General features: G+C 41.7%; 68 protein-coding genes, 2 tRNA genes and 1 pseudogene (2 of these 71 running past the window's edge). 36 read left to right on the top strand and 35 right to left on the bottom strand.

Annotated elements, in window-relative coordinates; translation table 11 throughout:
- Positions 1-225: the 5' end (the start) of a B12-binding domain-containing radical SAM protein gene (locus PH_RS09225; protein WP_048053520.1), read on the bottom strand. It extends 1,380 nt beyond the left edge of the window; 225 of the gene's 1,605 nt are visible here — the first part of the coding sequence; it begins with the start codon at positions 223-225; its stop codon lies off the left edge, out of view.
- An 89-nt stretch (positions 226-314) separates the two neighbouring features.
- On the opposite strand from PH_RS09225, the gene PH_RS09220 reads away from it, so the two are divergent.
- Positions 315-938: an METTL5 family protein gene (locus PH_RS09220; protein WP_010886014.1), complete on the top strand. Its 624-nt coding sequence runs from the start codon at positions 315-317 to the stop codon at positions 936-938.
- A gap of 12 nt (positions 939-950) precedes the next feature.
- Here the strand turns inward: PH_RS09220 and PH_RS09215 are convergent, their stop codons facing one another.
- Entirely contained in the window at positions 951-4,658 is a 3,708-nt protein-coding gene (locus PH_RS09215; RefSeq protein ID WP_010886013.1) for a DNA polymerase domain-containing protein, read from the bottom strand.
- Positions 4,659-4,755: 97 nt separating this feature from the next.
- Between PH_RS09215 and PH_RS09210 the strand changes: the two genes are divergently transcribed.
- A complete protein-coding gene (locus PH_RS09210; protein WP_048053617.1) occupies positions 4,756-5,568 on the top strand; it encodes an MBL fold metallo-hydrolase in 813 nt (270 codons plus the stop codon).
- Here PH_RS09210 and PH_RS09205 read toward each other — a convergent pair.
- From PH_RS09205 to PH_RS09195, 3 genes are read right to left on the bottom strand one after another with little or no spacing between them, the layout of a single operon-like run.
- Positions 5,565-6,296, bottom strand: coding sequence for a hypothetical protein (locus tag PH_RS09205; protein WP_010886010.1), 732 nt, complete (start codon positions 6,294-6,296; stop codon positions 5,565-5,567). The genes PH_RS09210 and PH_RS09205 overlap by 4 nt on opposite strands.
- Before the next feature lie 33 nt (positions 6,297-6,329).
- Complete coding sequence (gene eno / locus PH_RS09200; protein ID WP_010886009.1) at positions 6,330-7,616, bottom strand: phosphopyruvate hydratase; 1,287 nt, start codon at positions 7,614-7,616, stop codon at positions 6,330-6,332.
- Between the two features lie 41 nt (positions 7,617-7,657).
- A complete protein-coding gene (locus PH_RS09195; protein ID WP_048053519.1) occupies positions 7,658-8,215 on the bottom strand; it encodes a Maf-like protein in 558 nt (185 codons plus the stop codon).
- 122 nt (positions 8,216-8,337) lie between these two features.
- Between PH_RS09195 and PH_RS09190 the strand changes: the two genes are divergently transcribed.
- Both PH_RS09190 and PH_RS09185 read left to right on the top strand, forming a co-directional pair.
- Complete coding sequence (locus tag PH_RS09190; RefSeq protein WP_010886007.1) at positions 8,338-8,622, top strand: 50S ribosomal protein L44e; 285 nt, start codon at positions 8,338-8,340, stop codon at positions 8,620-8,622.
- A gap of 3 nt (positions 8,623-8,625) precedes the next feature.
- Positions 8,626-8,823: a 30S ribosomal protein S27e gene (locus tag PH_RS09185; RefSeq protein WP_010886006.1), complete on the top strand. Its 198-nt coding sequence runs from the start codon at positions 8,626-8,628 to the stop codon at positions 8,821-8,823.
- Here the strand turns inward: PH_RS09185 and PH_RS09180 are convergent.
- Positions 8,798-9,271, bottom strand: a complete 474-nt coding sequence (locus PH_RS09180) for a 6-pyruvoyl trahydropterin synthase family protein (RefSeq protein ID WP_010886005.1) — start codon at positions 9,269-9,271, stop codon at positions 8,798-8,800. The two genes, PH_RS09185 and PH_RS09180, sit on opposite strands and share 26 nt — an antisense overlap.
- A gap of 65 nt (positions 9,272-9,336) precedes the next feature.
- Between PH_RS09180 and hxlAB the strand changes: the two genes are divergently transcribed.
- Genes hxlAB through PH_RS09155 form a run of 5 tightly spaced genes read left to right on the top strand, consistent with a single transcriptional unit; the run spans position 9,337 to position 12,925 of the window.
- Positions 9,337-10,557, top strand: coding sequence for a bifunctional 3-hexulose-6-phosphate synthase/6-phospho-3-hexuloisomerase (gene hxlAB, locus PH_RS09175; protein WP_010886004.1), 1,221 nt, complete (start codon positions 9,337-9,339; stop codon positions 10,555-10,557).
- 33 nt (positions 10,558-10,590) lie between these two features.
- Positions 10,591-11,328, top strand: coding sequence for a hypothetical protein (locus PH_RS09170; protein ID WP_010886003.1), 738 nt, complete (start codon positions 10,591-10,593; stop codon positions 11,326-11,328).
- Complete coding sequence (locus tag PH_RS09165) at positions 11,322-11,975, top strand: TIGR02253 family HAD-type hydrolase (protein WP_010886002.1); 654 nt, start codon at positions 11,322-11,324, stop codon at positions 11,973-11,975. The genes PH_RS09170 and PH_RS09165 overlap by 7 nt, the downstream gene beginning before the upstream one ends.
- A complete protein-coding gene (locus PH_RS09160) occupies positions 11,959-12,165 on the top strand; it encodes a hypothetical protein (protein WP_010886001.1) in 207 nt (68 codons plus the stop codon). The genes PH_RS09165 and PH_RS09160 overlap by 17 nt, the downstream gene beginning before the upstream one ends.
- On the top strand, positions 12,140-12,925 hold the full coding sequence (locus PH_RS09155) for a glutamate cyclase domain-containing protein (RefSeq protein ID WP_010886000.1): 786 nt from the start codon (positions 12,140-12,142) through the stop codon (positions 12,923-12,925). The genes PH_RS09160 and PH_RS09155 overlap by 26 nt, the downstream gene beginning before the upstream one ends.
- On the opposite strand, the gene PH_RS09150 is transcribed toward PH_RS09155, so the two are convergent.
- Positions 12,906-13,526, bottom strand: a complete 621-nt coding sequence (locus PH_RS09150) for an HD domain-containing protein (protein WP_010885999.1) — start codon at positions 13,524-13,526, stop codon at positions 12,906-12,908. The two genes, PH_RS09155 and PH_RS09150, sit on opposite strands and share 20 nt — an antisense overlap.
- 29 nt (positions 13,527-13,555) lie before the next feature.
- On the opposite strand from PH_RS09150, the gene PH_RS09145 reads away from it, so the two are divergent.
- From PH_RS09145 to PH_RS09120, 6 genes are all read left to right on the top strand, one after another.
- Positions 13,556-14,035 (top strand): GNAT family N-acetyltransferase, encoded by a 480-nt coding sequence (locus tag PH_RS09145; protein ID WP_010885998.1) that lies wholly within the window; start codon positions 13,556-13,558, stop codon positions 14,033-14,035.
- A gap of 26 nt (positions 14,036-14,061) precedes the next feature.
- Positions 14,062-14,138 (top strand) — tRNA-Arg (locus tag PH_RS09140).
- Positions 14,139-14,223: 85 nt separating this feature from the next.
- The gene (locus PH_RS09135; protein WP_010885997.1) at positions 14,224-14,802 is read left to right on the top strand and encodes an ArsR/SmtB family transcription factor; all 579 of its coding nucleotides are present in this window, start codon (positions 14,224-14,226) and stop codon (positions 14,800-14,802) included.
- A 6-nt stretch (positions 14,803-14,808) separates the two neighbouring features.
- A complete protein-coding gene (locus tag PH_RS09130; protein ID WP_048053518.1) occupies positions 14,809-15,111 on the top strand; it encodes a DUF211 domain-containing protein in 303 nt (100 codons plus the stop codon).
- A gap of 4 nt (positions 15,112-15,115) precedes the next feature.
- Positions 15,116-15,673 (top strand): ArsR/SmtB family transcription factor, encoded by a 558-nt coding sequence (locus PH_RS09125; protein WP_010885995.1) that lies wholly within the window; start codon positions 15,116-15,118, stop codon positions 15,671-15,673.
- A gap of 51 nt (positions 15,674-15,724) precedes the next feature.
- Positions 15,725-17,125 carry an acetate--CoA ligase family protein gene (locus tag PH_RS09120; protein WP_010885994.1) on the top strand — a complete coding sequence of 467 codons (1,401 nt, stop codon included), beginning with the start codon at positions 15,725-15,727 and terminating at the stop codon, positions 17,123-17,125.
- Here PH_RS09120 and PH_RS09115 read toward each other — a convergent pair.
- From PH_RS09115 to PH_RS09090, 6 genes are all read right to left on the bottom strand, one after another.
- Positions 17,122-18,189, bottom strand: a complete 1,068-nt coding sequence (locus PH_RS09115; protein WP_010885993.1) for a DUF835 domain-containing protein — start codon at positions 18,187-18,189, stop codon at positions 17,122-17,124. The two genes, PH_RS09120 and PH_RS09115, sit on opposite strands and share 4 nt — an antisense overlap.
- A complete protein-coding gene (gene glmU / locus PH_RS09110; RefSeq protein WP_010885992.1) occupies positions 18,186-19,445 on the bottom strand; it encodes a bifunctional sugar-1-phosphate nucleotidylyltransferase/acetyltransferase in 1,260 nt (419 codons plus the stop codon). The genes PH_RS09115 and glmU overlap by 4 nt, the downstream gene beginning before the upstream one ends.
- The gene (locus PH_RS09105; protein ID WP_048053517.1) at positions 19,442-20,296 is read right to left on the bottom strand and encodes a ribose-phosphate diphosphokinase; all 855 of its coding nucleotides are present in this window, start codon (positions 20,294-20,296) and stop codon (positions 19,442-19,444) included. Before PH_RS09105 ends, glmU begins: the two co-directional genes overlap by 4 nt.
- 5 nt (positions 20,297-20,301) lie before the next feature.
- Entirely contained in the window at positions 20,302-20,658 is a 357-nt protein-coding gene (locus PH_RS09100) for an ASCH domain-containing protein (protein WP_010885989.1), read from the bottom strand.
- 46 nt (positions 20,659-20,704) lie between these two features.
- Entirely contained in the window at positions 20,705-20,965 is a 261-nt protein-coding gene (locus tag PH_RS09095) for a UPF0147 family protein (protein WP_013748354.1), read from the bottom strand.
- Between the two features lie 79 nt (positions 20,966-21,044).
- Entirely contained in the window at positions 21,045-22,205 is a 1,161-nt protein-coding gene (locus PH_RS09090) for a tryptophan--tRNA ligase (RefSeq protein WP_010885986.1), read from the bottom strand.
- 171 nt (positions 22,206-22,376) lie between these two features.
- On the opposite strand from PH_RS09090, the gene PH_RS09085 reads away from it, so the two are divergent.
- Positions 22,377-22,685, top strand: a complete 309-nt coding sequence (locus tag PH_RS09085; protein ID WP_010885985.1) for a DUF5748 family protein — start codon at positions 22,377-22,379, stop codon at positions 22,683-22,685.
- Here the strand turns inward: PH_RS09085 and PH_RS09080 are convergent.
- Positions 22,682-23,605: an Lrp/AsnC family transcriptional regulator gene (locus tag PH_RS09080; RefSeq protein WP_010885984.1), complete on the bottom strand. Its 924-nt coding sequence runs from the start codon at positions 23,603-23,605 to the stop codon at positions 22,682-22,684. The two genes, PH_RS09085 and PH_RS09080, sit on opposite strands and share 4 nt — an antisense overlap.
- 57 nt (positions 23,606-23,662) lie before the next feature.
- Between PH_RS09080 and PH_RS09075 the strand changes: the two genes are divergently transcribed.
- From PH_RS09075 to PH_RS09060, 4 genes are all read left to right on the top strand, one after another.
- Complete coding sequence (locus PH_RS09075; protein ID WP_010885983.1) at positions 23,663-24,151, top strand: adenosine-specific kinase; 489 nt, start codon at positions 23,663-23,665, stop codon at positions 24,149-24,151.
- A 10-nt stretch (positions 24,152-24,161) separates the two neighbouring features.
- On the top strand, positions 24,162-24,722 hold the full coding sequence (locus tag PH_RS09070) for an XTP/dITP diphosphatase (RefSeq protein WP_010885982.1): 561 nt from the start codon (positions 24,162-24,164) through the stop codon (positions 24,720-24,722).
- A 32-nt stretch (positions 24,723-24,754) separates the two neighbouring features.
- Entirely contained in the window at positions 24,755-25,207 is a 453-nt protein-coding gene (locus PH_RS09065; protein WP_010885981.1) for an Lrp/AsnC family transcriptional regulator, read from the top strand.
- A 69-nt stretch (positions 25,208-25,276) separates the two neighbouring features.
- Positions 25,277-26,467 carry a class I SAM-dependent rRNA methyltransferase gene (locus PH_RS09060; protein WP_010885980.1) on the top strand — a complete coding sequence of 397 codons (1,191 nt, stop codon included), beginning with the start codon at positions 25,277-25,279 and terminating at the stop codon, positions 26,465-26,467.
- Here PH_RS09060 and PH_RS09055 read toward each other — a convergent pair.
- The 10 genes from PH_RS09055 to PH_RS09010 all read right to left on the bottom strand — a co-directional run bounded on the left by PH_RS09055 (position 26,464) and on the right by PH_RS09010 (position 31,976).
- Entirely contained in the window at positions 26,464-26,913 is a 450-nt protein-coding gene (locus tag PH_RS09055) for a universal stress protein (protein ID WP_010885979.1), read from the bottom strand. The genes PH_RS09060 and PH_RS09055 overlap by 4 nt on opposite strands.
- Positions 26,910-28,184 carry an ArsB/NhaD family transporter gene (locus PH_RS09050; RefSeq protein ID WP_010885978.1) on the bottom strand — a complete coding sequence of 425 codons (1,275 nt, stop codon included), beginning with the start codon at positions 28,182-28,184 and terminating at the stop codon, positions 26,910-26,912. Before PH_RS09050 ends, PH_RS09055 begins: the two co-directional genes overlap by 4 nt.
- An 11-nt stretch (positions 28,185-28,195) precedes the next feature.
- A complete protein-coding gene (locus PH_RS09045; RefSeq protein WP_048053516.1) occupies positions 28,196-28,744 on the bottom strand; it encodes a hypothetical protein in 549 nt (182 codons plus the stop codon).
- 10 nt (positions 28,745-28,754) lie between these two features.
- On the bottom strand, positions 28,755-28,910 hold the full coding sequence (locus PH_RS09040) for a 30S ribosomal protein S27ae (protein ID WP_048053515.1): 156 nt from the start codon (positions 28,908-28,910) through the stop codon (positions 28,755-28,757).
- A 1-nt stretch (position 28,911) separates the two neighbouring features.
- Positions 28,912-29,211 carry a 30S ribosomal protein S24e gene (locus PH_RS09035; RefSeq protein ID WP_010885975.1) on the bottom strand — a complete coding sequence of 100 codons (300 nt, stop codon included), beginning with the start codon at positions 29,209-29,211 and terminating at the stop codon, positions 28,912-28,914.
- A complete protein-coding gene (locus tag PH_RS09030; protein ID WP_010885974.1) occupies positions 29,201-29,740 on the bottom strand; it encodes a GTP-dependent dephospho-CoA kinase in 540 nt (179 codons plus the stop codon). The genes PH_RS09035 and PH_RS09030 overlap by 11 nt, the downstream gene beginning before the upstream one ends.
- Complete coding sequence (gene spt4, locus PH_RS09025; RefSeq protein WP_010885973.1) at positions 29,740-29,925, bottom strand: transcription elongation factor subunit Spt4; 186 nt, start codon at positions 29,923-29,925, stop codon at positions 29,740-29,742. Before spt4 ends, PH_RS09030 begins: the two co-directional genes overlap by 1 nt.
- Positions 29,922-30,488, bottom strand: coding sequence for a DNA-directed RNA polymerase (locus tag PH_RS09020; RefSeq protein ID WP_010885972.1), 567 nt, complete (start codon positions 30,486-30,488; stop codon positions 29,922-29,924). Before PH_RS09020 ends, spt4 begins: the two co-directional genes overlap by 4 nt.
- Before the next feature lie 40 nt (positions 30,489-30,528).
- A complete protein-coding gene (locus PH_RS09015) occupies positions 30,529-31,065 on the bottom strand; it encodes an inorganic diphosphatase (RefSeq protein ID WP_010885971.1) in 537 nt (178 codons plus the stop codon).
- A gap of 65 nt (positions 31,066-31,130) precedes the next feature.
- A complete protein-coding gene (locus PH_RS09010) occupies positions 31,131-31,976 on the bottom strand; it encodes a deoxyribonuclease IV (RefSeq protein ID WP_010885970.1) in 846 nt (281 codons plus the stop codon).
- Positions 31,977-32,075: 99 nt separating this feature from the next.
- Between PH_RS09010 and PH_RS09005 the strand changes: the two genes are divergently transcribed.
- Together PH_RS09005 and PH_RS09000 are read left to right on the top strand one after the other, a co-directional pair.
- Positions 32,076-32,387 carry an MTH1187 family thiamine-binding protein gene (locus PH_RS09005; protein WP_048053514.1) on the top strand — a complete coding sequence of 104 codons (312 nt, stop codon included), beginning with the start codon at positions 32,076-32,078 and terminating at the stop codon, positions 32,385-32,387.
- Entirely contained in the window at positions 32,384-33,490 is a 1,107-nt protein-coding gene (locus PH_RS09000) for a DUF373 family protein (protein ID WP_010885968.1), read from the top strand. The genes PH_RS09005 and PH_RS09000 overlap by 4 nt, the downstream gene beginning before the upstream one ends.
- On the opposite strand, the gene PH_RS08995 is transcribed toward PH_RS09000, so the two are convergent.
- Both PH_RS08995 and PH_RS08990 read right to left on the bottom strand, forming a co-directional pair.
- Complete coding sequence (locus PH_RS08995; protein ID WP_048053513.1) at positions 33,487-34,563, bottom strand: M24 family metallopeptidase; 1,077 nt, start codon at positions 34,561-34,563, stop codon at positions 33,487-33,489. The genes PH_RS09000 and PH_RS08995 overlap by 4 nt on opposite strands.
- A gap of 70 nt (positions 34,564-34,633) precedes the next feature.
- The gene (locus tag PH_RS08990) at positions 34,634-35,425 is read right to left on the bottom strand and encodes an SDR family oxidoreductase (protein WP_010885966.1); all 792 of its coding nucleotides are present in this window, start codon (positions 35,423-35,425) and stop codon (positions 34,634-34,636) included.
- A gap of 184 nt (positions 35,426-35,609) precedes the next feature.
- On the opposite strand from PH_RS08990, the gene PH_RS08985 reads away from it, so the two are divergent.
- The 9 genes and pseudogenes from PH_RS08985 (at position 35,610) to PH_RS08945 (ending at position 43,445) form a co-directional block, all read left to right on the top strand.
- A complete protein-coding gene (locus PH_RS08985; protein ID WP_048053512.1) occupies positions 35,610-35,861 on the top strand; it encodes a 50S ribosomal protein L37ae in 252 nt (83 codons plus the stop codon).
- Between the two features lie 7 nt (positions 35,862-35,868).
- Positions 35,869-36,018, top strand: a complete 150-nt coding sequence (locus PH_RS08980) for a DNA-directed RNA polymerase subunit P (RefSeq protein ID WP_010885964.1) — start codon at positions 35,869-35,871, stop codon at positions 36,016-36,018.
- A 42-nt stretch (positions 36,019-36,060) separates the two neighbouring features.
- Complete coding sequence (locus tag PH_RS08975) at positions 36,061-36,735, top strand: ribosomal biogenesis protein (protein ID WP_010885963.1); 675 nt, start codon at positions 36,061-36,063, stop codon at positions 36,733-36,735.
- A complete protein-coding gene (gene pcc1 / locus PH_RS08970; RefSeq protein WP_048053511.1) occupies positions 36,698-36,946 on the top strand; it encodes a KEOPS complex subunit Pcc1 in 249 nt (82 codons plus the stop codon). The genes PH_RS08975 and pcc1 overlap by 38 nt, the downstream gene beginning before the upstream one ends.
- An 82-nt stretch (positions 36,947-37,028) precedes the next feature.
- A complete protein-coding gene (locus tag PH_RS08965) occupies positions 37,029-39,227 on the top strand; it encodes an elongation factor EF-2 (RefSeq protein ID WP_048053510.1) in 2,199 nt (732 codons plus the stop codon).
- Between the two features lie 57 nt (positions 39,228-39,284).
- Positions 39,285-40,088: a DUF63 family protein gene (locus PH_RS08960; protein ID WP_010885960.1), complete on the top strand. Its 804-nt coding sequence runs from the start codon at positions 39,285-39,287 to the stop codon at positions 40,086-40,088.
- Positions 40,089-40,090: 2 nt separating this feature from the next.
- The gene (locus tag PH_RS08955; RefSeq protein WP_010885959.1) at positions 40,091-40,855 is read left to right on the top strand and encodes a bifunctional fructose-bisphosphatase/inositol-phosphate phosphatase; all 765 of its coding nucleotides are present in this window, start codon (positions 40,091-40,093) and stop codon (positions 40,853-40,855) included.
- Between the two features lie 5 nt (positions 40,856-40,860).
- Positions 40,861-43,098 (top strand): annotated as a pseudogene (locus PH_RS08950) (DEAD/DEAH box helicase).
- Positions 43,099-43,274: 176 nt separating this feature from the next.
- Positions 43,275-43,445, top strand: a complete 171-nt coding sequence (locus tag PH_RS08945; protein ID WP_010885956.1) for a preprotein translocase subunit Sec61beta — start codon at positions 43,275-43,277, stop codon at positions 43,443-43,445.
- Here PH_RS08945 and PH_RS08940 read toward each other — a convergent pair.
- From PH_RS08940 to PH_RS08915, 6 genes are read right to left on the bottom strand one after another with little or no spacing between them, the layout of a single operon-like run.
- Positions 43,442-44,095, bottom strand: coding sequence for a hypothetical protein (locus PH_RS08940; protein WP_010885955.1), 654 nt, complete (start codon positions 44,093-44,095; stop codon positions 43,442-43,444). The two genes, PH_RS08945 and PH_RS08940, sit on opposite strands and share 4 nt — an antisense overlap.
- Positions 44,096-44,141: 46 nt before the next feature.
- A complete protein-coding gene (locus tag PH_RS08935) occupies positions 44,142-44,948 on the bottom strand; it encodes an OB-fold nucleic acid binding domain-containing protein (protein ID WP_048053509.1) in 807 nt (268 codons plus the stop codon).
- A gap of 2 nt (positions 44,949-44,950) precedes the next feature.
- A complete protein-coding gene (locus PH_RS08930; RefSeq protein WP_010885953.1) occupies positions 44,951-45,307 on the bottom strand; it encodes a hypothetical protein in 357 nt (118 codons plus the stop codon).
- A 1-nt stretch (position 45,308) separates the two neighbouring features.
- Positions 45,309-46,385 carry an OB-fold nucleic acid binding domain-containing protein gene (locus PH_RS08925; protein WP_048053508.1) on the bottom strand — a complete coding sequence of 359 codons (1,077 nt, stop codon included), beginning with the start codon at positions 46,383-46,385 and terminating at the stop codon, positions 45,309-45,311.
- Between the two features lie 60 nt (positions 46,386-46,445).
- Complete coding sequence (scpB, locus tag PH_RS08920; protein ID WP_048053507.1) at positions 46,446-47,024, bottom strand: SMC-Scp complex subunit ScpB; 579 nt, start codon at positions 47,022-47,024, stop codon at positions 46,446-46,448.
- 42 nt (positions 47,025-47,066) lie between these two features.
- The gene (locus PH_RS08915; protein WP_010885949.1) at positions 47,067-48,668 is read right to left on the bottom strand and encodes a Na+/H+ antiporter NhaC family protein; all 1,602 of its coding nucleotides are present in this window, start codon (positions 48,666-48,668) and stop codon (positions 47,067-47,069) included.
- 233 nt (positions 48,669-48,901) lie between these two features.
- Here PH_RS08915 and PH_RS08910 point away from each other — a divergent pair, with 233 nt between their 5' ends.
- The gene (locus tag PH_RS08910) at positions 48,902-49,891 is read left to right on the top strand and encodes an archaeosine biosynthesis radical SAM protein RaSEA (RefSeq protein ID WP_010885948.1); all 990 of its coding nucleotides are present in this window, start codon (positions 48,902-48,904) and stop codon (positions 49,889-49,891) included.
- Here PH_RS08910 and PH_RS08905 read toward each other — a convergent pair.
- On the bottom strand, positions 49,857-50,477 hold the full coding sequence (locus PH_RS08905) for a tRNA(Phe) 7-((3-amino-3-carboxypropyl)-4-demethylwyosine(37)-N(4))-methyltransferase Taw3 (RefSeq protein ID WP_010885947.1): 621 nt from the start codon (positions 50,475-50,477) through the stop codon (positions 49,857-49,859). The genes PH_RS08910 and PH_RS08905 overlap by 35 nt on opposite strands.
- Before the next feature lie 73 nt (positions 50,478-50,550).
- On the opposite strand from PH_RS08905, the gene PH_RS08900 reads away from it, so the two are divergent.
- From PH_RS08900 to tpiA, 4 genes are all read left to right on the top strand, one after another.
- Positions 50,551-50,627, top strand: a tRNA-His gene (locus tag PH_RS08900).
- A gap of 215 nt (positions 50,628-50,842) precedes the next feature.
- Positions 50,843-51,502 carry a protein-L-isoaspartate(D-aspartate) O-methyltransferase gene (locus PH_RS08895; RefSeq protein WP_048053506.1) on the top strand — a complete coding sequence of 220 codons (660 nt, stop codon included), beginning with the start codon at positions 50,843-50,845 and terminating at the stop codon, positions 51,500-51,502.
- The gene (locus tag PH_RS08890; protein WP_048053505.1) at positions 51,499-52,122 is read left to right on the top strand and encodes an HAD-IB family phosphatase; all 624 of its coding nucleotides are present in this window, start codon (positions 51,499-51,501) and stop codon (positions 52,120-52,122) included. The genes PH_RS08895 and PH_RS08890 overlap by 4 nt, the downstream gene beginning before the upstream one ends.
- A 36-nt stretch (positions 52,123-52,158) precedes the next feature.
- Positions 52,159-52,845 (top strand): triose-phosphate isomerase, encoded by a 687-nt coding sequence (gene tpiA / locus PH_RS08885; RefSeq protein WP_048053504.1) that lies wholly within the window; start codon positions 52,159-52,161, stop codon positions 52,843-52,845.
- Here tpiA and PH_RS08880 read toward each other — a convergent pair.
- Complete coding sequence (locus PH_RS08880; RefSeq protein WP_010885943.1) at positions 52,842-53,849, bottom strand: Gfo/Idh/MocA family protein; 1,008 nt, start codon at positions 53,847-53,849, stop codon at positions 52,842-52,844. The genes tpiA and PH_RS08880 overlap by 4 nt on opposite strands.
- 1 nt (position 53,850) lies before the next feature.
- Positions 53,851-54,756, bottom strand: partial view of a Gfo/Idh/MocA family protein gene (locus PH_RS08875; RefSeq protein ID WP_048053503.1) — the 3' portion only. The gene runs 120 nt beyond the window's last position; the window shows 906 of its 1,026 coding nt (coding positions 121-1,026); its start codon lies beyond the right edge, outside the window — the gene reads right to left on this strand; the stop codon is at positions 53,851-53,853.

Here is a 54,756-nt window from a genome sequence, read left to right as displayed (position 1 = left end):
GACATCCTCTCTAGGATAACATCTTAGTAACGCTGCTTCTATCTTTCTAAGCCCATAAGGAGCTTGGGTTAGTACTCCGTTTTTATCTGGTATTTGAGAATCTAGGAACCTAAACACCCATTTTGGGATTTTATCATAGGGTGCACATCCAAAGAAGTCGAGCAGGGGGACGTTGTGGTAAGTACTTGTTAGGGTTTCATCGGTGGTTAAAACTATCTTTGCCATTTTAACCACCTACATCTGAAAGATTAGTTTCATACTTAAGAAAGTTACGCTTGCACTTAAAAACTTAAACTCTTAATATCCTTTTTAAAATGATGACGAGAAAGAAGGAATTAGCTATAGCTCTATCAAAGCTTAAGGGGTTTAAAAATCCAAAGGTGTGGTTGGAGCAATACAGAACTCCGGGAAACGCGGCTTCCGAATTGCTTTGGTTGGCCTATTCACTTGGAGATATAGAGGGGAAAGTGGTGGCCGACCTAGGGGCCGGAACAGGGGTTTTGAGCTATGGGGCCCTTCTTCTTGGGGCTAAGGAAGTGATCTGCGTTGAAGTTGATAAAGAAGCTGTTGATGTTCTAATTGAAAATTTAGGTGAATTTAAGGGTAAGTTTAAGGTATTCATAGGGGATGTCTCTGAATTCAACTCTAGGGTTGATATTGTGATAATGAATCCTCCCTTTGGAAGTCAAAGGAAGCATGCTGATAGGCCCTTCCTTTTAAAAGCTTTCGAGATAAGTGATGTTGTTTACTCCATCCACTTAGCAAAACCTGAGGTGAGGAGGTTTATAGAAAAGTTTTCCTGGGAACATGGGTTTGTAGTAACTCATAGGCTCACAACGAAGATAGAGATACCACTCCAGTTCTTTTTCCATAGGAAGAAGTTAGAGCGGATTACCGTAGATATTTACAGGTTCAGTAAGGTTATAAATTCGAGATAAAGGTAAGGCATATTAAGACTTCTTGACCTTGATCCATGCTCCTAATCCCACTTGTTTTGTTTTCTGCCACCTAAGGTCTTCCCTTTTGTACCCAAAAGCTTTGAGTATTCTTTCAACGGCAGGTAAGACTTGGTTCTCTATGTAGTATTCGGCGTCGTATTTATGCTTCCTGGGATCGAATTCTTCTATTGAGATAGCCCTCTTACTTATCGGGCCATCACCCCTGAGGACTATGTACCCTATCACCATCCCAGGTTTCACCTTGATTCCCCTGGCCATAAGCCTCTTTGCCACGGCTACGTGGGGCCCTATTGCCTTGTATTCATTTATTGGCCTCGTTATCTGCTCGTATATGACCAGCTTTTCTGGGGGAACTTCATAATTTGTCAGCTTTTCGGTTACATCCTTAACTATCTTGACGGCCTCTTCAACATTACCGTGCTTGAGTATGGCCTCTAAAACTCTTGCTTGGGTCTCCTTTGCTATCTCACTCCAGTCCCTCCTAACTATCTCTAGACCTCTTGTCACTATCTTTCCTTCCTCATCTATCAGGGCATACTTCTTCTTTGTGACGAAGAACCCCCTTGCGTAAAAGCCCTCATATTCGAGTTCGAGAACTCCTGGGAGCTTGGAGTTTATATAGTCTACGAACTCTAAGGCCCTCCTTTTAACCTCTTCCCAGTCCTTAACCCCAGGAATAGTCGCGTAGAGTCCATCCGTGTCTATATACAGGACTTTAAATCCTCTAGCTTCAAGTTCTCTCCTAACTAAATCTATGTATTGCCTCCCCCATGCCGTAACGCTTTCTGCGCACTCTTTGCAGTACCATCTAGCTTTCGCATAACCATAATACCCGTAATAACTGTTGTGTGCGTAAAGTAGTCCGAAGCCAACGAGGAAGTTCTCATTATCCTCAACACTTAGATCATAAACGTAGCCCTCGTATTTTTCAACTTCGATAGATTCGACGCTATCAAGTACTATATCCCCATTGGAGGATTCCTTCTTATTTATGTAAACTCTGTAAACCCCTTTCTCATGTTCAATCTTTATATCCGAAACTCCAATGGAGTTCAGGAGAAGGATAAGCTGGTTAACTAATAGCTCACTCTTAGTGGAGAACGTTAATTCTTCAGCATTACCGTTGAGTCCCTTAAGGAAGGCTACCTTAATATCCATTGGGGATGTGAAGATGAACTCTGGAATTCTCTTACCTTCCGCTAAAACTCTAAATATGGCATGGCTAATTTTCCCTGATACCTCAATATATCCTCTTCCTCTCCTCACCTTTCCAAATAACTTCTCGGCAAGTTTCGCTATATCCTCGAGAACGTTTTGATCTTTACTGTGGAACTTCACCCTATCTTTCTCTACATCTCCGCTACTTATGTAGTAACCTAGGAGCTTTGCAAATGAATCATCTACATCAATGAAGGTACCTATCTTAGGACCCCTAGGTTCTCCAATTATCCACTCCTTAAGTTCTTCTATTGGCATTAAGCTCACTACATCCCTGAGAGAGTTAAATTCAACCATGTATGCCCTGCTATTACCGTTATATTTCAGGTTCTTAATGAGGGTCTCGTAAAGCTTCCTGTACCTCTTAAGTGACTCCCAGTCGAGAACTTCACAGCCTCTTCTCTTGAGCTTAACGTATCCTAATCTTTCAAGATGCTTGAGATAGCGCCCTGCGGTTCTTGGCCTTTCTCCCTCCCCGAAGATCCAGTATAATGTTTTGAGCATCCCTTTGAAGAAATTCTTTCTACCTTTAACTGGGATCATCATTACGATGTTCGATGTCTCCTCTTCGGGTAATTTCAGGAGTAGTTCAACGAGATTTAGCACTTGCTTGCTTTCTGGAAGTTTTAACCTTCCTGGAACGACAACGAGATCACCAGGCTTGAGTTCATCTCCCCTGACCTTAACTAGCTTTCCATTTTTTACTGAGAACAGACTATGACCTGAGGTTATTTTGATCCTTCTCCCTGACTTTAGTTTAATGCTGTAAACCTTCCCTGAATAGCGGTGTCTAATTAGGGCCTTTACCTTCTTGAGCTCGCTCTTTTTTGTTTCTCTATTGAAGGAAAGGGCTTTAAGATCTTTAACCTCTAGAATTTCAGTTTCACCATCCCTCTTCACTCTCTCAGCGTTTTCCTCAATCTCCCTATCTATGAAGTCTCCAATTTTTACGAATCGAACTTTTTCATTTTCAACAATTGGGAGCCATTCATCTGGTAAAATGCTGTTTGCTAAGATCTTGATAGCCCGTTGCCTGTAGTCGAGGAGCTTTTTCTCAACGGGATCTTTGCTCTCCTTCATTCTCTTCTTGATCTTTTGCCTTTCTTCGAGTAGCTGACCAAGTAGACTTGGAATGAACCCTGGAAAGTCTTTACAGAAGCGGTGTCCTACCTTGGGAGCCACGTCATATTCCTCGCATCCTTCTCGGTTGAGGGTATCGGGAGAAACGTTGTGGGTTATTATTATTGAGGGATATAGACTGCGGAAGTCTAAGCTTACTATTCCCTCCCATAATCCCTTTTCTGGCTCCTTTACATATCCTCCCTCGTAACTTTCCCTTAGCCTTCTCTCATACTCCTTTTCATCTGGCTTGTTAGGGGCTAGCTCGTTCCTTTCATATGCTTTTCTGAGGAGGAACCACTCAACTAAGTTTCCTGTACTGGATCTAGAAACATCCCAAACTGGTTGTCCGACGAGCCTTGCGAGCTGGGCTTCCATCGGAAAGAACTCTCTCCCGAGCTCGTAAGTTACCTTGGCGTCCTCCATTGAGTACTTTGCAACTCTCTCGAGTCCTTCCCCAGTTTCCCAGGCCTTTGCAATCTCATCTGCATATACCTTCTCCTTCGGCTTACCAAATATGGCCTCGTAAACCGCTTCAAGTGTGTAAGTTGGCAAGTTTATTGTTCTCCGTATCACAGGGAAGAGATCAAAGTGTATTCTCCCTTTTATCTCTACCGCTAGAGAGTCACCCATTTTCTGCATTTTTGGCTCGCTATTATCCCTTCCAAGGAGGAGCTTTATACCGAGCTTTTCAGCCCTCTTTAGGAGGTATGGAAAGTCAAAGTTATCACCGTTGTAAGTGATTATTACATCCGGATCTTTCTCCTTAATTACCCTAATTAGCCTCTTTATCATTTCCCTTTCGCTCGAAACAACTTCAACATAAGGTAGATCAATTTTTTTCCAAGTTATTACCTTTGCTCCCTCTTCGTCAGCATAGCTAATCATTATCACGGGACCCTTTCCAAATTCCTCCCCTTCATGATAGAGAGTTTCTATGTCAACCGCTAGAAAAGTTAGCTTTTCATTTCCTTCCATTGGAGTCAATCCCTTGTCTATGAGGTATCTTTTTGCAAATGGAATATCGTACTCAAAAATATCAACAACCGCTGGATGCTCTCTTATCTTATCCCTTATAGCGGGAACGTCTTGGGGATGCTCAAGGTAGAGCTTCCACACTTCTATTGGCCTTCCCAAAAATTTTCTTTGAATCTTCTCGGTTTCTACAATTCTCACAACTTTTCCATGTCTTTGGGCCGTGATCTTCTTTATTTCGTCTATCGCAGAGTCATCTCTAAGGAGGGCGTAAATATATGGCCTAAAATTCCTGTCGTATTCGACTTTAAACTCACCATTTTCTTTTTTAAATATCCTAATTATCGGTTTGCCATCTTCGGTTATATAATCAGCATCCAGGATCATGCGTAACCCCTAAGTTAATGTTCTTGGATGTTGGTAATAAAAGTTAGTATCCTACATGCTTAAAAGCGTACTAGGGAAGTTTAGTGTTGGGGATAAGATGATAGAAGTGACGTTTCTTGGTGCCGGTGGTGGTAGATTCGTTACTATAACTCAGGTTAGATCGACCGGTGGGTTCTTCATAAAGGCTAGTAAGAACATCTTTGTAGATCCAGGCCCTGGGGCCTTAATAAGGATGATAAGGTATAAGCTCGATCCCAGAAAGATAGATGTGCTCTTCATTTCTCACAGGCACACGGATCACTGTAACGATGCTGAGGTTATCGTAGAAGGCATGACCTACGGTGTTACTAAGAGGAGGGGAATTCTAATTGGCTCAAGAAGTGTGGTTCACGGCGACGATGCCCATACCCCGGCCCTCAGTAAATATCATCTGGAAGCTTTAGAAGAGGTACACGCTCCAAATCCAGGAGATAGATTCAAGCTTGGAAATGAAGATATGGTGATAACCCCCTCCGTTCACAGTGATCCTACGACAATAGGGTTTAGATTGAAAACTAACTTTGGTGACATCTCTTATATAGCCGATACGGAGTATTTCGAGGGGCTCGAGGAATGGCACGACGGGACTAGGGTTCTGATAGCTTCCGTTACTAGGCCCAGGGATATGAAGATTCCCTATCACTTATCTACGGATGACGTTGTATATATGCTCAAGAAGATGAAGGAAAAACCGGAAGTTTTGATAATGACTCATCTCGGGATGAAGATGCACTTTGCTGGCCCCTATAAAGAGGCCGAGTATATTCAAAACGTTACTGGGGTTAAAACGTATGTAGCTAAGGAGGGCTTTAGAATTACGATAGGGAAGGAAATCCACGTAAAGACATTAAGGCCAGTGAGGTTCGTTTAGGACTTTAGGACATCCATTATCAATTCTCTGGCCATATCTCTGGGAAGAACCCCTGCTCTCACCTCTCTAAGTATTCTCTGTATGGCGAACCTCTTCATTATGGGTACCTTTTTCACGGCTTCCCTCCACAAAGGGCAACCGAATTTCAGTTCGTACTTCTTCCAATTGAGTATATCCAATAATTCTGGCTTACTTAGTGCTAAGAACGCTGGAAGGTTCAATATTATAATACCGTCTTTATAGTATATCGATCCACTTCCTACACTTAGCATATCCCCCGTGGCGAGGACTTTGATTCCTAACTCTCTCGCTTTTCTTTCCACCGTCTGCATAACCATGGAATGGCATCTTCCACATATGGGAGCCCTCTTTTCTATCAGCCTCTTCATCTCCTCCATATATCCTGGAACCTCCACGAATACTGTTTCCTCTTCTAATTTTGACCAATCGATCTGGGGTAGTTTTGCCGTTATTGGGATAACGTCAAATCCTGCCCATCTTAGAATTTTAACTGTTGCTGAGCTATCGCTTCCCCCAGAGTATGCCACGGCCATTTTAAAGTCTATTTTACCGCGCGGAAACTCTTTCCCTTCTAGTCTGTAATATAAAAGCTCCCTCAACCTTGTGTATACCTTCTCCCCTAGGTAATCCTTAACCCTCTCCAGGGCTCTTAAGCTAGCCCTTAACCTGAATTCCCTAATAAAGTCTCCCCTAGCTACTGGAAGCATGGATAAAGAAAAGTGGGAGAAGCTTAAAAATCTTCAGAAGAAAACCTTCCTAAAGTTCTTGCCGGCGTAAACTGCTATTCCTTCAAGCTCCTCTTCGATCCTTATGAGCTGATTGTACTTAGCGTTCCTATCGCTTCTTGCCGGAGCTCCAGTTTTAATTTGTCCAGCGTTGAGGGCAACCGCTAAGTCAGCTATCGTAGTATCTTCAGTTTCTCCACTTCTATGGGAAACTATTACACTGTATCCAGCTCTAAATGCTGTGTAAGCTGCATCCATAGCTTCTGTTAATGTACCGATCTGATTCACCTTTAGCAATAGGGCGTTTGCAGCTCCTAGTTCTATACCTTTCTTAAGTCTTCTTGGATTTGTAACGAAGAGGTCATCACCAACTATCTGGATCTTCTTTCCGAGTTCATTGGTTATCATCACGAATCCTTCCCAATCTTCCTCGTGGAACGGATCTTCTATTGAGACTATTGGATATGTCGATACGAGCTCTTTGTATAGGTCAAGTAACTCCTCCCTCGTGTATTCCTTTCCTCCTACAATGTACTTTCCATCCTTGAAGAACTCGCTGGATGCTGCATCAATTGCAAGGGCTATTTCATCTCCAGGTTTGTAGCCGGCCTCCTCTATTGCCTTTATTAGTGCATCCAAGGGTTCCGTAACTTCCTTCATCGGTGGTGCAAATCCACCTTCATCTCCAACGTTTACCGCATTCTTTCCATACTTCCCCATGATCACCCTCTTTAGGACATGATATGTTTCTGAAACCCACCTTATAGCTTCCCTAAATGAGCTAGCTCCTATGGGCATTATCATAAACTCCTGGAAGTCTAATTCGTTCCCGGCATGAACCCCGCCATTTATTACGTTGCTCAGCGGTACTGGAAGAACATAAGCGTTAACGCCTCCGAGATATTGATACAGCGGTAATTCTAGCGAATTGGCAGCTGCTTTTGCAACGGCTAAGGAAACTGCAAGAATTGCATTTGCTCCTAGATTGCTTTTGTTTTCAGTACCATCAAGCTCTATTAGCAGCTTATCTATTTCTCTCTGCCATCTAACGTCCATTCCTATTAATTCAGGAGCTATTATCTTGTTTACATTTTCTACTGCTCGCCTAACTCCCTTTCCATGATACCTCTTTCCCCCATCTCTAAGTTCAACGGCTTCATGAGTTCCAGTTGAAGCACCACTTGGGACTGCGGCCCTTCCCATTGCAATAGGAGTATGGACATCAACCTCTACCGTTGGGTTCCCCCTACTGTCAAGTATCTCCCTTGCAACGATAGCAGTAATTTCATATGGGTTTTCCATGGTCTATCACCAAAGAAGATAGAATAAAAGCGATTTAAATATTATCTCTTGGGTTTGAACCCTAACTTTGTCAATTCGACTACAACCTTAATTGGAAGGCCCACCACATTGTAGTAGTCTCCTTTTATCCATTCAACGAAAATCGATGCATACCCTTGAATTCCATATGCACCAGCTTTATCTTTCCATTCTCCCGTTGAGATATACCATTCCAAGAGTTCATCTCCAATTTCCCTGAACTTTACTTCGGTCTCTTCGACTCCTTCTATTATTCTTCCATTATGGATTATGCAGTACCCAGTTATCACTTTATGAACATTACCACTTAATGCTCTTAGCATTTTTCTGGCTTCTTCAGCATTCCTGGGCTTTCCCAGGGTTTTACCTCTAAAAATGACCATGGTATCTGCAGCTACTATCGTAGCTCCTGGAAACTTTGATGAGACACTTAACGCCTTTTTCCTTGCTATATCGAGGGATTTCTCCCTTGAATCTTTGACAGTACTCCTCTCTTCTACATTAGCTGGATACACCTTAATCTCAAAGAATCTTCCCAGGATCTCTCTTCTCCTGGGGCTCGATGACGCTAAGATTATCATCACTTGGAATCTTAAGTAAAGATTTTTAAAGGTACTTTATAACCCATGATTGCATGATCACTTAGCACGGCTCGGGGGTGTCCGAAAGGGAACCCACCGGGCCTGGCGAGGAGGTGAAGGAGATGAAGTATCCAAAGCAAATAAGGACATACTGCCCGTATTGTAAGAGGCATACGATTCATAAAGTTGAAAGGGTGAAGAGGAGGCCAAGGAGCGAGCTTAGCGCAGGTCAGAGAAGGTTCAGAAGAGTTCTTAAGGGATACGGTGGATTTCCAAGACCTAAGCCAGAAGGTAGAGAAAAGCCGGTGAAGAAGTTAGATCTCAGATTCGTATGCACCGTTTGTGGAAGGGCCCATACAAGAGGAAAAGGGTTCAGGGTAAAGAGGTTCGAGCTCGTGGAGGTGTGATGGATGAGCCTTCCAAGGAATGTAATTCCAATGCCTAGGTCAAGGTTCCTGAGGGTTAAGTGCATTGATTGTGGTAACGAGCAAATAGTTTTCAGCCATCCAGCGACAAGAGTCAGGTGCCTTGTCTGTGGGGCAACACTAGTTGAGCCAACTGGTGGTAAAGGGATAGTTAAGGCTAAGATCCTTGAGGTTCTAGAGTGAACGTTACTTCTGCGTAACTCCTGGGATCTTCCCAAATTCTTACCTTAATCTTTTTAATATTGGAACCGGCGTTCTCTGCAATTCTCTCTCCAAACCATTCGGCTAAGTACTCAGCTGTAACATTCGGTTTGTCTATTATAACCACTTCATCCCTTGGAACCTTCAGGATCTTTCTATTTTTTTCAATAATTACTAGATCCCCTACTTCTTTGACCCACTCCTTACTAACTATTAGCCTGTGGTCTAACTCCTTCACAATCTCACTCAAATGTGTGAAGTCAAAAATCATCCCCTCCTCATTCAACTCCCCCTCAATCTCAACCTCCACCTTGTACGTATGTCCATGTATCCTTTTGCATTTGCTCTCGTATTCCAGCTCGAGGAAGTGGCTGCTATCAAACTCTTTAGTCCAGTAGATTTTTCTTTTTATAATATACCTCATCGTCATCAGAGTTTTAATAATTAGTTAAAGTTTAAAAGAATGCCCCTCTCACAAATCTATGGGTGTAAGAAATGATCCTCCAGGTAGCTCTCGATTTAACTGACATAGAGCAGGCCATTTCTATTGCGGAAAAAGCAGCTCGCGGCGGCGCTCATTGGCTTGAGGTTGGAACTCCCCTTATAAAGAAGGAGGGGATGAGAGCAGTCGAATTATTGAAGAGGAGGTTTCCAGATAGGAAGATAGTTGCTGACTTAAAAACTATGGATACCGGGGCCCTTGAAGTTGAGATGGCCGCAAGACATGGGGCCGATGTTGTTTCAATATTGGGAGTAGCAGACGATAAGACGATAAAGGATGCCCTAGCAGTTGCCAGGAAGTATGGGGTAAAGATAATGGTGGATTTAATTGGAGTCAAGGATAAAGTCCAGAGGGCTAAAGAACTCGAACAGATGGGAGTTCATTACATATTAGTACACACTGGAATAGATGAGCAAGCTCAAGGAAAGACACCCCTAGAGGATCTTGAAAAGGTTGTAAAAGCTGTTAAGATTCCGGTAGCTGTAGCCGGTGGTTTAAACCTAGAGACTATTCCTAAGGTTATAGAGCTCGGTGCTACCATAGTCATCGTTGGAAGTGCCATAACGAAGTCTAAGGATCCTGAAGGGGTAACTAGGAAGATAATAGACCTCTTCTGGGATGAATACATGAAGACTATTAGGAAGGCGATGAAGGATATTACGGATCATATAAACGAAGTGGCCGATAAGTTAAGGCTTGATGAAGTTAGAGGTTTAGTTGATGCAATGATCGGGGCGAACAAAATATTTATCTACGGTGCTGGAAGGAGTGGATTGGTTGGAAAGGCCTTTGCCATGAGGCTAATGCACTTAGACTTTAACGTCTACGTAGTGGGTGAGACCATAACCCCGGCATTTGAGGAGGGGGACTTGCTGATAGCGATAAGTGGTTCTGGTGAGACCAAAACGATAGTTGATGCCGCAGAAATTGCAAAGCAACAGGGAGGAAAAGTAGTTGCGATAACTTCCTATAAAGACTCAACATTGGGTAGATTGGCCGATGTTGTTGTGGAAATCCCGGGAAGGACTAAAACGGATGTTCCGACGGATTACATTGCTAGGCAGATGCTAACTAAATATAAGTGGACGGCCCCTATGGGGACGCTGTTTGAAGACTCAACAATGATATTCCTAGATGGTATAATCGCCCTGCTTATGGCAACTTTCCAGAAGACGGAGAAGGATATGAGAAAGAAGCATGCAACGCTCGAGTGATGTCTTTTTTAATTATTTCTTGGAGGTTGCTTGATGGAACCAATATTCGTTGGCATTGGGGGGTATGGAACTAGGATAGCCTTCTCGATAAGGTATGGAAAAAGGATTTATATTAATCCAACTGGGTATCTATTCTTGAAGAACGAATTTCTAGAAAAGCTTGAGGATATCCTCTGGGGGATACAACAAAATTCGACTTTATGGTTGATCTTTGAGAATAAGGGGATTAATGTTGACATAGTAAATGAGATCATTGAGAGAGCTCCAAATGATGTGGTAAGATTTGCCTATGTAATCTCTCCTGGGAAAGAACTTGTATTAGAAGAAAAGCCTCAGTGGGCTGAGGATTTTGAAACGGTTTTTTATGATTCTCTATGGGAATTCTTAAAGGGAAAGGAGAAGAAACCTATTTGGAAAGCTTATGATGAAGCGGCATTGGCAATTGGGAATATGTTTACAAAGCTTTATGAGTATCTAAATTCTCAGATGCTGGTGAATGTCGATTTTGCCGACTTTATTCAAATAACAAAGGGGGGAAATGTCGGTATATTAAGGCTACTTAATAACGTCAACTTCGAGTGGCATTGGGGAGTGTGGGAGCGAGGCCTAATCAATATCTTAGCGAATAAAAGTGTACCATTGGAAAGCGTTACTAAGATCTTGGCAAGATTTCAAGAAATACTAAAAGAAAAAGACATAATATGGGGAGTTAAAATGGATGAAAGCATAGAAAACTTGGAGATATTAGCTCTCCTGGTGAAAAAATGGTGAAGGCAGTATTGTTTGATATAGATGGAACCCTACTTTCGGAGAAGCCCTTGATAATGTTCATCCTTCCTCAGGTTTACGATGAGCTAGCTAATAAGTTAAACATCTCTAGAATGGAAGCTAGAAGGATTTTTCTTTCAGAAATTGAAAAAAGGAAAGGGAAGTATGAATGGCACGATTGGAACTTCTTCTTTAGGCTGTTCTCCCTACCCTTCAAGTATGAAGATTTTATAATGAAGTATCCAACCAAGATTGAAGTATTCCCAGGAGTTGTTGAAGTTTTAAAGTACCTAAAGGAGAGGGGATATAGGCTTGGGATTGTCACAAGCGGACCAAGATACCAAGTACTTAAGCTCAAGGTCTCCGGGATCTACAGATATTTCGATGTTGTTGTAACCAGGGATGACGTGGGTTCTATAAAGCCTGAGCCCAGGATATTCCTTGCTGCTCTAGAAAAGCTGAAGATTTCACCTAAAGATGCTGTAATGGTAGGTGACAGCTTGGAGCAAGACATTCTTGGTGCTAAGGGGGTAGGCATGAAGAGCGTATGGATAAACGTTGGGGGTGAAAACGGTTATAACCTCCCAGACTTTGAGATAAGTTCGATCCTTCAACTACCGGAGGTGATAGAGGATGAAAGTGATATTTGAAAAGGAAGGAGTTTTTATAGAATATAAGGAGAAGAATGTAAAAATGGAAGCAAGGAACGATGAACTTGTTCATAAGGAGGAAAACCCAACTAGACTCTGGTGGGAGCTGAAGGAGGCCATTAAGGGTAAGAGGGTTAAAATAGTTGTCTATGAGGTGGAGGATAGTGATAGATCATCTAATAGCGACTGATATAGGGGGCAGGGGTTCTGAGAAACTTTACATTCTTTACAAGTCTAAAGATCCTGATTATTTTTCAAAATCCTTGGATTTACTAATTAAATCAGATGAAGTTCTTATAGTTTCTGACTTTCCAATTCCCCCAACGATGACACCTGAGACCGATGGCCCTCCTGGGGCTCTAGCTCTGGCTCTAGGATTAGCAGAACTTGGAAAGAAAGCTACAATATTGACCCAGGAGATCGTTAAAGAGGGGCTTAGAGATTTTTACCCCAGGATCACTACGAAATTTCCTAATATAAGGAAATTTTCTTGCCTTGTCAGTATAGAAACTCCTGGGAGAAATTTCAAAGGAGAATATTTGTCATTTTCGGGACTTAAGATTAGCGTTCGTCCATATGATGACCTATTCCTAAGGGCCTTGGAGCTTGGAATCCCAACTATTGGTATCGGTGATGGTGGAAATGAAATAGGGATGGGAAACCTTGGACTTAATGATGAGAGGTTCTCCGTAGTTAGGGTAAATGAACTCATAATAGCAGGAGTCTCGAACTGGGGAGCTTATGGGTTAGTAGCGGGGCTCTCAATGAGGGTTGGTCAGAACCTCTTAAGAGATTACAACGAGGAGGATGTTGTGAAGTCTCTCGTAGATGTAGGTTTGATAGATGGAATAACAAAAAAGAGGGAACCTACTGTAGATGGTTTACCACTTTCCCTTCATGGGAAAATCCTGGAATTGTTAATTGAGATAGTTAATATAAAAACTCCCTGAGTTCGCTCTTTAGGGTTTCTACATACCATTTAACTACTTTATGCCTTTTTTCGGCAATTTCCTTTCCAGTTTTCGTATACATCAGGTCCTTTAGCTTTAGTATCTTCTCCTCAAAGTGTTTTATTGAGTCTTCAATGCTTCTCTCCTTTTCGCAAGAGTATATGAATACCCTTGCTATTCCAATAGCTCCTAAGGCGTCGATTTTATCTGCATCGCTTAGAATTTTAGCTTCTAGGGTTCTCGGCTCTACATCATTTGAAAACCTGTGGGAGGCTATAGCATGTGCAACCTCTTCTACCTTTTCGTAATTAGAGAGGAATTCCTTGGCTATTTTTGCTCCTTCGATTGCGTGATCTCTTATAACCCCTTTGTCCTCTAGAGGTCTTGCTATATCATGTAATAAGGCCGCTAGTGCTAGGATCTCTAGATCAGCGTTCTCTTTACTTCCTATGTGAAGGGCTATAGCTAGAACCCTCAAGGTATGGGAGAACCCGTGGCTCCCTTCTCCGAGCTTTTCCCTTGCAAACTTGCATGCCCTCTTAATAATCTCAGGCACGTCTTTAAAGTACCTCTTTAGAATACCCTCGCACTCAATATACATTTTTAAACCCCCTCCTCCATCTTCTTTCGATGGATGAGATAAAAATTGAGAAGCTTAAAAAGCTAGACAAGAAAGCATTGAATGAGTTAATAGATGTTTACATGAGTGGTTATGAAGGATTGGAAGAATATGGGGGAGAGGGGCGAGATTATGCTAGGAATTATATAAAGTGGTGTTGGAAAAAAGCCTCTGATGGTTTCTTTGTAGCTAAGGTTGGGGATAAGATTGTGGGATTTATAGTCTGCGACAAGGATTGGTTTAGTAAGTATGAGGGGAGGATAGTCGGTGCTATTCATGAGTTCGTGGTTGATAAAAAGTTTCAGGGGAAGGGTATAGGAAGGAAACTACTAATAACTTGTCTTGACTTCTTGGGGAAATACAATGATACCATAGAACTCTGGGTAGGTGAAAAGAATTATGGGGCCATGAACCTTTATGAGAAATTTGGATTTAAAAAGGTGGGTAAGAGTGGGATATGGGTGAGGATGATCAAGAGACAAAATTTATAAATCAATTTCATAACTTTTCTCCGAGTGGGCCCGTAGCCTAGCAGGATAGGGCGCCGGCCTTCTAAGCCGGAGGTCGCGGGTTCGAATCCCGCCGGGCCCGCCAACGTTTTCTTTTACAGAGGAAAAAGTTATATTGGAAAAGCGTTAAAACATTTATCAGAGCGTTAAAATTCTGGAGGCTGAAAAGGATGGCGAAAAAGGTCAAAGTGATCACGGATCCAGAGGTTATTAAGGTGATGCTGGAGGATACCAGAAGGAAGATCCTAAAGCTACTCAGGAATAAAGAAATGACGATCTCCCAGCTTAGTGAGATACTCGGTAAAACACCGCAGACTATATATCACCACATAGAAAAGCTAAAAGAGGCTGGATTGGTAGAAGTTAAGAGAACGGAGATGAAAGGTAACCTTGTGGAGAAGTACTACGGTAGAACTGCTGACGTGTTCTACATAAACCTCTATTTAGGAGACGAAGAATTAAGGTACATAGCTAGATCAAGGCTTAAAACAAAAATTGACATATTCAAGAGGCTTGGTTATCAGTTTGAAGAGAATGAGCTTCTTAACATTATGGATAGGATGTCACAGAAGGAGTTTGATGCAACGGTTAGGATTTCAAAATATATTGAGGAGAAGGAAGATGCCTTAAAGGATTTTTCCAATGAGGATATAATTCATGCCATTGAGTGGTTGTCAACTGCTGAACTGGCCAGGGATGAGGAATATTTAGAGCTCCTTAAAAGGTTAGGATCAATATTAAAGCGGTGAAAGGTGATGGCCAGGGGTATTAGACTTCTTGTTTTAGATGTTTTAAAACCTCATCAACCCTTAGTCACTGAGCTTGCCTTAGGATTGAGCGAGCTTGAGGGGGTTGAAGGAGTTAACATTACCCTGGTTGAAATAGACAAGGAGACAGAAAACATAAAGGTTACAATAGTCGGTGACAACTTGAATTATGATGAGATAGTAAGGACAATAGAAGAGTTTGGTGGCGTTGTTCATAGCATAGACATGGTTGCCGCTGGAAGGAAGATAATAGAAGAGGAAGAGACTCCACAGGATAAGCTGGAGGAGTAACGGTATGTGCAGGATTCCCGTGATGATAGTATCCCAGCCAAAGCAGCTGAAGGCCCTTTCTGATCCTACTAGAATAAAGATACTTGAACTGCTAAGAGAACATCCAATGTCAGTCTCTGAAATAGCGGAAAGACTTGGAAGGGATAAATCAACGGTTTATAGGCATATAAAGGCCTTGGAAGATGCTGGATTGGTAGAAGTTGTTGAAAAAATTGGTAATGAAGTTGTGTATGGGAGGGTTGCTTACGTATTTTTGCTCGTTCCTAACTCCAACAAGGAAATCGAAGACTTAAGAAGAGCTTACCTTTCCAGAGAAGTTGAGAAGTTAATCGAGGTTCTTGAAGACTCTGGCATAAGGATCAGAGATAAGGAGAAATTCAGGAGCATAGTTCAAAAGGTCTTTAGGGATATTGAAAATCAATCTCAGCATATTCTAAGTAGGCTGATGAACTCTTCCTTTGACGAGATAGCCCTTATCCATATTCTAAACTTCTTAACATTCCTATACTCACATAAATACGTTGAGGAATCAAAGCAACTCTTTAAATTGTTGGATATTTAGTCCAAAAAACTTTATATATGTAAATTCTAGCATTCCGTAGGTGATGCAAAAATGAATGAAGTGAACCTTGATTTCTTGTTTTATCCGGAGAGTGTTGCAGTAATTGGAGCTTCTCATGTTCCTGGAAAAGTAGGGAATGGGATATTAAGATCCCTTGTAAATAACTTCAGAGGGAAAATATATGCTGTCAACGTTAAAGGTGGAGAAATAGAGGTGAATGGAAAGAAATTCAAGGTATATAAGAGTATAAAGGATGTACCCGACAAGGTTGATGTTGCTGTAATTGCCGTTCCAGCGAAGTTCGTTCCTGAGGTAATAGATGAATGTGGAGAAAAGGGAGTTAAGGGAGTTGTGGTAATATCTGCGGGATTCAAGGAAGCTGGTAGGGCTGATTTAGAGGAAGAGTTAGTGAAGAGGGCGAAGAAATGGGGAATTAGGGTTGTTGGACCAAACTGTCTAGGTGTTACAAATTTAGAGAATGGATTTGATTGTAACTTTAACCCCCCAGAGAGGCAGGCTAGGCCAAAGTTTGGACCAATAGCATTCATGAGCCAGAGTGGAGCTTTTGGTGCAGCAATCCTAGACTGGGCGGCCAGGCATGAAGTGGGAATGAGCAAATTCATAAGCTTAGGAAACATGGCCGATCTTGATGAAAGCGACTTTATGTTATACCTTAAGAACGATCCAAAGACGAAGGTGATAACAGCTTATATTGAGGGAGTAAAGGACGGAAAGAAGTTTTTCAATGTTGCAAAAGAAACAACTAAAGTTAAACCGGTCATAGTTCTTAAGGCTGGGAGAACTGAAGCTGGAGCAAAGGCCGCGGCTTCTCACACAGGTTCATTGGCCGGAAGTTATAGGATCTATGAAGCAGTGTTTGAACAGACTGGAATTTTAGCCGCAAAGAGCATGAGGCAACTCTTTAATTACGCAAAGGCCCTAGCAATGCAAAAACCTGCTAATGGGGATAGGGTTGCTATAGTAACGAACGGTGGTGGAGCTGGAGTCATGATGAGCGATGGTTTACTAGAGAGAGGATTGAAACTTGCTGAGCTTAGCGAAGAAACAAAGGATAAATTTAGGAAAGCGATTGAGGAAGGTAAGTTACCGGAGCACATGAGTTATGCAAATCCAGTTGATGTTATAGGTGATGCTCCCTCTAGCAGGTACGAACTAGCGATAAATTACGTCCTTGAGGATCCAAACGTGGATATACTCGCCGTGATAGCTCTCTTTCAGAGTCCAGCTTTAGACGAGGGAATAGTGGATGTCATGGATAGGGTCAAGAAGTACGGAAAGCCGATAGTCTTCATAGCTCCTGGTGGAGAATTTCCGGAGAAAATAGCCAGAAGAATTGAGAAAGTTGGGGTTCCAGTCTTCGAAACCGTGGAAGATGGTGTTGATGCTGTATACGCTTTAGTTAAGTATGGTAAGTATCTATCTGAGCTCTAAATTTTTTGAAATTCTTTTTCAATTATTTTAAGTTCCTGTTCTCCAAGGGCTTTTGGATTTATCACAAGGACTATCGTTCCTTTGTTGCTTAATACTATGTCTTTTGCATTGTAGAGGAACTTTAGAGTCGCCTTTGTTCCATTCTCTAGGATCAAATACTCAATGCAGTCAATATATACCGCATTATATCCAACTTTGAAGGCCCTATAAATTAAATCGGTAAGTATTCCTATATTCGTCGGTAGAATGGCATAAATGTTCTCTCCAATTTCTCCCTCTTTTACCTTCGTTATCCAATAGACAATGGCGGGGGTTTTAATGTTTAGATCTCTTTTCCTTGTTATTATGACTGGGTTCATAGTGGAAATAAGATTTAGCCCTTTTTCCTCGTTTTCAGTCCAATATGCTCCCGGCTTTGATATGACTTTGATGTTCTTTGGGGCCTTTGGAACGAAAGTTACCATTTTAATTGCTCCTATGGCCGCAATAAGCCTAAATATTGCCGCAACTAAAAATAACATGTCTGAAATTGTGTGAATATTTCTCGTTACGGGATACGTTAAGTTAAGTAAACCTACAGATCCAACTCCAATTGGAAACAGAATTTCTATGCTTTTTCTATTCACATATTCAAGCAGGCTAACCGATAAGAATATGAGGGAACCTCCAAGGATTAACGACGGTAGGAGTCCTATTAGGGTAAAGTCATTGTTAAAGAGATTCACGGCCATCGCGAACGTCCATATATGGAATATTATGAATGTGCTCCCAATAATTATAACCCCTCTGGGACTTATTTGATGTTCCCTTAGTAAAAATGTGGTCATTAAAAATAGAATTCCTATGTAGAAGCTAGGTAAGAAGGTAAATAGATAATGATTTCCCTGGATTTGAATACCTAAGGGTTTTAAAATATACTCCTCTACATCTAGAGTTGATAAAAGGAATGCAAAGGACAAAAGGATCCATCCACTTTCCCTAGTTTTTACGGCCCTATAAGAAGATGCCCCAAGCAAGGTGATCCTAGAAAATAAATTTATGTAAGGAACAAGGGAATATATCATCTTTTTGTCACCATCTTTTCCTGTTTAGCTACCACTAAAACTCCTGGGGGGATGTTTTTATCGACTATTACTCCAGGGCCTACAAGAGCTCCACTTCCAATTTTTCTTCCCGGATATATGCTCACGTTTATTCCAGTTTTCACGTTATGCCCTATTATTGCTCCAAGCTTCCTTCTTCCGGAATCTTCGAGGTTACCTTTAATCTCAACCTTTACCGTCTTGTTATCGTGCCTTAGGTTAGCGGTAATGGTACCGGCCCCAAGGTTCGTATTTTCTCCTATTATCGAATCTCCAACGTAGTTGAGATGGGGGGCATTTGAGTTATCCATGATTATCGAGTTCTTAACTTCGACTGCGTTCCCTATATGACAGTTATCTCCTATGCTAGTGTATGGCCTAATGAAGCAGTTTGGCCCTATCCTACAGTTCTTTCCAATTTTTACTGGACCAATGATATAGCTACCAGATCTTACTATAGTTCCTTCCCCTATTTCGACTGGAGGAATTATAGTAGCCCCTTCCTCCACAGTTCCCCTAATGTTATGTTTGAGCTTCGTCTTAAGGATGTACTCGTTAACCTCGAGAAGATCCCATGGTCTACCTATATCACTCCAAAATCCTTTATATTCAAAATATACTATCCTCTTTCCCCTCTCTATCATTATATTGATAGTATCGGTAATCTCGTACTCTCCCCTTTCACTTTTTTCCGTTTCTTCAATGAAGTCAAAGACTTCACTGTTAAAGATGTAAATTCCAAGATTTGCAAAGCCTTCCATTTTTCCTGGCTTTTCTATTATCTTTTTTACTAGATTATTCTTAACCTCAACAAGCCCCAATTGGGATAGGTTTTCAAACTTTTTAACCACGATTCCACCATCTGCCTTCATTTTCCTGTAGGTGTGTAGAAGTCCCCTAATGGCTTCCTGTTCAAAGTATATATCGCCATTTATGGCGAAAAATTCCTCATCAATGATGGCATCCTTTGCTGAATATATAGCCCTTGCAGTTCCTTCTTCATCCCCTTGGACAACGTACGTTATTGGCTTTCCATGGAATTCATCGCCAAGGGTTTCAATTATTTTCTCCTTTTTGTATTTAACTACAATTATAAATTCATCAACGAATGGATCTAGATTCTCAAGTATGTACTCTATAATTGGCTTATTTGCAATCTTCAAAATAGGTTTAGGTCTGTCATCCGTTAAAGGTCTTAGCCTCTCTCCCTTTCCTGCGGCAAGTATTACCGCTTTCATGACTTTACCTCCAAGATAGATCTCATTATTTCGGGAACTATGCTTATCTTTGATACCTTAGTCGGTATCGTGTTTGTAACTGCTAGCTCATCTACAGCTTTGCTGACTCTCTCTATGGCCCCTTCGGCAAAAACGCCATGTGTGGCTACTACGAAAACTTTTTCAGCTCCGAGATCTTTTAGGATCTCTGCAGCCCTTATCATAGTCCCTCCAGTACTTATTATATCGTCGACTATTAGCACGTTCCTTCCTTTTACATTGACGTCTACGGGCGTCATCTTGACTTCCGTTGGTGATATCCTTTCTTTTTCAAAGTGACTGTACTCCAGTCCGAGTATATTTGCAACTTCCTTCGCTCTTTCTAGGGCCCCTCTATCTGGAGCTAACACTAGCCCATTCTCGAGCTTATCCCTAAAGTATTCCGCTATCACTTTAGCTGGGTATATGTTTACGGCCTTACCAGGAAAGAAATCTAATGTCTTTGGATTATGTATGTCGAAGACGTATAGTTCATCATAATATAAGCCGAGCATTTTCATTATCGCTCTCACACTAATGGGTTCTCCCTCTTTTGTGACTCTATCCTGTCTTGAATATGCCAAGTAAGGAACTACCAGCTTAAGTTTTTCGAATCCAGCTTCTTTCAATGCATCCCCTATAATTATCGTTTCAATTAGATGCTCATCCTGGGGCCTGTACGTCGATTGGACTACTATCACTTCCTCTCCATGCTCCAGGATTCTCACGTATTTTTCACCATCAGGAAATTTTTTAATCTCCGTTTTGAGGATCTTGGCATTCTTTGAAATCTCCTCCTCAAGGTGTTTCGCTCCACTACCAATTACAAACACCTTATTCACCTCCTAACAAACCCCTTAAGATTTACCCAAATTTGAGCTCCATTTGGTATTTTCACTTCTATTGGTGGATCGTACTTTTCGGGATTTGCTAGTACCCAGGCGTATAGCTTCTTACCGTTGGCATACCTCTTTAGAAAATCGTAACTTGCTAGGTGCTTGTTTTCATGATTTGCTAACTCTTCAGGAGTAAAAGGACCGAGAACATCGACTATTTCAACGCTTCCAACGGCCTTTTTTTCCGATATTATTATTACTCTTCCTCGGATCTTTGTAGGAGTTTTTCGAATTTCCCAGACCTTCTTTCCTTCTACGATCCAGTTTGCATAGGGTTGCTTTATTATTAACCCCTTCATAACCAAAATTGAGTAGAGAAAAAGCAAGTATATAAAATTAAGGTTCTCACTTAATTTGCTCTAATGCTCCTAAAACTTCCCAGATTATAGTTCTCGTGTGAAGTGGCATGTTTGGATCTTCGCTTATTTCCTCTAGAATTGCAATAGCATCTGCAGCTCTAACTGCAGGTTCTTTTTCTTTATTCATTAGGGCTTCTATTGCCTGTTCAGCGGCCCTTCTAATATTTCTCGGAACCGCAGTGTCCTGTACAACCTGTTCCCTGAGAACTTGGATTATCTGCTCTATTCTTTCCTCTACATTCGTCATTAGAATCACCTCCTTAATCATTTACCTAAGGTAACTAAACTCATCTTTGAATATCTAGGACCCTGCTAAAAATTTTTCCCTATGATCTCTTAAGTGGCTCTGGTATAGCCTCGTTCCACATTTCCTGGGCTAATTTCCCCGTGTATTTGAATTTTTCTACTAGCTTTTCAGCTTTCTTCCTTCTTCTTTGGTGTTCCTTTAGAAACTCTTGGATCTTTGATATTAAGTACCTTTTACACTCTCCACATGTTAGTTCTCCATTCTTACAGGCATAGTATCTCTCCTTTAATTTCTTATCGTCCTCTTCAAAGAAGATCTCGAGCCACTTAAATACGACGCATTTTTCTGGTTCTCCACCTTTTTCTCTCTGCTCCTTTAAAGTAGGTCTACCCCCGGTGAGGGTAAATTTCCAAACTTTCTTCTCAACATCCTCTGGGCTATCTGTTAGATAGATCGCAGTCTCTGGCTTTGAGGCGCTCATTTTACCAGATAAGCTTGTTAATGATGGGACAAATTTACTGTGAAGTGCTGCGGTCTTGTAATATCCTAGGCTTTCAGCGAAATCTCTCTGTAGTCTCCAATAAGGATCCTGATCTATTGCTGCTGGGATTAGACAACGTTTTCTCTCGAAGAATGTGGGGGCTATTTGGATCGCTGGGAAGAATATCATTCCAATTTTGCTTTGCTCTGTAAACCCGAAAACGGCCTTAGCCATTGAGAAGTTAATTTTCTTTGCTATTGGTATGGCCATCTCATATATCTTTGTGAATTCGCTATTTTGGAATATGAATGTTTTATCAGGGTCGAATCCCACTGCGATTATGTCTAATATATTGTCGTAAGCCCATCGTTTTGTATCATCAAAGGTTAAATTTTCCTTGAATAGGAACTTTTCATCGTCGGTTATCTGGATGTATAAGTTCACTCCGAATTTCTCCTGTAGCCATTTTGTGGCAAAAAATGGAATTATATGCCCTATGTGCATTGGCCCACTTGGTCCTCTTCCAGTATAAAGGAAGAACCCTCTACCTTCTTCATAGTCTTTCAGGATAAGGTCGTAATCTCTGTGGGAGAAGAAGAATTTCCTCCTAAAGAATATTGGTAGCTCACTCTTTGTAAGTTCCGCTGTTTTTTCAAGTAGATCTTCCGTTAATGGGCTTGTTCCGAAGTGTTTTATGAGCTTGTCGTAATCTACTACACCCTCAACTTCCCAGGGAGTAACTTTGAACTCCTCTACCAATTAGAATCCCCCCTATCTAAGTTCAATAGAAGAGGTTGAAATGAGTTGTCAGTGTATCCAAAAACGACCACCAAACATGGGGGTAGAGAGGGTATTATTAAATTTAAACTTTTTGGTATCCGATAGGTATTTAACCCCCAACTGATTTATTGTATTATGAGGTGTTTCTAGATGAATTCTGAGGTAATCAAGGAGTTCTTAGAAGACATTGGGGCCGACTATATTGAACTCGAAGGGGAGATTCATCTAGAGCCAAAGGTCTTTTATGAGGTTTGGAAGTATGTAGGCGAGCCAGAGCTTAAAACTTACGTAATAGAGGATGAGATAGTTGAGCCTGGAGAGTACGATCCTCCGGAAATGAGATACACAGAGGCAAAAAAGATCAAGATAAAGAAGGTGTACTTTGAGACTCTTGATGGAGTTAAAGTCGTGACCGATCACTCCGAATTCCAAAAGATAATAAAGGAGATGAAATCTTAAAACTCGAGAATTGACTTATACCCGCTTCCATCTTTCTTTACCATTCTAGAGAATCTAGTTTTTATATGCTCATGATTTAAATCTCTGAATAGATCAAGGTACGCTATACCTATCTTATCAACATATTGGCCAAATTCGAGAATCTTTCTTCCAATATCTTCTTCAGATGAAAAGAACCACTCAATATAATACCCTTCAGGTCTTAAGATTCCGAGCTTTATCTCACGCTCTTTAAACTTGCTCATTATTTCCTCTATATCCAATTCCTTGGCTATGCCGACGACTGATCTATCATGAGCTTTTTCAACGTTATCTATGAAAGCGTAGAATCCGACAATTACTCCATCTTTGATTAACCTTTCTATCATAAATCTTATCGTTGGCCTTTTCCTAGAGAGCTTGGCCTCAAGCTCTTTAATTGGGGTTCTAGCGTCTATTTTAAATATATCCAGGAGAATTGCGTACTCATAGGAATACTCCCATTTTCCAAACTTTACTTTACTTGGATCATTTGACCAGACTTCATAATATTCAAAATCATCAGAATATTTGGAAAGCAGTTCGGGAATGTACTTCTCTTGGTCTACTGGGATATGTAGAATAGCCTGGATTCCATTTTTAAATCCAAATATTGGGTTAATATACCCAAAGAAGGGATTATTTAGCATTTCTTTCCCTTTTTCAAAGATCTCCCTTTTGGGAACTGAAATAAATGCAACGTAACTTTTGAGTCCAAGTTTGGTTATACTGTAAACAGCATTGACGAAAATGTACTTACCATAATACTTATCATAGATTCTCTTTAATTTGTAGTATTCTATCCCTTCAGCTTGAGCTATCTTCCTCAGACTCTCCCTTGGATATTTGTTCAATAACTCAGCTAGCCACTCTAATTCTTCAAAATTTATTATATTGGCCATGCGACCTCAGTAAAAAATTTATTACTACAGCCTAAAAACAGTTATGGTGGTTGGGGTATGGTCAGGATAGAGGTTATTGATATAGAGAAACCGGAAGGAGTTGAAGTTATAATTGGCCAGGGAAATTTTTCGATATTTACCGTGGATGACCTTGCAAGGGCCCTATTAACGGCGGTTCCTGGGATTAAATTTGGAATTGCTATGAATGAGGCAAAGCCCCAGTTAACTAGATATACTGGTAACGATCCAGAATTAGAGGCACTTGCTGCCAAAAATGCTGTGAAAATTGGAGCAGGTCACGTTTTTGTGATATTAATGAAGAATGCTTATCCAATAAACGTTTTAAACACGATAAAGAATCACCCAGCGGTTGCCATGATTTATGGAGCTAGCGAAAATCCTTTCCAGGTTATAGTCGCTGAGACGGAACTTGGAAGGGCCGTAATTGGAGTCGTTGATGGAAAGGCCGCAAATAAGATCGAAACTGACGAACAAAAGAAGGAGAGAAGAGAACTAGTTGAAAAAATCGGATATAAGATAGACTGAGGGTTTTCTTATGAAAATATTTTTTATAACTTCAAATCCAGGAAAGGTTAGAGAAGTTGCGAATTTCTTAGGGACATTTGGAATAGAAATCGTCCAACTGAAACATGAATATCCAGAAATTCAAGCTGAGAAACTGGAAGATGTCGTGGATTTTGGGATTAGTTGGCTTAAGGGGAAAGTTCCCGAGCCCTTCATGATTGAAGATTCTGGGCTGTTCATTGAAAGTTTAAAAGGGTTTCCGGGTGTTTATTCATCCTACGTATACAGAACTATAGGCTTGGAAGGTATCCTTAAGCTCATGGAAGGAGCTGAAGATAGAAGGGCCTACTTTAAAAGTGTTATTGGATTTTACATTGATGGAAAAGCCTATAAATTCTCTGGTGTGACCTGGGGAAGAATTTCTAATGAAAAAAGGGGTACCCATGGATTTGGATATGACCCGATTTTCATTCCAGAAGGTTCTGAAAAAACGTTTGCCGAAATGACGATTGAAGAGAAGAATGCTCTATCTCATCGAGGAAAAGCCTTAAAGGCATTCTTCGAATGGTTAAAGGTAAATCTTAAATACTGAATATTCGTCAATATATCATAAGGTGAGAAACCATGCCTGAGATCTTAGATAAAGTTGATAGAAGGTTACTTGAGGAGTTAAAGAATAATGCAAGGGAAAATATCGCTACATTAAGTAAAAAACTTGGTATCCCCAGGACAACGGTTCATTATAGAATAAAGAGGCTAGTTGAAGAGGGAATTATAGAGAAGTTCACAATAAAACCTAACTATAAAAAGTTAAACTTGGGAACTACAGCATTCATTCTGATTCGTTATGATCCAGACTCTGGTCTGACTCAAAGGGAAGTAGCTGAGCAAATAGCTAGAATTCCGGGAGTTTATGAAGTTCATCTCGTTGCGGGTGAGTGGGATCTTCTCCTTAAAGTTAGGGCTTCAAACGCTGAAGAGATAGGGAGAATAGTAATAGATAAACTTAGAGAAATTAGAGGGGTTGGTCAAACGGTTACAATGGTTTCTTTTGTTACAGTTAAGGAGGAGATCTAATTTTTCCCTTTAATATTTCACTTCAATAAGGATTAAATATTGTCAATCTACCTTCTATCGGGGGTTAACATGGCGAGAGTCGTAGTTGATGCTCAGGCCGCGAGGGCTATAGGGAAGGGAGCAATGATCGTCTTTAAAAAAGGTGTTGTAAGAGTTGAGGGAGATATAAAGCCTGGGGATATAGTGGAAGTCTACACTAGGGGTGGGAAATTCCTGGGGAAAGGTTTTGCAAATCCTAATTCTAACATCATGGTCAGGATAGTTACGAAGGATAAAGATGTTGAAATAAACAAGGATCTGTTTAAAAGAAGGATTAAGAAGGCGAATGAGTACCGAAAGAAAGTCTTAAAGTATACTAACGTGTATAGGATGGTTTATGGGGAGGCCGACTACCTACCTGGACTGATAGTTGATAGGTTTAATGATATAGCCTCGCTTCAAATTTCAAGTGCTGGTATGGAAAGGTTTAAGCTTGATGTCGCTGAAGCGATTATGGAGGTTGAACCTGGGATAGAAACTGTATTTGAAAAGAATACTGGGAGGAGCAGAAGGAGGGAAGGATTGCCTGAAATTGAGAGAGTTCTCTTGGGAAAGGAGAAATATAGAACGATAATCCAAGAAGGAAGGGCAAAGTTCATCGTCGATATGAGGGGTCAGAAGACTGGTTTCTTCCTGGATCAGAGAGAGAACAGATTGGCCTTAGAAAAGTGGGTTCAGCCAGGGGATAGGGTTCTTGATGTTTTTACCTATACAGGAGGCTTTGCTATACACGCTGCGATAGCTGGTGCTGATGAAGTTATAGGAATAGATAAGTCTCCTAGAGCAATAGAAACCGCAAAGGAGAATGCAAAATTGAATGGTGTTGAGGATAGAATGAAGTTCATCGTGGGTAGTGCTTTCGAAGAAATGGAAAAGCTTCAAAAAAAGGGAGAAAAATTTGATATCGTCGTGCTTGATCCTCCCGCCTTCGTTCAGCATGAGAAAGATCTAAAGGCCGGCCTTAGGGCTTATTTCAACGTTAACTTTGCGGGATTAAACCTAGTGAAGGATGGTGGAATATTGGTAACTTGCTCTTGCTCTCAGCATGTAGACCTTCAAATGTTCAAAGATATGATAATAGCTGCGGGAGCGAAAGCTGGGAAGTTCCTTAAGATGCTTGAGCCCTATAGGACTCAGGCCCCGGATCATCCAATTTTGATGGCCTCCAAAGATACGGAGTATTTGAAGTGTCTCTTCCTCTATGTGGAGGATATGCGTTAGCGGACTATCATTACCGGGATCCTTATTTGTCCAACGACCTCCTCAAGTAAGCTTCCTATCCTGGTTTTCCCACTTCTTCCGTATGCACCCATGATGACCATTGAATACTTACCTGAGTTAGCTTCCTTTATTATCTCCTCTTTAGCTGATCCTTCCACTATCTTAAAGGAGCAGTTAATCCCCTCTCTCCTCCCCAATTCTAATAGCGTAGTTATAACTTCCTTTACGCTCTTTTTAGTTTCTCTCCATATCGTTTCTTCGAACTCCTTTATCTTCCCTAAACTGTCGCTTCTCATGCTTAAGTGAAATGCTAAGGCTTTAGCTTCCCTTCTATCAAGCACTGAAAATAATATCACCTTCGCATTCTTTCTCTTGGCTATTGAGAATGCATGAAGTGCTGCCTTTTGGCTCCATTTGCTTCCGTCAATGAGGACTAATAACTTCATATCCCTCCCCCATATCTTGCTATTAACACCAACGATCCCGCGGCTACACTTGAGATCATAACTGCCATTCCAACTTTGAGGAAGTCTTTAAATGTTATTCTAATACCCTCCCTATATGCTATTCCCAGGACTACCACATTTGCACTTGCCCCTATTGCGGTTCCGTTACCTCCTAAACATGCCCCTAGACTTAAGGCCCACCATAGTGGGTAAATATTTATACTACCTGCCATACTCTTTATTAATGGTATCATGGTTGCTGTGAAGGGTATATTGTCTATTATTGCACTTGAAAATGCTGAAATCCAGGATATCAAGAGTATTGCTTCATTTTCTGAAGTTATGTGCCTTACTATCCACTTTCCGGCCTCATCTATTAATCCAGTCTCAACGAGCCCTCCTACTATGATGAAAAGTCCACCGAAGAAGAATAGGGTTGCCCACTCAACTTTCTCAAGGGCGACTTCGGGCGAGACTCTGCTCCAGAGTAATAATATGGTAGCTCCAGTTAGTGCGACTACGGCGGGCTCTATTCCAAGGGCATCGTGGAAAAAGAATGCTACAATTATGAGTCCTATGGTTATCACGGATTTTTTAAAGAGCTCTCTGTCTTTAATCGCATCTTCCTCTCTAAGGTTCATTATTCCATCTAAGTTATATTTTACCCTAGAGAATTCCTTCTTGTAGAGGATGTATACTAGGGCGATCATGATGAATAGATCCATGAAGGATATTGGGGCCATGTTGACTATGAAATCATTAAAGCTGAGCTTTGCAGCTGAGCCTATCATGATGTTTGGAGGATCTCCAATTAGGGTTGCGGTTCCTCCTATGTTCGAAGCGAAGATCTCAGCGAGTAAATAAGGAACCGGATTTACCCCCATGCGTCTCGTTATGTAGAGCAACATTGGGGTCAAGAGCAAGACTGTCGTTACATTATCTAGAAATGCGCTAACAACGGCCGTTGTTACTGAGAACAACAATAGAACTCTTATTGGGTTTCCTTTTGAAACCTTAGCTACCTTTATTGCTATATATTCAAAAAGGCCACTTTCCTTGCTAATATTCACTACTACCATCATTCCGGCCAAAAGGAGGATAGTGTCAAGATCCAAATATTCAGGGACTTTCTCCCAAGGAACTATATTTAATACTAACATAATTGAAGCTCCTAACAATGCAGCTACCGTTCTATGGATCTTTTCACTTATTATTACTGCATATGTAGCTATAAATATTCCAAGGGTTATTATTTCAACTTCTGATATCATTAAATCGCCCCCTAATATATTATAACTGGCTTTTCAACATTTTGCAGGATTCTAAAAACTATTGGACTAACCTGGTATGTTTTTACCATTGTGGCCCCATAGTACCTAGAAACGATAAGAATATCATAGTCCTCCGATTCATGCTCGATTATCGTGGCTTTATTCCCAATTTTTATCTGAGAGCTGATTATATGGTTCAGGTTTAAATCTTCTATTAACTTCTTAGTTGCATTTAACGTTTCTTCTCCTTTTTTAAACTCCTTCTCTCTAAATATTTCAGCATCCTTATCCCCTATTGTTTCCCTAATTACCCTGCAAACATCCTCATCTATAACGTAGATTAACCCAACTCTACTTCCAGGAAAAGATGAGATATACTCTATAACGCTTTCAGGGAGTGGATCTGAGTACCTATCTAAGGGGATGAGAATTCTTGTTACTGTGGGGATCTCTAATTCTTCCTCGGTAAGTAAAAACTCCTTGTATGCCTTAAGAATCTCTTCATATATTGGGGCAATATCCCTAAACCTTCTTAAAATAATGTTAGAGAAAAGCCCCACGGTCTCACCCTCACTTCCTCTTCCATTCCGTGTATCCACACTTTCCGCATGCCCACCTGTCCCCATGATCTGCCATAAAAACTCCTGGGCCGCAACGTGGACAGAACTTATTCTTCCTTATAACTTTTCCATCTTTAACTATGTAGAGTTTCCATTTTTGGCCCATATCACTCACCCTCCTTCTTTTCAATTATACCATCTCTAATGAGTATATACTCAGGCTCTATGTAGAGCATCCTTTCCTTATCGTAATAATACTTTGCGTAACCCTTGGATTTATAGCTTCCAAAGTAGCTTCTAATGTACTGAATAACCGTAGTTTCTGGGTTTAGGTCTAGCATTGCCACTAGCTTACCTTTCACATCTTTTCTACTAGGTGTTGGTTCTCCTGGGTGGTATATCTCAAAATATATCTCTTTCCTTCCAATTAGCTTGTTTTCTTTGACTTCTGTAATTTTAATCTCCATCTCTAACCACCTCCATCCGTCTCATTATCTTCGCGCACCTGCGTTTGCATTCATTTGTTACCTTTATAAGCACTATGCCCCTTTTAGGTTGGCCATAAATAACTGTTGCTCCCAAAGGGGCATACAACACCGCTGGGATTGTTGCGAGGTCCTCTTCACCATTCACAACGATATGGACGGATTTTCCATTCAAGATCAAGGAATAAGCTTTCTTTATAGATTTGAGTAGGGGTAGTGTTATAGTTCCGGGGGGATTTTTTACAGTGAGGAGAACTCCATTTATAATAATTCTTGGCTTATATTCTCTCCTCTCTGTTTTATGATCATAAATTGCTAGATTTGGATTTAAACCAACTCTCATTATATTCTCGGTTACAACATCCCCTACTGTTATTAAAACCCCATCATCTCCCTCAATAATGTTCTTAGCCTTAACATAGGGCTCTGGAATATTCCCTTCAATGAGCTCTCCTAGAGGGTTCTTGAGCTCTTGCCTCAGTTCATCTGGTAATTTAAATACGACTCTCATCAACGCACCCTTATGGCGTATTTTCCTGGAACCTTAGCTCCTATCCTCTTTGCTATCTCGCTATTTTCAACGTCAATTATTATTACTAAGTCAAACCACTCTTCGCTGAGATCCCTACTTCCACATACAGGGCACTGATCCTCTGTTGTAATATAATGGCAATTCCTACAGGCTTTTTCCGTCACTTCTTACCCTCCTTTTCCTTTCTCTTTTCCTTCTCGATCCACTCAAACTTTCCAAGTCCTGGCTGTCTCATCGTTAACCCAATTCTATTTTCTCTTATTACCCTACTCTTTGGACTTACGGTGATTATCCTGGCCCTAACAGCATCTCCGATCTTTAAAAGATACTTCTTCTCTTTCCCTACAAACTGCTTGTTTCTCTCGTCGTAGACTACGTAGTCATCCATGAGTTGGCTGATGTGGACCAATCCATCCATAGGCCCAATCCTTATAAATGCTCCAAAGGGGACGACGTCAACTACGGTGCCCTCTACAACCTCATCTCTCTTCGGTTCCCAAACGAGGACGTCGAATACTACTTCATGGTAAGTTGCCCCATCCCCTGGAACTATTATTCCATCTCCAACCTCCTTTACCTCAACGATTGAAAGGATTACACCTTCATCCCTGTCGTATGTCCCCTCATAGGTATCTCTGAGGACTAACATTGCGGCTTCCTTTGGATCCATCGTGAACATCCTGGGCGGTATCCTTACGACATCCTTCACCGTCACTATTTTGTACATTCCTGGAATCCCTCCTAAAAACTTAAGAAATAAAGCGAAATCACTCCTTCTTGCCGAATTTCTCCTTATACATCTCTATAGCCCTTAAAATTTCCCTCTTAGCAGCTTCTGCCCCTTCCCATCCTTCTACGATTATCTCTTTACCTTCGAGTTCCTTATACCTCTTGAAGAAGTGGGCTATCTCGTCTAAGAATGCCTTGGGAACATCGCTTATATCCTTCCAGTCTTTAAAGTATGGATCTTCGACTGGAACTGCAAGTACCTTATAATCCTTATCTCCGCTGTCTATCATTTTAAATAGTCCGATCGGCCTGGCCTCTATTATCGTTAGTGGATACGTTGGTTCCCTCATAATTACCATGATGTCAAAGGGATCTCCATCTTCATACCATGTCCTTGGTATTATCCCGTAGTCTACTGGGTAGTGAAACGGTGTGTAGAGAACCCTATCTAATTTCAACAATCCCGTTTCCTTATCTAGCTCGTACTTGTTTCTACTTCCCTTCGGTATCTCTATCAGGGCGTAAACAACTTCTGGAACGTTTGGTCCGGGTTCAAGGTCGTGGAATGGGTTCATTCATACCCCCTCCTTTTGAATTCTATCTCAAGAAACATCCTCGACTACATGGCTTTATAATACTTTTAAATTTTTAGCTCTTCCCACTTTTTCTTCATGAGAATAGCGTCTCCCTCTATATTTGGGCTCTCACTAATAATGACACCTTTCACCCTGAACTCCTTGAGGACTTTAAGTAGATCTTCCCATTTCAGGTCACTTTCTTCAAGGTTTAAGTGCCTCTTTTCTCCCTTTTCTCCATACTCTATTCCGCTTATATGGATATGCATATTGTCAAGGGCTTCTCTACCTAACTCGTTCTCAATTAGTGCTAGCATTTCTCTCCACTCTTCTTCCGTGTTGCATTTCCCTTTATTCCTAGCGTGGGCATGGGCAAAGTCTATCGCCGGTAAAACTAACTCAAGCTCTTGACTAAGCTTTACAAGCTCTTTAAGATCGCCGAATTGAGTTGGCTTACCTGTGAGCTCAGGCCTTAGCCATACTTTGATACCCTTGTCCATGAGCTCTTTCTGTATCTCCTTAAGGGCCGAAAGTATCTTCTGATAAACACTTTCCTTTGGTTGCTTTAGGTAATAGCCAGCGTGAAAAACGACGCTCCATCCTCCAGCTTCGTAAAGTCTTTCTGCAGACTGGATTATTCTCCTTTTACTAGCTTCTACTTTTTCCTTTTCCTTTGCGTTAAGGTTGATGTAGTAGGGGGCATGGGCAGTAAGCACTATGTCGTTCTTCTCGGCTACATACTTTATCTTCTTTGCAAGCTCGGGCTTTATATTAATACCCCTTACGAATTCTAATTCCATGGCATCCAGCCCTAACTCTCTCACTCTTTCTATTCCAGCTATAGTTGATGGCTTTGGCGTTGAAATTGGAATTCCAGCAGTTCCAAATCTTAGCCTGTCTATTTTAAACATTCAACTTCCCTCGAATAGTTAGGTTGCTCTAAAATTTAACGTTAATCCTCTAAAGCAATTTTTAAATAGCCAAGAAAAATAGAGTTTTCGGTGTCAGAGATGAGCGTCATAATCGAATTCTCGATAGTTCCCATGGGGGAAGTTAGCATAAGTAAGTACGTTGCTGAAATAATAAAATTAGTCAGAGATAGAGGGGTGAAATATCAGCTGACTCCAATGGGCACGATACTTGAGGTGAATTCTATTGAGGAGGGATTAAGTATTATTAGGGATGCCCATGAGCTGATGTTCAAGTTAGGCAGTAAGAGAGTTCTAACAACTATTAGAATCGATGAGAGAAGAGATAAAGCTAGGACAATGGAGGATAAGGTAAAATCGGTTATGGAGAAGGTGGAGAGCGTGAGAGAATGAAAGTCTTAGTGTTGGCAATAGATAGAGATGATGATTTTGGGGTTAAAGCGGGAGTTAGTGGTCCGGTCATTGGGAGGGATAAATGTCTGGATGCTGCGGTAAAGCTTAGCTTAGCGGATCCTGAGGATAGCGATGCTAATTCCCTATTTGCCGCTATAAAACTCTATGACGAACTTAAGGAAAGTGGAAAGTTTGAGGATGTTGAGGTAGCGTTGATAACAGGTAGTCACAACGTTGGAGTTGAAAGTGACCTTGAGCTTAGTAGGCAACTTGACAAAGTCCTAAAAGAATTTCCGGCAGATGGTGTTATTCCCGTAACAGATGGGGCCGAAGACGAGCAGATCTTTCCAATAATAACCTCTAAAGTTCCAATACTTAGCACGAGGAGGGTAGTTGTAAAACAGAGCCCTGGGATTGAGACCACTTGGTACATAATAGTTAGGTACCTTAAAGAGCTCCTAAGTGATCCTGAGGTTTCTAAAGTCGTTCTTGGGATTCCGGGTTTAATAGTCCTTTTATATGGAATTGCAAAAATAGTGTCGATAAAGTATCCTCCCAGTGCTCAGATAGTGTCTTCCACTGTTACCGGGTTAATAATGCTAATAGTTGGAGGGTATTTCTTTGCTAAAGGCTTTAGAATCAAGCCAATAACATCTCTAGTTAGAATTGTAAGTAGGGGACTAATAACGTTCATAGGAGTGGTTACTGGGTTTATAGTTATGCTCGGTGGTGCGATAAACGTCTACTTAACCCTTGAAAGTATAGCTGAGAAGATGATTGGGGGAATCCCAACAAGCGAGTTAATAGCCCTCTTGATATACTTAAACGCCGTAAACAAATATTTTATCCTTGGGCTCGGAATAATGATCGCTGGGAAAATAATTCAGGAGTATCTGAGGCGTAATCCCCACTTATGGTACTACATAGCAAGCTTCTTGATGCTTCCAGCTTTCTGGAAGGTTATAGATCTAATTACCCTATATTCTAATCCTTTGGTGAAAAAAACTTCTGGAGAATTAGTGGGAGGTATTTCACTGGTCGTTATAGACATTCTAATAAGCATCATCATAAGCATAAAATTAAGAGAAAAGGTTCGTGGCTAGGTAACCCTTTCTAGCCCATCTTTCTTTACTATGTAAGTGTTTTCATACTTTATTGCCCCTTCTGGAAGCATTAGTGGTGGATGGATTATACTAAGTACCATATTTTCCTGTATCTTAGCAGCCCTCTGTGGGACGACAATGGTGGCTATAGGGGGTTCTTCTATTAGCAATCCAACTCCATGAGTGTATCCACTCAAATGATAATCCCCGAACCCTCTTTCCTTAAAAAACTGCTCTATCTTCTTTTCGACTGTTGATATTGGAACTCCAACTTTTGTCTCCTCTAAAGCTAGCTTTATTGCTTCTTTTTTAACTTCTATTGCCTTCTTAACTCTCTCTCCAGGATCGCCAATTATGAACGTTCTCGCCATATTTGCATAGTAGTGATTCCAGTCAGTTCCTATAACCACCGTAACAACTCCATTTTCGGGAACCTTCAAATCCCTAAAAGGTTCAGCGTGGGCCCTAGGTGTTACTGAGACATAGACCTTTGGATCTTCACTACCATTAAGCATTAATTCCCTGGTTACTTCGGCCGCTATTTCGAGTTCTGTTCTCCCAGGTTTTATTTCCTCTTCGGCCACTCTCATGCCTTTTAAGGCTATCTTTCCAGCTTTTCTTATATTATCAAGTTCCCATTCATCTTTTATCATCCTAAGCTTCATTGTAAGGTCTAGGATATCCACAACTTCAACCGTTGGATTAAGCCTCAAGAATATCTTGTAAAATATTAAGTAAGCATCTCTTTCTATTCCAAACTCGAGGCCCACCCTTTTCATTTCATTCTCTCTTATCCACTTAACTACAGTGAGCATTAGCTCTTCGGCTTTCTGGTATTCGACAACGTCTTCTATCCAGCTTCTTTCCTTAAACAGCTCAGCCTCCCCTTTAACTACAAGAACCCTCGGTTCTCCTTCTGCTGGAATTAACAAGCTTGGCCTTAACCACTTAGTTCCAGTAAAGTAGATAAAGCTCGATAGGGTCCTTATAACAGCTCCATCTATGTTGTTCTCCTTGAGTAGTTCCTGGAAACGTTCAACTCTCTTCTTGAATATCTTTTTATCTCCCCTCATTTTGTTCCCTCTCATAACCATATTAGTTCTATTCTATAAAAATTTATGGAAAGATTTAGAAGCAAAGTATTTAGAATACCGAATTAAGTCTACCTCCATCTACGGGGATCATGGCTCCATTTATGTAACTTCCTAACTCACTTGCAAGGAAGGCCACTAGATATCCTATCTCCTCTGGCTCTCCTAGTCTTCCCAATGGTATAGGCTTTGCGTACTCTTTTAGGGCCTCTTCAACGCTTTTTCCTTCCCTTTTAGCCCTATCCTGGGCAAGTTGAATGACTCTGTCTGTCCTTATTATCCCTGGCATTATTCCGTTGACGGTTATTCCCTTTGGTCCTAGCTCTTTTGCCAGTGTCCTAACTAATCCGGCCATCGCTATCCTTACAACGTTACTTAGGGCTATGTTGGGTATCGGCTCTTTTATGGCAACGCTTGTCGAGTACACTATTCTCCCAAACCCCTTCCTTTCCATGCCTGGAACTAAGGCTTTGGTGAGGTATACGGCCGGGTAAAGGAGAAGCTTAACGGCCCCTTCCCAGTCTTCCATGCTCATCTCCATAAAGTATCCTGGCTTTGGCCCGCCTGTGGAGAAGAAGAATATATCTGGATCTCCAATGTCTTTCAGTTCTTTAATCGTTCTCTCTAGGTCTTCCATTTTTGTTAGGTCTGCAACTATATAGTGAACCTCAACGTTGCTCTCGCTCTTTATCTTTTCTTTAGCCCTCTTTAGGTTCTCTTCATTTCTTGAGAGTATTATGACATCGGCACCGGCCCTAGCTAGAACCCTCGCAACCCCGAATCCTATTCCCTTGCTCGATGCCGTCGTAAATGCTAACTTACCTGAAAGATCTATCCTTAGCATTTCCAATCCCCAATAAAATGCTTCATTGTGAGCTAATAAATTTTGGTAGGGGTTCACCTCATGAATAAGTAAAGCGTTGAAAAGTCTAAAGCTATCATTATCCTTTGACCTTTGAAGTGAGCATAAATATTTATAAACCTAGTTCAACTTAAACCCATCGGTTCACGATCAAGGGGTGATGATCATGAGTGGAACAAAGAAGGTAGGTTCCGCGGGAAGATTTGGAGCAAGATACGGTCTTAAGATCAGGAGAAGAGTTGCAGCAGTGGAGGCAAAAATGAGACAAAAGCATGTTTGTCCAGTTTGCGGTAGAAGGGCTGTAAAAAGGATCAGTACTGGGATCTGGCAATGTACGAAGTGTGGGGCAATATTTGCGGGTGGTGCTTATCTCCCAGTCACTCCGGCCGGTAAGGTTGCTAGAAGAATTATGGAGTGATGTAGAGATGCCGGAAGCCGTTTATAGATGTGCGAAGTGTGGAAGGGAAGTTAAGCTTGATTTATCAACGACTAGAGATCTTCGCTGTCCATACTGTGGTAGTAAAATCCTCTACAAGCCTAGGCCAAAGATACCGAGAAGGGTTAAGGCAATTTAGCTAAGTTTTTAACTTCTTCTTCTAACATTAAAGGGATTAACTATGATGCTAATAACGACTTCCCATAGGCCTACTAGAAGGACAAGGAGTTTTGGTCATGATCTGGAGAGAGTGATTCCTAATTCTCTCTATCTTACTAGAGGGAAAAAGACTATCCAGGAGCTCCTTATGGAAGCTTATGACAGGGGATATGAGAGGTTATTGATAATAAACGTGTGGAAGGGGAACCCCTTAAAGATGACGTTCATTAAGGTTCATCCAGAGGACTGGGGTTATCTTGGTTATCTCTACCTTCATGGTGTTAAGCTTCAGAGGGAGATGGGGTTTAAGGGACTAAATCCAATAAGGGAGGATATGCCCTTAGTTATTACAACGGCGAAGAGAGTTGGTCTCGATCATTTAGCTTTCGCTCAGGTATTTTCTGAGCTTACAACGGGTAAATTTGTCCCGAGGGGAGATAAGAGCTTACTCTCAATTGCGGATAGATATAACACAGATGTTCTCGCTGTTATTGAAAGGCACCCTAGGGGGATTGTAATCAATTTCTACAGGCTTGATATTACTAAGGATAGGCCTGTGGGCCCCTTGATCAATGTAAAGATTTGGATCATGGAGGATGGAAGAAGATGGGACTATAAGGAAGCCTTTGGAATAAAGGTTCCTCCAAGGAGGCGAGAGTTTGAAGGCAAAAGGGGTGAAGGGAAGAATAGTGATTGAGTTTCCCTCCGAGGATATAGCAAGGATCATTCATGAGGCCGTTTTCTATGAGCACGTTAGCGTCCCCTATAGAAGGAGTAGGATTAGCTTCGAGAGGGATAAAAATAAGATAATTTTAGAAATCATAGCAACTGATTCTTCTGCCATGCGGGGAACTGTTAATTCCTACCTTAGATGGATTAAGGTTGCAATGGATGCTATTGACATCTAAACTTCTGAACTTCTAATCCCAGGAAAAGCTTTATAACCCTACTTTTTAAGTAAACCCGAGCAAGCTTATCAGGGTGGTGGAAATGGGTAGGAGAGAGGAGATGATTGCAAAGATTAAGGAACTCATGCTTCAACCTGAAAGGATTAGAAATATCGGAATTGCCGCTCACATTGACCACGGTAAAACAACGTTAAGTGACAACTTGCTTGCAGGAGCTGGAATGATAAGTGAAGAGCTAGCAGGAAAGCAACTTGTCCTAGACTTCGACGAACAGGAACAAGCCAGAGGAATAACCATTAACGCGGCAAACGTTTCAATGGTTCACAACTACGAAGGAAAGGATTACCTAATTAACCTCATCGATACCCCAGGACACGTTGACTTTGGTGGAGACGTTACAAGGGCCATGAGGGCAATTGATGGTGTCATAATCGTCGTTGATGCAGTGGAAGGAGTCATGCCACAGACCGAAACAGTAGTAAGACAGGCATTAAGGGAATACGTTAAGCCAGTCCTCTTCATAAATAAGGTTGACAGGCTTATTAGAGAGCTGAAGCTAACTCCCCAGCAGATGATGGAAAGATTCTCCAAGATAATAATGGACGTCAACAGGTTAATTCAGAGGTACGCTCCGGAAGAGTACAAGAAGAAGTGGATGGTTAAGGTTGAAGACGGTAGCGTTGCATTCGGTTCAGCTTACTATAACTGGGCCCTCAGCGTTCCCTTCATGAAAAGAACTGGAGTTAAGTTCAACGAGATCATTGACTTGACTCTCAAAGGAGACAACAGAACTCTCAGGCAGAAAGCACCACTCCACGTTGTAGTACTTGACATGGTCGTTAGGCACCTACCAAGCCCAATTGAAGCCCAGAAGTACAGGATCCCACACCTGTGGGAGGGAGACATAAGCAGTGACATAGGGCAGGCCATGCTTAACTGTGATCCTAAGGGTAAGATGGTCATGGTGGTTACCAAGATAATCATTGACAAGCATGCGGGTGAAGTTGCAACGGGAAGGGTCTGGAGTGGAACGGTAAAGAGCGGCCAGGAGGTTTACCTAATCAACACTAAGAGGAAGGCTAGAATACAGCAGGTAGGTATTTACATGGGTCCAGAGAGGATAAATATGGAAGCAGTTCCAGCTGGAAACATTGTTGCAGTTACTGGACTTAGGGATGCAATGGCCGGAGAAACGGTTGCAGAGGAACAGATCGAACCATTTGAAGCCCTTCACTATGTTAGCGAACCCGTAGTTACCGTAGCTATAGAAGCTAAGAACGTAAAGGATCTACCAAGGCTTATTGAGGCATTGAGGCAGCTAGCTAAAGAAGATCCAACCCTCCACGTTAAGATAGATGAGGAAACTGGTCAGCACTTACTCAGTGGTATGGGTGAGCTTCACCTTGAAGTTAAGCTCTACAAGCTCAAGAAGGATTGGGGCATTGACATAGAGGTTTCAGAGCCTATAGTAGTTTACAGGGAGAGCATAACTAAATCAAGTCCAATGGTTGAAGGAAAATCACCCAACAGGCACAACAGGTTCTACATAGTCGTAGAGCCAATGCCCGATGAGATATACAATGCAATCAAGGAAGGAATAATACCAGAGGGAAGGGTTAAGAATCCGAAAGAAGTCGCTAAGAAGCTAGCTGAGCTTGGAATGGACTACGAGATCGCTAGAGGTATCGTGGATATCTACAATGGAAACATGTTCATCGACAACACGAAGGGTGTCCAGTACCTTAATGAGGTTATGGATCTCCTCATCGATGGATTCCACCAGGCTATGGATGAAGGCCCCCTCGCTAGGGAACCGGTAATGAAGGTTATAGTCAGGTTACTAGATGCACAGGTTCACGAGGATAACGTTCACAGAGGTCCAGCTCAGATCTATCCGGCAATTAGAACTGCAATTCACTGTGCAATGATGAAGTCCAATCCGGTTCTCTACGAGCCATACCAGAAGGTTATCATTAACATACCCTACGAGTACATGGGTGCCGTTAGCAGGGAGATAACCCAGAGGAGAGGTCAGCTCGTTGACATGAAGCAGGAGGGTGAGGTAATGACGATAATTGCAGAAGCTCCAGTAGCTGAGATGTTTGGATTTGCAGGTTCAATAAGAAGTGCAACTAGTGGTAGAGCATTATGGAGCACCGAACATGCCGGATTTAAGAGAGTTCCAAATGAGCTTGCTCAGCAAATCATAAGACAGATAAGACAGAGGAAGGGTCTTGATCCAAATCCACCAACTGAGAAAGATGTATGTCCTCTCTTCTGACCTTTCTCTACAATAACTTTTTTATAGGGGATCGCATTTCTTTAGCTTGGGGCTTAGATGCTGAGGGACTTCTTTGAAAAGTACTTCGTAAATCCAATAAAATATAATACTGGCTATAATCCTGTAAATACTTTAACCTATGCTATAATCCTGGGAATAGCAACCATATTAGTTTACAAGGGATTAAAGAAACTCAAAATAAAAATAGATAATGCTTTTTTTAGAGCGTTAGTTCCTTACATGATCTTTGGAGCATTTACAAGGGCTCTAACTGATGCTAGTGTTTTTCCTAGAACTTACATTACCGTATCTCCTGGCATATATTTCCTAGTGTCTTTAATAGCAACTCCGGCACTCTTAATACCCTATAAATTTTTTAAAGATTGGAGGAGAGTGTTTTCATTATTTGGTTGGGGATTGGTATTAATTGATGTGGCCGCCCTTTTAGTTAATCTCCAGAAAGTTACGTTTAACTTTCAGGTACTCAAGTACTTTATTCCCTTCGTTACCATAGCTGAGGTTGTGATCTATCTCCTAACAAAGAAGCTTTCAATAGTTCGTGATAACTCCTATCTTTTCTACGTTCACTTTTACGATGCAACCACAACATTTGTCGGCGTTGATTTCATGGGGTATTGGGAGCAACACGTTGTTCCTAGATTCCTCATAGGACTTACGGGAACAGCAGCTGTTATGTACGTCCTTAAGTTCGTTGTTTTATATACGGCCCTGTGGATAATGGTGAAGCTTGAAGAGGAGGGTGAAGAGGAGGAGCTTTTAGACTTCATTAAGATGGTGATTTTCATCCTGGGTTTTGCCCCAGGAACTAGAAACCTGTTAAGAATGCTTATGGGGGTTTAGGTATGAGCGTGAAAACTTGGAGGAAGATTGCAATCGACATTATAAGGGATTTTGACCATAATATAATGCCCCTATTTGGAAATCCAAAGGCCTCTGAGACGATCTCCATAAGCCCCAGCGGAGATGAGACCAAGGTCGTTGATAAGGTTGCCGAGAACATAATAATAAGTAAGTTCAAGGATTTAGGAGTTAATGTCGTCAGCGAGGAGATAGGGAGAATAGACCAGGGAAGTGATTACACGGTTGTTGTCGATCCTTTAGATGGCTCCTATAATTTCATAAATGGGATACCATTCTTTGCGGTTAGCGTTGCAATATTTCACGAAAAGGATCCAATATATGCATTCATATACGAGCCAATCGTGGAGAGGCTCTATGAGGGTATCCCTGGAAAAGGATCCTACTTGAATGGTGAGAAGATCAAGGTAAGGGAACTAGCGGAGAAACCATCTATAAGCTTCTATACAAAGGGAAAGGGCACAAAAATCATTGATAAGGTGAAGAGGACAAGAACGTTAGGGGCTATAGCATTGGAATTAGCTTACTTGGCAAGGGGAGCCTTGGATGCTGTCGTCGATATAAGGAATTACTTGAGACCTACGGATATAGCAGCAGGGGTCGTGATAGCTAGGGAAGCAGGGGCCATAGTTAAGGATCTCGATGGTAAGGATGTTGAGATAACGTTTAGTGCAACTGAAAAAGTTAACATAATAGCCGCTAATAATGAGGAGCTCCTGGAAACCATTTTAAGGTCAATTGAGAAGTGAATTTGATGTACATTAGAAAGGATCTACTACAGCCAAGGCTTTATCAGGAGCTAATATACGCAAAATGCAAGGAAAGGAATTGCTTGATAGTTCTACCGACTGGGTTAGGGAAGACTATAATAGCTATGATGATAGCAGATTATCGGTTAGATAAATATGGTGGGAAAGTCTTAATGCTCGCGCCTACGAAGCCCCTCGTCCTTCAGCATGCTGAAACCTTTAGAAAGTTTTTTACCCTACCCCCTGAGAAGATCGTTGCGTTAACCGGTGAGATAAGTCCCAATGAGAGGGTTAGAGCTTGGGCCAGGGCAAAAGTCGTGATAGCTACTCCCCAAACCATTGAAAATGATTTACTTGTAGGAAGAATAAGTTTAGAGGATGTAACCCTTATAATCTTTGACGAGGCCCATAGAGCAGTCGGCAACTATGCTTACGTTTATATAGCTAAGGAGTACTTAAAACAGGCAAAAAATCCACATGTTATAGGCTTAACGGCTTCTCCTGGGAGTACTCCTGAAAAGATAATGGAGGTATTGAGGAACCTCGGAATAGAGCATATAGAATACAGATCGGAGAACTCCCCAGATGTAAAGCCTTACGTTCAGGGGATAAAGTTTGAATGGGTTAAGGTTGAGCTTCCCGAGCTATATAAGGAAGTTAGAAAGTTACTAAGAGATATGCTAAGGGACTCACTTAAACCTTTAGCTGAGGCCGGTTTGTTGGATTCCACATCAGCGGATATTCCAAAGAAGGAAATACTAAGGGCGGGTCAAATAATAAATGAAGAAATGGCCAAGGGGAATCACGATCTAAGGAAACTTTTGCTGTTTCATGCAATGGCCCTGAAGTTGCATCATGCAATAGAGTTACTCGAAACTCAGGGGTTATCCGCTTTGAGGGTTTATCTAAAGAGGCTGTATGAAGAAGCTAAGGCTGGTTCTACTAGAGCAAGCAAGGAGTTATTCTTGGATAAAAGAATGAAAAAGGCCTTAGCCTTATTGATTCAGGCAAAGGAACTGGGCATCGATCATCCCAAGATGGAGGTTTTGAAGGGGCTTATAAGGGAGCAGCTGAAGAGGAAGGAGAACTCCAAGATAATAGTATTCACTAACTATAGGGAGACCGCTAAAAAGGTTGTTGAAGAACTTATGAAGGATGGTATAAAAGCTAGAAGATTTGTGGGTCAAGCAAGTAGGGAAAATGATAGGGGGATGAGTCAGAAAGAGCAAAAATTAATATTAGATGCTTTTGCAAGGAGTGAATTCAATGTTTTGGTCGCAACTAGTGTTGGTGAAGAAGGTTTGGATGTTCCAGAGGTTGATCTCGTCATATTCTATGAACCGGTTCCTTCAGCAATAAGGAGCGTTCAGAGGAGGGGAAGAACTGGAAGGCAGAAACCGGGGAGGGTTGTGATACTCATGGCCCAGGGTACGAGGGATGAAGCCTACTACTGGAGCTCAAGACAGAAGGAGAAAATAATGAGAGAGACCATAAGGATGGTAAGCCAAATGGTTAGGAAGGAGAGGCAATTATCCTTGGAATCGTATGTTAAGAGGGAAGTTAATGAAGAAATAAAGGAGGAGAAAAAAGAAACTGGAGGGATTAAAGTCGTTATAGATAGTAGGGAGCTTAGAAGTGAGGTTGTTAAGAAGCTTAAAACCCTTGGAATCAAAATTGAGGTTAGAACCCTGGATGTTGGGGATTATATAGTTAGTGAGGATGTTGCCATAGAAAGGAAGTCTGCGAATGACTTCATTCAGTCGATAATTGATGGTAGACTATTCGATCAAGTTAAAAGACTTAAGGAGGCGTATCCTAGGCCTGTAATTATAATCGAAGGTCAGCTCTACGGAATTAGGAATGTTCATCCAAACGCCATAAGGGGGGCCATAGCATCGATAGTTCTCGATTTTGGGGTTCCCGTAATATTCTCTTCTAGTTCAGATTAGACTGCTCACTATATTTTCTTCATGGCCAAAAGGGAACAGGAAGAGAGGAAGAGGGAAGTTAGGATCAGGGGAGAGAAAAAGGCTTTAACGTTAGCCGAGAGACAGCGGATGATCGTGGAGAGTTTACCCAACGTCTCCACTACATTAGCTAGGAGGTTACTCAGACATTTTGGAAGCGTTGAGAAGGTATTTACGGCCAGCGTTCCAGAGCTTATGAAAGTTGAGGGAATAGGTGAGAAGATAGCCAGAGAGATTAGAAGGGTTATTACCTCCCCATATATTGAAGAGGAATAAAATGTGCCCCCGGGGAGCGAAGGGGAGTCATAGCTCGGCTTTAGCCTCAGCTCCTCCCCCGCGGTTTCCGGGGGCTGAATATATATCGGTTCAAAGGTTATTAAACACTATGCTACTAATAATGGCCTCAAGGTTTTTATATTAGGTCTGTAAAATAGGGATTAGGTGAGAGATGCATGGCCAAGGAAAAGACAACGTTGCCGCCAACAGGTGCTGGGTTAATGAGATTCTTCGACGAGGATACTAGGGCAATAAAAATAACTCCAAAGGGAGCGATAGCCCTAGTATTGATATTGATCATATTCGAAATTCTCCTCCATGTCGTTGGGCCTAGGATATTTGGTTAGATTGGGCTCTTCTTTAATCCTCTTGCATTTAGCTCATCATTAACTATTTTTCTCACGACATCTTCAATATAGCCTGAGAGCAGAGTTTCAATGTTGGCTTTTATATTGTCTATATCATGCCTAACCCCTTCAAGGAGCTTGATGTATTCCCTTGCCATTTCGAGCTGACCTTCCTGTTTGATCAATTGCTCTTTAAGATGATCGAAGTCATCTTCTATAACTTCCAGCCTTCTTATCTTCTTCTTTAATTCCTCTAGTTCCCTCTCTAGCTTTTCCTTTTCTTCTTTAAGTTTCTTTATTTCATTTTCCCTTTTCTCGAGTTCCTTGACCAGAGCATTGTAATCCTCCACTATCTGCCCTAGCCTTTCTATTTCCCTAAGTGGAGGTACTTTCCCTCCACCAATGATTATCACGTCGGGACCGACGTTCACTATGTCTGAAGGCTTTATCTTAATCTTCTTTTCTGATGAAAACATTCCTGGATGGAACTCCCCTCTTGAGATATTCTCCAATGTCTTTATTCTTAAAATGAAGTAGTACTGATCTCCAGAGACTTCAACGTTTATATCTGTTACATACCCAAGTATTTTTCCCTCTGGAAGGGAAATGAGGAACTTATTAACGAGTTGATTCGTTTGATTACTTTCCATAAAGTTTCACCCTATATTCTTCATTGGTTCCTCTACTTAATCTTTACTAAAGCAACTTATAGTACCCAGTTTCTGGTTCGTATATCTCCCCTTGGGCTAAAAGCTCAGTTATGGCATCCTCGATTGTATCTTCATCGTATTTGTCTCCAAGTTTCTTTAGTATATATTTCCTGGAAACTGCTATCCTCTTCTGCCTTAGAATGTTCAGAATCTCCTCCTTAGCTTTTTCAATGAGCTCATTCCCTTCTCTCTCCTCATGAACTTCCTCCTCTAGGAGTTCTTCAACTGGCTCTTCTAGGCTTTTCTCTTCCATGATTATTCCGTAGAGCTCATCTATGACTTCAAGCAATTCCTCTGGAACTCCCTTGTTCTTGGCTATAACCTTTGATTTAGCGGTTATCCCGTACTGATTATATATGTCAAAGGCTATCTTAGCTTTCCTTATGTGCTCCACTTTTTCCTTAAGGGTTTCATAGCGGTGGAGGATCCACATATTTGGATGGACCTTTGCGACTCCTTCCACCAGTATTTGTTTGTCATCTCTCCACTCAGCAATCTTCCCTATTACTTGTACAAGATCTCCTTTTTTAACTAACTTTGCAAACTTTGTATCGTCTCTAAATCCAAGAACCCATATGACTCCGGTACCGTCATCCACCTGGAATTTTCCATAGGTTTCATCTTCCGCTATTAGTGGTTCCCTAACTACGGTACCAACGATTTTAGCCCTGTATATCTTCCTAGCGTACTTGGTTATTAAATAGTTAGGCTCAAAATCTCCCTCGCTCTTAACGAAGTATCCCTCGAGGATATCCTTAATATAAACCCTCGTTGCGGGTAACCTCTTCTTCATCTCTACCACCACGTAAGCTCTCCTTCTATCTTTGGAAGGATCTTCCTCTCAAGCTCTCTAATCTCTTCCAGGGCCTCGAGGTCAGCATCGCTGAAATCTTGGATTACCTCAGCGTATATGTGCATTCCTTCCTCGTTCCTTATTATCCTTCCAATTACCCTCACGGTCTGCCCTACCTTAGGAAGTTCGCTTTCGCTCTCTATTATAGCTACCCCGGTTCCGTCGTCAATCCAGAACATGTAATCCATCTTATCTACTTTTATTACTCTCCCAATGAGTGAAATCCTCGTGTCATCCTCCTTTATCTCGCTGATCTTCCTTTCAACGGCAGGCTTTCTTCTTCTAACTTGAACTTCCAACTCACATCACCCCAAGCTTTTCTAACTCCTCCTTTATATTCTCGATTTCCTTTCTATAATCAACCTCCTCCCAGGAAGACGCCCTTAATATCAACCCCAAAAACCTATCTTCGATTACATTTCCCCTTACAACGATTTCCTTTCCGATTATTTTATAAAATTCCTCCTCGGCTAATTTCCTAGCTGCTTCTTTTGTTGTAAGCCCAGAATTCTCTAGTTCTTTTATTTTCTCAGCTATTTCTTCCGAGCTGACTCCAAGCAATTCCTCGGCATCATCGCCGAAGAGGGTTACCCTAATGTAACCCGTCCCATCGTCGAGACCAAAGTCGAGGATAGTCATCTTTATAGGCTCAACTTCTCCGTGCTCTGGACATATCCATACTCCAGTTCCTGGATCGTAATCCACCTTCTTCTTACACTCTGGGCAGGCATCGTACGTTAACACCCTGTAAACCTTCGCTATGGTTCCTCTAATCTCTATAAATCTGTCTCCTGGTTCTATATCCCCTATCTTCTTTCTGGTGTAAGTGGCTATTCTAACCTCCTCTAGGGGAGGTATTGAGTCTACCCTTGGATCTTCTGGATTGAGGATTATCCTTGCTCTAAAGTTTATGTGTAATTCTGGAAGGCCTGAGAGGCTTTCCCTTACCTGGGCATCCAGAACTTTAATGACATCTCCAACTTCTATCTTATTATAATATTCGGCAACTTTACCATCCCATAAAACTACCCTAGCTCTCCCTGAATCATCGTAAATAACTAAACTCGCAACCCTTCCTATGGAACCGTCCTTCTTTGTGTACTCCCTCACGGGATATTTCTTTAGAACCCTTCCAATTATGTTTACCTCTCTGGGATCCATTCCTGGGTATAAATCTGAGATCTTCATTAAACTAGTCTCTTCTCTTTCTATAAGATCTATTCCTAACCTCTCCGCGAGCAATGCAGCTGCTCCCTGTTCGCTCAGGTGTGGATCCTCTTCCATGATCCTCCTAATTTCTTCCTCGATCTTCTCCCTACTCATCCCAGTTTTTTCCTCAATGATTTCAATGATCTTTTCTTTCGTCAGTACAACCATATCGATCACCTTTTAATGTCTTAACATATTAAGGTTTTTAACATTTACTACTATACTTGGTTAGGTTGTGGGATTATTTCTATTCGCCTCAGTTTCTTCAAGCTTCTTAACTAAATCCTCATATTCGGCGTGTATTACCTCTCTAAATTTCTCCCTTATCAGATTGGGATCGTTTTCAGGAAATCCGTATAGCTCGGCAAACTTTTCCGTTGTTCCGAGGAGTTTTGTTCTCTCATAAGGTTCCGCATATATGAGCCCCATCTCGAGCAATCTCTTAATGTGCTCGTAGGCTTGACTTCCCCTCAACTTAACTATCTTGCTTTGTTCAACGGGTTGAAGAAAAGCAATAAGGGCTAGCGTTTTTAATTCTCCGGCCGTTAGCTCTGGTTTTGGCATCAAGTGGATTACCCTTTGTGAGTATTCCTGTTTAACTTGCATTACCCACTTATCTCCTGCGACCTTGGTTACTTCTATGGCGCTTTTCCTCTCGGCGTACTCGCTGGCTATAAGCTCGATCAGCTTTTCCAAGTAGTCAAGGGATTTGATCCCTAGTGCTTTGGAAAGTTCCTTGACGCTTAGTGGCCTTCCTGCAACGAAAAGTGCGGCCTCAACAAGGGCTTTATCCTCAAGGAGCCCCATGATTTGCACCTATTAATAAATAAGAAGGTGGAAAAATAAAGTTCACTCTGAAATTTCAGTTGGATATATTGGAACCCTTCCATGTGGTACTCCATACTTCTTCCCGTACCATTCGCTGAGGAAGTACCATGCCGCTATTAGGAGGACTAGCCCTACTGGAAGGAGAATTACGGGGCTCTTAATTCCTAATGCGAAGAGGATGTAAAGCACTATTCCAACGCTAGCCGCTGTTACCGCATATGGAATCTGCGTTGTTACGTGGTCTATATGATCACTTCCCGAGAACATTGAACTCATAATCGTGGTATCGCTTATGGGTGAGCAGTGATCTCCGAAGATACCTCCCGCGAATACAGCGCCTATACTGGCAAAGAGTACCTGTGGATCGTTTGGGGCCAGCTTATAAGCTAGTGGGATTGCTATAGGCATTAGTATTCCGAAGGTTCCCCAGGAAGTTCCGGTCGTGAAGGAGATGAACATTGCGGTGAGGAATATTATCAGGGGTATTATTCCTCCCGGAACGTTAGCCCTTTGGGCAAGTCCTACTACATATTCGGCCGTTCCAACAGCTTCTGTTGCACTCTTTATACTCCATGCTAAAACTAGAATGACGGTAGCCATCATCATCTGCTTCATTCCCTGGATTATTGCTGATTCGGTTTCTTCGACCGTCATAGTCTTTGTGGCAAGAACAAGAGTTAGGGCTACTGCAACCATTGCAAATGAGCCCCAGAGTAGAGAAGTTGCTGAATCAGCATTACTTAGAATGTCCATTGCTCCACAGGGGCCTTCACATGCAGCCTTACCTGTGTAATACAGTCCTAGTAGTGTTACAATTATTAAGGAGAGTACTGGCCATATGAAGAAGTGAACGCTACCTTTTTCAGTTAAAGGTAATCCTAAATCACTTTCAGTAGCCATTAGAGGCTTTGCATCATCCCTAACGACTTTACCAGTAGTCCTTGCACGCATCTCGGCTTTAAGCATAGCTCCGTAATGTCTGTGGGTGTAAGCAACGATAAACACAAGGATTATGGCAAATATCGAATAGAATCTGTAGGGAACGCTATGGAGCCAGGCATAGTATTCACCCATCGTTATGTGAAGCTTTTCAAAGGCCTCCTTAATTAATCCGAGCTCGTAACCTATCCAGGTTGAAACTATCGCTATTCCAGCAACTGGGGCAGCAGTTGAATCATCTATGTAGGCTAGCATTTCCCTTGATACTCTCATCTTATCTGTTATTGGCCTCATGGTGTTTCCAACTATTATTGTATTCGTGTAATCATCGAAGAATATCAGCACACCTAAAAGCCAACCTAGCAGGGATGCATCTCTACTAGTTTTAATCCTCTTCGTTATTGCATTAGCCACCGCATGGACTCCACCGGATTTGTAAATCAATCCAACACCTGCACCGATAAGGAAGTCGAAGACAAGTATAGTAGCATTCCAGCTGTTGGTTACGTTTTGAATTATCCATTCGAACGTTTTTATCGTTCCAGTTATTGGATTCCAATTGGCGGCCATGACTCCCCCTATCCATACACCGGAGAATAATGCAAACACTACCCTCTTCGTCCATATCGCTAGCACTATTGCTACCAGTGGTGGGAGGAGGGATAGGATACCAAAATCACTCATTCCTTACCACCTCGGAATTTCTTTGAAATGTTAACCAAAGATTCAAAAATCTTTCGGAACAGTTGGATAGCATGTTCGAAAAATCAAAGAAGTTCATTGCTTTTACTAATTCGTTAAAGCTGATATCTTGTTCCCTAATCATCAAATTAGTTCTTTGACGTCTCTCCTTTAAAAAACTTTGCTAGCTTGTTTTTGTCAAAAATCCTTTTAAGTAAGTCTCGTTATTGACCTTCATGTATTGGGTTAGTGAGGATAATGTAGCCGGAAAACCTGGGAAAGTGCTTTATGTTATTCTTCCGACTATCGGATGCTATAGGTATAGGATTGGAAAACCCTGCTATATGTGCTCCTATCCAGCCCAAGCTCCCAGGAAAACATCACAGGAGAGGATATTCGGCTATTTTCTTGAAGCTATCGGTAAAATTAAGGGTAAAGAAGGTAGGTTTGGAATTAGGATATTTACCTCTGGTTCGTTTTTCGATTCATCGGAAGTTAGAAGAGGAACAAGGATAAAGATCTTTCAGGAAATAGCAAAGCTCGATAATGTTTTTGAAGTTGTTGTTGAAACGAGAAGCGAGATAATTAGGGAGGAATGGGTTAGGGAGCTTGTAGAGATAATCGAGGGAAAGTGGTTTGAAGTAGCCCTGGGTTTAGAGACGGCTAATGATGATATAGCCGACATCTCAATAAATAAGGGATCGACTTTTAGGGATTTCGTAAGGGCTAGTGAAATTATACATAAGGCCGGGGCTAAAGTTAAAACCTACTTGCTGTTCAAACCTATCTTCCTCTCTGAGGGTGATGCGATTGAAGAAATGAAAAGGAGCATTGAACTAGCCGAGCCCTATACAGATACTTTTTCGATAAACATGACGAATATCCAGAAGGGGACACTTTACGAGAAGATATGGGAGAGGGGAGAGTATAGAACTCCTTGGCTATGGAGTGTCGTTGAAGTTTTGAAGTGGGCTAAGAGAAAGTTTCCTGGGAAGAGGTTCCTCTCTGATCCGGTGGGTGCGGGCTCAGTAAGGGGGCCTCATAACTGCGGAGACAGTAGGGATAAGCCTGTTGAAAGGGCCATAAGGAAGTTCTCTACAACCCAGGATTTAAGGTACCTTGAAGTTTCCGGAGACTGCATCGAGGAGTGGAAATACATAGTTTCCCAGGGACTTCTCGACTGGCAGCTGATTAAATCTCAAGTATCTCCCTTTTCAACTGAATGAAAAGAGGATCCTCTCCAAGCTTTTTCTTAATCTTTTCAAAGTTATCCCTAAGCCTTGGAAGTTTTGACTTACCCCTCTCTAACATCTTATTTCCAATGGAGATTGCGAACTTAAGATACTCATCGCTAGCTATAATCCTTCCATCTTTTCCCAGGGGAACCGTTAGGTATTCGGTTCCGTTTATCTCCACCAGGAATCTTGAGGATATGGCCTTAAACGTTGTATACTTGAATCCACTTGCAAGTCCGATTTCGTGAACAAGCTTAGCATTTTCAATCGTCTCAGCAACAACGTGAAATATGGGAGGTTGACTCTTTAAGAATATTAACCCTTCTCTAGCCCTTTTTAAGGCATCCCTTGCCTCTTCAAAGCTCATGGGTCTGTGAACTTTTATTAACCACCTGGAGAGGGGCTTTGCTCCAAGGGAGGGTTCTTCAAGTATTCCTATTCTACCTGAACAAGAGGAAGTTGTATATATTCCTTTTATTGAATTAATTAGAAGTAAAAGGTCAATTATGTCACTATCAACTTTTTCTTCCTTGATTGCATGAAATAAGCTTATTAATGCTTCCCTTTTGGCTTTCATAAGTTCAGCCTCCTTCTTCTCTCGATTTTGGCGAAAACTTTATAAATCTAATCCAGGAGCACACGATAGAGTGGCCGGGGTGGTGTAGCCTGGTTAGCACAGGGGACTGTGGATCCCCTGGCCCGGGTTCAAATCCCGGCCCCGGCCCCAGAAACAGACTTTTCTGAAAATAAAGATTTAACAAAGCTTCTTCAAGCAATCGAGACATGTTAATGTTGTTATTCTTTGCAAACTCCACTAAATCCTCTCTGACCGAAAGCGTTACCTTCCTCTTCAATGCGCGCCTCTGTACAGAATACGTGAACTCATCTGTGAGATGTGAGAGAATGGTAATCCATTTATATCTTTTGACCTTCCATCTAATGATGGATGAGAAAGAGCTCTATGAAAAATGGAAGAGGACAGTTGAGATGCTAAAGGCTGAAGGGATAATTAAGAGTGAAAAGGTTGAGAGGGCTTTTTTAAAGTGCCCTCGATATTTGTTCGTGGAGGATAGGTATAAAAAGTACGCTCACGTTGATGAACCCCTTCCGATTCCGGCGGGTCAAACTATTTCAGCTCCTCACATGGTTGCTATAATGCTTGAGATTGCTGATCTGAAGCCTGGGATGAACGTTCTAGAAGTGGGAACTGGAAGTGGATGGAACGCTGCTTTAATAGCTGAGATAGTTAAAGGTGACGTGTACAGCATAGAAAGGATACCCGAACTGGTAGAATTTGCTAAGAGAAATTTAGAAAGGGCCGGAGTGAAGAATGTTCACGTGATCTTGGGGGATGGTAGCAAGGGCTTTCCTCCAAAATCTCCCTACGATGCTATAATCGTTACTGCTGGAGCTCCAGAGATACCTAAGCCTCTTGTTGAACAGTTAAAGCCTGGAGGAAAACTCATAATCCCTGTAGGAAGCTATCACCTATGGCAGGAGCTACTTGAAGTCATAAAGAGGGAAGATGGAAGCATAAAAATAAAGAATCATGGAGGGGTTGCTTTTGTCCCCCTAATAGGCGAGCATGGGTGGAGAGAATGATGCTGATAGCCTTTGACTTAGAGGGAACCCTCACGGATATGGTAAGCTGGGAACTACTTCACAAGAAATTTGAAACTTGTGGGCTAGCTAAAAAGAATGCTGAACTATTCTTTTCTGGAAGAATAAGCTATGAGGAATGGGCTAAGTTAGACGCTTCCCTTTGGAAGGGGAGAAGAAGGGAGGAGGTAGAAGAGGTATTTAAAGAGGTATCCCTTAAGGATTACGCCGAGGAACTGTTTAGGTGGCTAAAGGAGAAGGGATTTAAAACTGCTATAATAACCGGTGGTCTCATGTGTCTAGCTAAAAAAGTAGCTGAAAAGCTTAATCCAGATTATGTTTACGCTAACGAACTAGTGTTTAACGAGAAGGGAGAGATCACAGGGGATGTTATCGTTAGGGTTACGTTTGACAATAAAGGTGAAATTTTAGAAAGGCTTAAGCGGGAGCTCAATCCGACTCTTACTGTTGCTGTAGGTGATTGGAAGAACGATCTTCCGATGTTTGAAGTTGCGGATATCAGCATATCCCTCGGAGAAGATCACGCTGATTACTTGGCTAAAGATCTAAGGGAAGTAAAGAAGATTTTGAAGGAAGTTTTGCTTGAGACCGAAAAGCTTTAATCTTTTAATTGAATTTATTTGGCTTTGGTGGTTCCCATGAAGCTTGATGAACCAATTATAGCAATAAATTTTAAGACCTACATAGAGGCCACCGGAAAGAGGGCTTTAGAGATAGCAAAGGCCGCTGAAAGGGTTTACAAGGAAACTGGAGTTACCATAGTTGTCGCTCCCCAGCTCGTCGACCTAAGGATGATAGCTGAGAATGTTGAGATACCTGTTTTTGCTCAGCATATAGATCCTATAAAACCTGGAAGTCACACCGGTCATGTTCTCCCTGAGGCCGTTAAAGAGGCTGGAGCGGTTGGAACGCTATTGAATCATTCAGAGAACAGAATGATTCTCGCGGACCTTGAAGCTGCAATCTCAAGGGCTAAAGAGGTGGGACTAATTACAATGGTCTGCTCAAATAATCCAGCAGTTTCAGCGGCCGTAGCTGCTCTTGAGCCAGACTACGTCGCTGTTGAGCCGCCAGAGCTCATTGGAACGGGAATACCTGTAAGCAAGGCTAAGCCAGAGGTTATAACGAACACAGTTGAGCTCGTGAGAAAGGTAAATCCAAAGGTTAAAGTCCTCTGCGGTGCCGGGATAAGTACGGGTGAAGACGTAAGGAAGGCTATAGAACTTGGAACTGTTGGAGTTCTTTTAGCTAGTGGCGTTACAAAAGCTAAGGATCCAGAAAAGGCAATAAGAGATTTAGTGTCCGGAATAATAGGAAAAGATTAAAGATTTATCTTTACAACTTTTCCAGTTTTTGAAGATTCATATGCGGCCAACACTAAGGCTAGGTTCTTTAACGCATCTTCCCCCGTTATTGGGGGTTCTCTATCTTGCTGTATTGCGTCTATGAAAGCATTGATTATCCCTTCGACATCGGCTCTTTCCCAGAATATCTTCTCGGTTTTTTCCTGGTATACCGTGAAGTCTGGGTATGCTGTCCTTATGTCTAAGAAACCATCGTCTCCGACTATATAATACTTCATCTCCAGTCCATAGGGATACCCCTTTGGGTTTGCCCACCCTGCAGTTAGTAACGCTATAACGTTGTTCTTGAATTCTATCAGCGCGGTTCCTATATCATCCACTTCAAATCCCCAAATCTTTGATCCTATGTCAGCATATACCTTAACTGGCTCGCTTTCCGTTAGCCAGAATAGTGAATCGATTCCATGCGGTGCTGTATCCATGAACCCTCCACCGCCGCTCTTCCTAATGTCAAAGAACCAGCTTGTGTCTATCCCCTCTAAGAACATTGGAGGCTTTACGTATTCTGAGATCGTGTATATGTATTCTAGCTTTCCGATTTCTCCGCTTTCTATCATTTCCTTGGCCTTCTGTAGCGGTTGGGTAAATCTTGGATTGAAGGGAACCATCAGCTTAACCCCGGCCTTTCTTGCAGCTTTCACGATTTCCTTACCATCTTCCAGCGTTAGTGCTATGGGTTTCTCAAGGAGTATATCTTTCCCCTCTTCTGCGGCCCTTATCGCAACTTCCTTGTGCCTATATGTCTCTATAGCTATGTAAACCGCTTCAACGCTCTTATCCTTAAGCAACTGCTCGTAGTTTTGGTAAAACTTAGCCCCATACTTCTTTGCTTCAACCTTGGCTAATGCTGAATTTGCGCCATCTCCAGAGATAGCTACGAGCTTTGCCCTCCTGCTAGCTCTAATGGTTGAAGCGTACCTCAAAGCATGGGGGTGAGCATAACTTATAATTCCGAACCTCACCATTTCAATTCACCTCCACTTTAACAGGTTCGCCTTTCTTTATGCTCTCTCTTGCTTTTTCAGCAATTTGAAGTGCTATTAATGCATCTCTCGCCGTTACAACGGGTTCGCAGTTACTCTTTATGCACTCGAAGAAGTGTCTAAGTTCAGCTTCAAAGGCCTGCGGAAACGTCGAGAGCATGGGTGAAAACCTTGGCATTTCAAATGAGCTCTTGATAACTCCAACTACCGGGGTATCCAACGGTGTATACCTTATCCTCCCGTTCTTTCCTATGATGTCAAGATGGTGGTAGAATACTCCGTATTTGGGAGTCATTGGATAGCTCCAGCTTACCTCTCCTATTCCTGTCTTGTTCCCTTCGAACTTTATGAACATTACGACATGATCATAGGTCTTGTTTACCCTCGCCTCCCCTCTTATGGCCTTTCCAACTGCAAACACTTCAACGGGTTCACTTTCAAAGAACCATCTTAAGAAGTCGGTCACGTGAACCCCCAGGTCTATAATAACACCCCCGCTCTTACTCTCATCCCAATACCAGTAATCGGCTGGGAAGGGGAGGTGTTGAACCTCGATCTTCCTTATCTGCATTGGGAGAATATTTCTTGTCTTAATAACCTCTTTTATTTGTGTCCACCTCTTATCGAACCTCCTCACGTGTCCAACGAAGAGCTTTAGCCCCTGCTCTTCAGCTTCCTTTATCATTTTTTCGGCCTCTTCTGAGGTTAAAGCTATCGGTTTTTCAACTATGACGTGCTTTCCTGCCTTTAGTGCTTTTATGGCTATCTCCGCGTGAGTATAAGTTGGAGTCAATACTTCCACAACGTCCATATCTTGCTCCAAGAATTCGTCTAAGCTTGTGAACACCTTAGCATTTAACTCCTTCCCAGCTTTTTTTGCTGCTTCTTC

This window comes from Pyrococcus horikoshii OT3 (assembly GCF_000011105.1).
Lineage (GTDB): Archaea > Methanobacteriota_B > Thermococci > Thermococcales > Thermococcaceae > Pyrococcus > Pyrococcus horikoshii.
The sequence above is the reverse complement of the archived record's forward strand: the minus strand, read 5'-3'. Positions and strand labels throughout refer to the sequence as shown.

Coding starts and splice junctions, on each gene's coding strand:
- PH_RS09220 (WP_010886014.1), top strand. CDS start 315: ATGATGACGAGAAAGAAGGAATTAGCTATAGCTCTATCAAAGCTTAAG.
- PH_RS09215 (WP_010886013.1), bottom strand. CDS start 4,658: ATGATCCTGGATGCTGATTATATAACCGAAGATGGCAAACCGATAATT.
- PH_RS09210 (WP_048053617.1), top strand. CDS start 4,756: ATGATAGAAGTGACGTTTCTTGGTGCCGGTGGTGGTAGATTCGTTACT.
- PH_RS09205 (WP_010886010.1), bottom strand. CDS start 6,296: ATGCTTCCAGTAGCTAGGGGAGACTTTATTAGGGAATTCAGGTTAAGG.
- eno (WP_010886009.1), bottom strand. CDS start 7,616: ATGGAAAACCCATATGAAATTACTGCTATCGTTGCAAGGGAGATACTT.
- PH_RS09195 (WP_048053519.1), bottom strand. CDS start 8,215: ATGATAATCTTAGCGTCATCGAGCCCCAGGAGAAGAGAGATCCTGGGA.
- PH_RS09190 (WP_010886007.1), top strand. CDS start 8,338: ATGAAGTATCCAAAGCAAATAAGGACATACTGCCCGTATTGTAAGAGG.
- PH_RS09185 (WP_010886006.1), top strand. CDS start 8,626: ATGAGCCTTCCAAGGAATGTAATTCCAATGCCTAGGTCAAGGTTCCTG.
- PH_RS09180 (WP_010886005.1), bottom strand. CDS start 9,271: ATGACGATGAGGTATATTATAAAAAGAAAAATCTACTGGACTAAAGAG.
- hxlAB (WP_010886004.1), top strand. CDS start 9,337: ATGATCCTCCAGGTAGCTCTCGATTTAACTGACATAGAGCAGGCCATT.
- PH_RS09170 (WP_010886003.1), top strand. CDS start 10,591: ATGGAACCAATATTCGTTGGCATTGGGGGGTATGGAACTAGGATAGCC.
- PH_RS09165 (WP_010886002.1), top strand. CDS start 11,322: ATGGTGAAGGCAGTATTGTTTGATATAGATGGAACCCTACTTTCGGAG.
- PH_RS09160 (WP_010886001.1), top strand. CDS start 11,959: ATGAAAGTGATATTTGAAAAGGAAGGAGTTTTTATAGAATATAAGGAG.
- PH_RS09150 (WP_010885999.1), bottom strand. CDS start 13,526: ATGTATATTGAGTGCGAGGGTATTCTAAAGAGGTACTTTAAAGACGTG.
- PH_RS09145 (WP_010885998.1), top strand. CDS start 13,556: ATGGATGAGATAAAAATTGAGAAGCTTAAAAAGCTAGACAAGAAAGCA.
- PH_RS09135 (WP_010885997.1), top strand. CDS start 14,224: ATGGCGAAAAAGGTCAAAGTGATCACGGATCCAGAGGTTATTAAGGTG.
- PH_RS09130 (WP_048053518.1), top strand. CDS start 14,809: ATGGCCAGGGGTATTAGACTTCTTGTTTTAGATGTTTTAAAACCTCAT.
- PH_RS09125 (WP_010885995.1), top strand. CDS start 15,116: ATGTGCAGGATTCCCGTGATGATAGTATCCCAGCCAAAGCAGCTGAAG.
- PH_RS09120 (WP_010885994.1), top strand. CDS start 15,725: ATGAATGAAGTGAACCTTGATTTCTTGTTTTATCCGGAGAGTGTTGCA.
- PH_RS09115 (WP_010885993.1), bottom strand. CDS start 18,189: ATGATATATTCCCTTGTTCCTTACATAAATTTATTTTCTAGGATCACC.
- glmU (WP_010885992.1), bottom strand. CDS start 19,445: ATGAAAGCGGTAATACTTGCCGCAGGAAAGGGAGAGAGGCTAAGACCT.
- PH_RS09100 (WP_010885989.1), bottom strand. CDS start 20,658: ATGAAGGGGTTAATAATAAAGCAACCCTATGCAAACTGGATCGTAGAA.
- PH_RS09095 (WP_013748354.1), bottom strand. CDS start 20,965: ATGACGAATGTAGAGGAAAGAATAGAGCAGATAATCCAAGTTCTCAGG.
- PH_RS09085 (WP_010885985.1), top strand. CDS start 22,377: ATGAATTCTGAGGTAATCAAGGAGTTCTTAGAAGACATTGGGGCCGAC.
- PH_RS09080 (WP_010885984.1), bottom strand. CDS start 23,605: ATGGCCAATATAATAAATTTTGAAGAATTAGAGTGGCTAGCTGAGTTA.
- PH_RS09075 (WP_010885983.1), top strand. CDS start 23,663: ATGGTCAGGATAGAGGTTATTGATATAGAGAAACCGGAAGGAGTTGAA.
- PH_RS09070 (WP_010885982.1), top strand. CDS start 24,162: ATGAAAATATTTTTTATAACTTCAAATCCAGGAAAGGTTAGAGAAGTT.
- PH_RS09065 (WP_010885981.1), top strand. CDS start 24,755: ATGCCTGAGATCTTAGATAAAGTTGATAGAAGGTTACTTGAGGAGTTA.
- PH_RS09060 (WP_010885980.1), top strand. CDS start 25,277: ATGGCGAGAGTCGTAGTTGATGCTCAGGCCGCGAGGGCTATAGGGAAG.
- PH_RS09055 (WP_010885979.1), bottom strand. CDS start 26,913: ATGAAGTTATTAGTCCTCATTGACGGAAGCAAATGGAGCCAAAAGGCA.
- PH_RS09050 (WP_010885978.1), bottom strand. CDS start 28,184: ATGATATCAGAAGTTGAAATAATAACCCTTGGAATATTTATAGCTACA.
- PH_RS09040 (WP_048053515.1), bottom strand. CDS start 28,910: ATGGGCCAAAAATGGAAACTCTACATAGTTAAAGATGGAAAAGTTATA.
- PH_RS09035 (WP_010885975.1), bottom strand. CDS start 29,211: ATGGAGATTAAAATTACAGAAGTCAAAGAAAACAAGCTAATTGGAAGG.
- PH_RS09030 (WP_010885974.1), bottom strand. CDS start 29,740: ATGAGAGTCGTATTTAAATTACCAGATGAACTGAGGCAAGAGCTCAAG.
- PH_RS09020 (WP_010885972.1), bottom strand. CDS start 30,488: ATGTACAAAATAGTGACGGTGAAGGATGTCGTAAGGATACCGCCCAGG.
- PH_RS09015 (WP_010885971.1), bottom strand. CDS start 31,065: ATGAACCCATTCCACGACCTTGAACCCGGACCAAACGTTCCAGAAGTT.
- PH_RS09010 (WP_010885970.1), bottom strand. CDS start 31,976: ATGTTTAAAATAGACAGGCTAAGATTTGGAACTGCTGGAATTCCAATT.
- PH_RS09005 (WP_048053514.1), top strand. CDS start 32,076: ATGAGCGTCATAATCGAATTCTCGATAGTTCCCATGGGGGAAGTTAGC.
- PH_RS09000 (WP_010885968.1), top strand. CDS start 32,384: ATGAAAGTCTTAGTGTTGGCAATAGATAGAGATGATGATTTTGGGGTT.
- PH_RS08995 (WP_048053513.1), bottom strand. CDS start 34,563: ATGAGGGGAGATAAAAAGATATTCAAGAAGAGAGTTGAACGTTTCCAG.
- PH_RS08990 (WP_010885966.1), bottom strand. CDS start 35,425: ATGCTAAGGATAGATCTTTCAGGTAAGTTAGCATTTACGACGGCATCG.
- PH_RS08985 (WP_048053512.1), top strand. CDS start 35,610: ATGAGTGGAACAAAGAAGGTAGGTTCCGCGGGAAGATTTGGAGCAAGA.
- PH_RS08980 (WP_010885964.1), top strand. CDS start 35,869: ATGCCGGAAGCCGTTTATAGATGTGCGAAGTGTGGAAGGGAAGTTAAG.
- PH_RS08975 (WP_010885963.1), top strand. CDS start 36,061: ATGATGCTAATAACGACTTCCCATAGGCCTACTAGAAGGACAAGGAGT.
- PH_RS08965 (WP_048053510.1), top strand. CDS start 37,029: ATGGGTAGGAGAGAGGAGATGATTGCAAAGATTAAGGAACTCATGCTT.
- PH_RS08960 (WP_010885960.1), top strand. CDS start 39,285: ATGCTGAGGGACTTCTTTGAAAAGTACTTCGTAAATCCAATAAAATAT.
- PH_RS08955 (WP_010885959.1), top strand. CDS start 40,091: ATGAGCGTGAAAACTTGGAGGAAGATTGCAATCGACATTATAAGGGAT.
- PH_RS08945 (WP_010885956.1), top strand. CDS start 43,275: ATGGCCAAGGAAAAGACAACGTTGCCGCCAACAGGTGCTGGGTTAATG.
- PH_RS08940 (WP_010885955.1), bottom strand. CDS start 44,095: ATGGAAAGTAATCAAACGAATCAACTCGTTAATAAGTTCCTCATTTCC.
- PH_RS08935 (WP_048053509.1), bottom strand. CDS start 44,948: ATGAAGAAGAGGTTACCCGCAACGAGGGTTTATATTAAGGATATCCTC.
- PH_RS08925 (WP_048053508.1), bottom strand. CDS start 46,385: ATGGTTGTACTGACGAAAGAAAAGATCATTGAAATCATTGAGGAAAAA.
- scpB (WP_048053507.1), bottom strand. CDS start 47,024: ATGGGGCTCCTTGAGGATAAAGCCCTTGTTGAGGCCGCACTTTTCGTT.
- PH_RS08915 (WP_010885949.1), bottom strand. CDS start 48,668: ATGAGTGATTTTGGTATCCTATCCCTCCTCCCACCACTGGTAGCAATA.
- PH_RS08910 (WP_010885948.1), top strand. CDS start 48,902: ATGTATTGGGTTAGTGAGGATAATGTAGCCGGAAAACCTGGGAAAGTG.
- PH_RS08905 (WP_010885947.1), bottom strand. CDS start 50,477: ATGAAAGCCAAAAGGGAAGCATTAATAAGCTTATTTCATGCAATCAAG.
- PH_RS08895 (WP_048053506.1), top strand. CDS start 50,843: ATGGATGAGAAAGAGCTCTATGAAAAATGGAAGAGGACAGTTGAGATG.
- PH_RS08890 (WP_048053505.1), top strand. CDS start 51,499: ATGATGCTGATAGCCTTTGACTTAGAGGGAACCCTCACGGATATGGTA.
- tpiA (WP_048053504.1), top strand. CDS start 52,159: ATGAAGCTTGATGAACCAATTATAGCAATAAATTTTAAGACCTACATA.
- PH_RS08880 (WP_010885943.1), bottom strand. CDS start 53,849: ATGGTGAGGTTCGGAATTATAAGTTATGCTCACCCCCATGCTTTGAGG.